General features: G+C 44.2%; 40 protein-coding genes (2 of these 40 cut by a window edge). 37 read left to right on the plus strand and 3 right to left on the minus strand.

What is annotated here, in order from left to right; translation table 11 throughout:
* The 13 genes from J4N23_RS04610 to J4N23_RS04670 form a co-directional block, all read left to right on the plus strand.
* Window positions 1–913: the 3' portion of a Gfo/Idh/MocA family protein gene (locus tag J4N23_RS04610; protein ID WP_207425853.1), read on the plus strand. It extends 476 nt beyond the left edge of the window; the window shows 913 of its 1389 coding nt (coding positions 477–1389); its start codon lies off the left edge, out of view; it ends in the stop codon at window positions 911–913.
* 35 nt (window positions 914–948) lie between these two features.
* Window positions 949–1848 carry a glycerophosphodiester phosphodiesterase family protein gene (locus J4N23_RS04615; protein ID WP_207425854.1) on the plus strand — a complete coding sequence of 300 codons (900 nt, stop codon included), beginning with the start codon at window positions 949–951 and terminating at the stop codon, window positions 1846–1848.
* Window positions 1849–1852: 4 nt separating this feature from the next.
* Window positions 1853–2773, plus strand: coding sequence for an endonuclease/exonuclease/phosphatase family protein (locus J4N23_RS04620; protein WP_207425855.1), 921 nt, complete (start codon window positions 1853–1855; stop codon window positions 2771–2773).
* Window positions 2774–2990: 217 nt separating this feature from the next.
* Window positions 2991–4652 (plus strand): glycosyltransferase family 39 protein, encoded by a 1662-nt coding sequence (locus J4N23_RS04625; protein WP_207425856.1) that lies wholly within the window; start codon window positions 2991–2993, stop codon window positions 4650–4652.
* 657 nt (window positions 4653–5309) lie between these two features.
* Window positions 5310–8615: a TonB-dependent receptor gene (locus J4N23_RS04630; protein ID WP_207425857.1), complete on the plus strand. Its 3306-nt coding sequence runs from the start codon at window positions 5310–5312 to the stop codon at window positions 8613–8615.
* Between the two features lie 17 nt (window positions 8616–8632).
* Window positions 8633–10357, plus strand: a complete 1725-nt coding sequence (locus tag J4N23_RS04635) for a RagB/SusD family nutrient uptake outer membrane protein (RefSeq protein WP_207425858.1) — start codon at window positions 8633–8635, stop codon at window positions 10355–10357.
* Between the two features lie 44 nt (window positions 10358–10401).
* Entirely contained in the window at window positions 10402–13269 is a 2868-nt protein-coding gene (locus J4N23_RS04640; RefSeq protein WP_207425859.1) for a SusC/RagA family TonB-linked outer membrane protein, read from the plus strand.
* Window positions 13270–13278: 9 nt separating this feature from the next.
* The gene (locus J4N23_RS04645; protein WP_207425860.1) at window positions 13279–14967 is read left to right on the plus strand and encodes a RagB/SusD family nutrient uptake outer membrane protein; all 1689 of its coding nucleotides are present in this window, start codon (window positions 13279–13281) and stop codon (window positions 14965–14967) included.
* A gap of 35 nt (window positions 14968–15002) precedes the next feature.
* The gene (locus J4N23_RS04650) at window positions 15003–16112 is read left to right on the plus strand and encodes a DUF5013 domain-containing protein (RefSeq protein WP_207425861.1); all 1110 of its coding nucleotides are present in this window, start codon (window positions 15003–15005) and stop codon (window positions 16110–16112) included.
* A 225-nt stretch (window positions 16113–16337) separates the two neighbouring features.
* Window positions 16338–20414, plus strand: coding sequence for a two-component regulator propeller domain-containing protein (locus tag J4N23_RS04655; RefSeq protein WP_207425862.1), 4077 nt, complete (start codon window positions 16338–16340; stop codon window positions 20412–20414).
* Between the two features lie 337 nt (window positions 20415–20751).
* Window positions 20752–21771 carry a glycoside hydrolase family 43 protein gene (locus J4N23_RS04660; RefSeq protein ID WP_207425863.1) on the plus strand — a complete coding sequence of 340 codons (1020 nt, stop codon included), beginning with the start codon at window positions 20752–20754 and terminating at the stop codon, window positions 21769–21771.
* Between the two features lie 115 nt (window positions 21772–21886).
* Window positions 21887–22777 (plus strand): family 16 glycosylhydrolase, encoded by an 891-nt coding sequence (locus tag J4N23_RS04665; protein ID WP_242689121.1) that lies wholly within the window; start codon window positions 21887–21889, stop codon window positions 22775–22777.
* A 192-nt stretch (window positions 22778–22969) separates the two neighbouring features.
* Complete coding sequence (locus J4N23_RS04670; protein ID WP_207425864.1) at window positions 22970–23548, plus strand: hypothetical protein; 579 nt, start codon at window positions 22970–22972, stop codon at window positions 23546–23548.
* A gap of 71 nt (window positions 23549–23619) precedes the next feature.
* On the opposite strand, the gene J4N23_RS04675 is transcribed toward J4N23_RS04670, so the two are convergent.
* From J4N23_RS04675 to J4N23_RS04685, 3 genes are read right to left on the minus strand one after another with little or no spacing between them, the layout of a single operon-like run.
* Entirely contained in the window at window positions 23620–25566 is a 1947-nt protein-coding gene (locus tag J4N23_RS04675; RefSeq protein ID WP_207425865.1) for a family 43 glycosylhydrolase, read from the minus strand.
* A 22-nt stretch (window positions 25567–25588) separates the two neighbouring features.
* Complete coding sequence (locus J4N23_RS04680) at window positions 25589–27568, minus strand: glycoside hydrolase family 97 protein (RefSeq protein ID WP_207425866.1); 1980 nt, start codon at window positions 27566–27568, stop codon at window positions 25589–25591.
* Window positions 27569–27582: 14 nt separating this feature from the next.
* Window positions 27583–28737, minus strand: a complete 1155-nt coding sequence (locus tag J4N23_RS04685; protein ID WP_207425867.1) for a glycoside hydrolase family 43 protein — start codon at window positions 28735–28737, stop codon at window positions 27583–27585.
* A gap of 733 nt (window positions 28738–29470) precedes the next feature.
* Between J4N23_RS04685 and J4N23_RS04690 the strand changes: the two genes are divergently transcribed.
* From J4N23_RS04690 to J4N23_RS04805, 24 genes are all read left to right on the plus strand, one after another.
* Entirely contained in the window at window positions 29471–29818 is a 348-nt protein-coding gene (locus tag J4N23_RS04690) for a helix-turn-helix transcriptional regulator (RefSeq protein ID WP_207425868.1), read from the plus strand.
* A 308-nt stretch (window positions 29819–30126) separates the two neighbouring features.
* The gene (locus tag J4N23_RS04695; protein ID WP_207425869.1) at window positions 30127–30891 is read left to right on the plus strand and encodes a polysaccharide biosynthesis/export family protein; all 765 of its coding nucleotides are present in this window, start codon (window positions 30127–30129) and stop codon (window positions 30889–30891) included.
* A 23-nt stretch (window positions 30892–30914) separates the two neighbouring features.
* A complete protein-coding gene (locus tag J4N23_RS04700) occupies window positions 30915–33173 on the plus strand; it encodes a polysaccharide biosynthesis tyrosine autokinase (RefSeq protein WP_207425870.1) in 2259 nt (752 codons plus the stop codon).
* Between the two features lie 434 nt (window positions 33174–33607).
* Window positions 33608–34129, plus strand: a complete 522-nt coding sequence (locus tag J4N23_RS04705; protein WP_207425871.1) for a UpxY family transcription antiterminator — start codon at window positions 33608–33610, stop codon at window positions 34127–34129.
* Between the two features lie 11 nt (window positions 34130–34140).
* Window positions 34141–35442 (plus strand): nucleotide sugar dehydrogenase, encoded by a 1302-nt coding sequence (locus J4N23_RS04710; protein WP_207425872.1) that lies wholly within the window; start codon window positions 34141–34143, stop codon window positions 35440–35442.
* Between the two features lie 36 nt (window positions 35443–35478).
* On the plus strand, window positions 35479–36924 hold the full coding sequence (locus J4N23_RS04715; protein WP_242689122.1) for a lipopolysaccharide biosynthesis protein: 1446 nt from the start codon (window positions 35479–35481) through the stop codon (window positions 36922–36924).
* Window positions 36921–38072: a DegT/DnrJ/EryC1/StrS aminotransferase family protein gene (locus J4N23_RS04720; protein WP_207425873.1), complete on the plus strand. Its 1152-nt coding sequence runs from the start codon at window positions 36921–36923 to the stop codon at window positions 38070–38072. Before J4N23_RS04715 ends, J4N23_RS04720 begins: the two co-directional genes overlap by 4 nt.
* 19 nt (window positions 38073–38091) lie before the next feature.
* Window positions 38092–38958: a glycosyltransferase gene (locus J4N23_RS04725; protein ID WP_207425874.1), complete on the plus strand. Its 867-nt coding sequence runs from the start codon at window positions 38092–38094 to the stop codon at window positions 38956–38958.
* Between the two features lie 61 nt (window positions 38959–39019).
* Window positions 39020–40120 (plus strand): glycosyltransferase, encoded by a 1101-nt coding sequence (locus J4N23_RS04730; protein WP_207425875.1) that lies wholly within the window; start codon window positions 39020–39022, stop codon window positions 40118–40120.
* 61 nt (window positions 40121–40181) lie between these two features.
* Complete coding sequence (locus J4N23_RS04735; RefSeq protein WP_207425876.1) at window positions 40182–41321, plus strand: O-antigen ligase; 1140 nt, start codon at window positions 40182–40184, stop codon at window positions 41319–41321.
* Between the two features lie 49 nt (window positions 41322–41370).
* Entirely contained in the window at window positions 41371–42624 is a 1254-nt protein-coding gene (locus J4N23_RS04740) for a DegT/DnrJ/EryC1/StrS aminotransferase family protein (protein ID WP_207425877.1), read from the plus strand.
* Window positions 42624–43214, plus strand: coding sequence for a sugar transferase (locus tag J4N23_RS04745; RefSeq protein ID WP_207425878.1), 591 nt, complete (start codon window positions 42624–42626; stop codon window positions 43212–43214). Before J4N23_RS04740 ends, J4N23_RS04745 begins: the two co-directional genes overlap by 1 nt.
* A gap of 31 nt (window positions 43215–43245) precedes the next feature.
* Entirely contained in the window at window positions 43246–43929 is a 684-nt protein-coding gene (locus tag J4N23_RS04750; protein ID WP_207425879.1) for a class I SAM-dependent methyltransferase, read from the plus strand.
* A gap of 11 nt (window positions 43930–43940) precedes the next feature.
* Window positions 43941–44726, plus strand: a complete 786-nt coding sequence (locus tag J4N23_RS04755) for a glycosyltransferase (protein WP_207425880.1) — start codon at window positions 43941–43943, stop codon at window positions 44724–44726.
* Window positions 44727–44764: 38 nt separating this feature from the next.
* On the plus strand, window positions 44765–45820 hold the full coding sequence (locus tag J4N23_RS04760; protein WP_207425881.1) for a glycosyltransferase: 1056 nt from the start codon (window positions 44765–44767) through the stop codon (window positions 45818–45820).
* Between the two features lie 52 nt (window positions 45821–45872).
* Window positions 45873–47711: an asparagine synthase (glutamine-hydrolyzing) gene (gene asnB / locus J4N23_RS04765; RefSeq protein WP_207425882.1), complete on the plus strand. Its 1839-nt coding sequence runs from the start codon at window positions 45873–45875 to the stop codon at window positions 47709–47711.
* Between the two features lie 27 nt (window positions 47712–47738).
* Window positions 47739–48833, plus strand: a complete 1095-nt coding sequence (locus tag J4N23_RS04770) for a glycosyltransferase family 4 protein (RefSeq protein ID WP_207425883.1) — start codon at window positions 47739–47741, stop codon at window positions 48831–48833.
* 40 nt (window positions 48834–48873) lie between these two features.
* A complete protein-coding gene (gene asnB, locus J4N23_RS04775) occupies window positions 48874–50712 on the plus strand; it encodes an asparagine synthase (glutamine-hydrolyzing) (protein WP_207425884.1) in 1839 nt (612 codons plus the stop codon).
* 120 nt (window positions 50713–50832) lie between these two features.
* Window positions 50833–51924: an NAD-dependent epimerase gene (locus tag J4N23_RS04780; RefSeq protein ID WP_207425885.1), complete on the plus strand. Its 1092-nt coding sequence runs from the start codon at window positions 50833–50835 to the stop codon at window positions 51922–51924.
* Between the two features lie 537 nt (window positions 51925–52461).
* Complete coding sequence (locus tag J4N23_RS04785; protein WP_207425886.1) at window positions 52462–53871, plus strand: polysaccharide lyase family 1 protein; 1410 nt, start codon at window positions 52462–52464, stop codon at window positions 53869–53871.
* Window positions 53872–53992: 121 nt separating this feature from the next.
* On the plus strand, window positions 53993–55135 hold the full coding sequence (locus J4N23_RS04790; protein ID WP_207425887.1) for a glycosyltransferase family 4 protein: 1143 nt from the start codon (window positions 53993–53995) through the stop codon (window positions 55133–55135).
* A 73-nt stretch (window positions 55136–55208) separates the two neighbouring features.
* Window positions 55209–56258, plus strand: a complete 1050-nt coding sequence (locus J4N23_RS04795) for a GNAT family N-acetyltransferase (protein ID WP_207425888.1) — start codon at window positions 55209–55211, stop codon at window positions 56256–56258.
* Window positions 56259–56320: 62 nt separating this feature from the next.
* Window positions 56321–57124: a phytanoyl-CoA dioxygenase family protein gene (locus J4N23_RS04800; RefSeq protein WP_207425889.1), complete on the plus strand. Its 804-nt coding sequence runs from the start codon at window positions 56321–56323 to the stop codon at window positions 57122–57124.
* Between the two features lie 28 nt (window positions 57125–57152).
* Window positions 57153–57671, plus strand: partial view of a hypothetical protein gene (locus J4N23_RS04805; RefSeq protein ID WP_207425890.1) — the 5' portion only. 453 nt of this gene lie beyond the right edge of the window; the window shows 519 of its 972 coding nt (coding positions 1–519); its start codon is at window positions 57153–57155; its stop codon lies off the right edge, out of view.

Consider the following 57671-nt stretch of genomic DNA (forward strand, 5'->3'; position numbering starts at 1 on the left):
GCTGGCTCGAAAGAATAACAGGATTGTCGCGGTTTGCCATGTCTTGAGGTACGCCCCCTATTTTGTGAAGATGAAAGAACTGATTGCCAAGGGAGCAATTGGTGAAGTAATAAGTGTGCAGCATTTTGAGCCCATAGAGCATACGCACATGGCGCATTCTTATGTGAGGGGAAACTGGCATAAGTCTTCAGAGACCACTCCGATCATCCTGGCCAAGTCCTGTCACGATCTGGATATCATCAAATGGGTGATCAATAAACCTTCCCGCAAGATAGCTGCTATGGGGGATCTGAAATGGTTCAGAATTGAAAATGCACCGGAGGGGAGTACAGCCCGATGTACGGATGGATGCAAAGTAGAGCGGCAGTGTCCTTATTCGGCCATCCGGGAATATTATGACCGGCGCTCCCGCACCTCGGTACTGGACCTTCCTCCCGACAGGTCAAAACACGCGGAAGTAATCATGGATAGATTGAAAACCACTAACTACGGCCGTTGCGTGTACCGGATGGAGAATGATCAGCCCGACCACTACATTACCAATATCCTGTTCGACGGAAATGTTACCGCCAGCTTTTCTATGGAAGCCTTCACCTCTTATCACGGTCGGCGGACGCGCGTAATGGGCTCTATGGGAGATATGGTTGGCGATATGAACGAGCTGGTGCTCTCCGACTTCCGTACCCGGAAAGAGCTGAAGTTCGTTCCTCAGGCAGAAGACGTTGAAGAATACAAGAATAGTGGTCACGGTGGAGGAGATTGGCTGTTGGTGCGTGACTTTGTGCAGGCCGTCTCTCAAAAGAATCCCGCCATACTCACCTCTACCATCGATGAGTCTATCGAGAGCCATATCATGGGGTTCAAGGCAGAAGAAAGCAGGAAGACAGGAAAAGTGAAAATTATCAAGATGTAAACCACTTGGAGTCCCATTAGGGAAACAACGGTCAAATGAAAAATTTAGCAATTTTGCTCATCACCATTCTCGGCTTTCTAAAGGTGCTGCCCGCCCAGGAGAACCGCAATCTTGACATTCAGGCCCATCAGGGAGGCTGCGGATTGTATCCCTGTAATACCATTCCCGCTTTTATCAACGCTCTGAAGCTGGGTGTCACTACCCTTGAACTCGACGTCGTCATTTCTGAAGACCAGCAGATGGTAGTCTCTCATGATCAGTTCATGTCGCACCGCTCCATGCTTACTCCCTCGGGAGATTCTATCGCAAAAGCGGAAGAGCTGCGCCATAACCTTTACAAGATGCCTTATTCCGCAATTCGTAAGTACGACGCCGGCTTGAAATACTGGGCTGAATTTCCGAGGCAGCAGAAGCTGAGCTCGTACAAGCCGCTGCTCTCTGAGCTTATTGATTCGGTCGAGTCGTTTTGCAAAAACCATAAGCTGAAAGAAGCCAGGTATAATATTGAAATCAAATCACTCAAAGGTGATGGTATTTACCATCCCGCACCCGAAGCTTTCACTGAATTGGTGTTGAAAGTAGTGCGCGATAAAAAGATGGAAGACAGGGTGATAATTCAGTCTTTCGATGTGCGGGCCTTGCAGCATCTGCATCAAAGTCATCCCGGGATTAAAACCTCTTTTCTAATTGGGAATAAGGAGCCGCTGGGTAGAAATCTGGAGAAACTCGGTTTTATTCCAGATATTCTTAGTCCGCACTATAAGCTGCTAAATGAAAAGCTGATGCAAGAAGCCCGGCAGCATCATATGCTGGTAATTCCGTGGACAATTGATGAGGCAGAAGAAATGAAAAGGATCGTCCAACTTGGCGTAGATGGAATTATTACGAATTATCCAGACCTGGCGCTAAAGCTCTTTAAGGACAACAAATATTAGGAGTATGCATTTTTTTAATTACTTGAGAAGCCGGTTAAATGACGGCGAAACGTTTTCTCAATTACTGTTTTTGATAGTCAAACTGGGCCTGATTGCCTGGCTGATCTTGGGATACAGCATCCTGGCTGGTGCCCAGTCGTTCAAAGTAGGAAGCTTCAATATTCGCTATGATACCCCACTGGATACAGGTAACTTGTGGGTGCAAAGAGCGCCGGTAGTTGCCAACCTCATCCGCTTTCATGATTTTGACGTCCTTGGCACGCAGGAGGGCTTGAAGAATCAGTTAGATGATCTCACTGCAGCGCTTCCTGAATACCAGAGATATGGTGTCGGACGGGACGATGGCAAGGAGTCCGGTGAATTTTCAGCGATTTATTTTAAAAAGGATAAATACAAATTGGTGAAAAGCGGAGACTTCTGGTTGTCAGAAACACCTGAAAAGCCTTCGAAGGGATGGGACGCTACTTGTTGTAACCGTCTTTGCACCTGGATACAACTGGAGGATAAGGTGAGCGCCAGCAGATTTTATGTTTTCAATGCTCACTTTGATCATAAGGGAAGGATAGTAAGAGTAGAAAGTGCGAAGCTGATACTGGCAAAGATGGCTGAAATAGTGGGCAAAGAACCGGCAATATTAACCGGCGACTTTAACGGAGGACATACAAGTGAGTGGTATACCACTCTTGCCGAAAGCCCCTTGCTTATGGACAGCTACAAGCAGGTAAAGTATCCGTATAGGAATAATGGTAGTACTAATGCTTTTGGTAAGTCTCCTGCGAGCACCCAGGTAATTGACCATGTTTTGGTTACGCAGCACTTTCAGGTTAAAAAATGGGGAGTCCTCACGGATACCTACCATGGTAAATATCCTTCGGATCACTTCCCGATAGCAGTAGAGCTGCTTTTTAAGAGCAAGCAGAACTAATATAGCTGCTATTAATCCAGCCTGTATTGGCAACAAGCTAAAATGGCTGCTAGTTTAGTAAGTTGCGACGCACCCGTGCCGCACTTTACTTACTTTCGGTTCATACCTAAACCTTTTGCAAAAACACGTATTAAATCTACCTGATTTTCTATATGTTTTTTCCGTAAAACCTTTAATTTAGCTGATAGCTACTGAACATCTTACCTATTGAAAACTTATGGAAATTACTACTCCTGCCCCCGAGAGGGAAAGCAGGCTAAGCGGTGGAAGCCTTACCTTAAGCCCCGCAAATTATAGAGTACTTACTTACACCTTAATTGCAGCAGGTGTTTTTCTCCGGCTTTTTCATTACTTCTACAACCGCTCGCTATGGACAGACGAGATGTATCTTTCGCTGAGTTTCCTGGAGATGGATTTTGTGGAGTTGGCTACGGAGCCACTGGTCTATCAGCAGAAAGCACCGATTGGCTTTTTATGGCTGGTAGAGCTGGCCGTTGTTCTGTTTGGTGATGGGGAAATGGCATTGCGCCTTGTTCCTTTGCTGGCAGGTATTGCTTCCCTGTATTTTTTTAAGAAGGTTGCAGATCGATTTTTAACTCCTGCAGGTATAGCCGCTGCAGTTGGTATTCTGGCTCTGGCCCCTAACTTCGTTTACCATTCTGTTGAAATTAAGCAGTATGGTGTTGAGTTGTTGGTCACCATTCTCGTGCTTTATTTCTATGTTAAGTATGCGCACCGCAAGAAAATCTCCCATCTGTTAGCATGGGGAGTTGCAGGTGCTTTGCTGATCTGGTTTTCCTACTCCTCCATTTTTGTGCTCACCGGCATGGCACTGGCCATTACTTTAAATAACCTCTTTCGTCGCAAATGGAAACAGACCGGTTTGCAAATAATTCCCTTCTCCATGTGGATGATAAGTTTTATACTAAACTTTTTCCTGTTCACCTATAACAAAACGACGAACTCCGGCTGGCTCATCGACTGGTTTACCATTCGCCTTGGTTATATCCCTTTGCCTCCAAAATCCTTTGCGGATGTGTCCTTTCTGGTGCAGATTCCTTACAAAATGCTGTTTTATCCACTCGGCTTGTTATGGGAGTTTATTACCATCGAGAATGGGGCACTGCGGGTTATTGCGCGGATGGGGGCGGTGCCACTCATTTTCTGGGCTGCGGGCCTCGTCTTTTATTTTCGAAGGAAGCGGGTGGTTTTTATGATACTACTTTTTCCGATGCTGCTGGCCTTGCTTGCGTCTGCAGTTAAGCAATACCCATTTTATGAACGGCTTACTCTGTTTCTTGCTCCTCTGATCATCATTTTAATTGCGAAGGGTTTTGAGACGCTTTCAACCAGGTTTTCACGTTACGCGCTCGTGCAACCTGCATTGCTGTGTCTGTTGCTTATTGGACCCCTCGGTACTTCTGCTGCGCAGTTGGCAGATACGCATTTGTTCGGGGGCTATAAAAGAAGCTACCAGCGCGACTGTTGGCTCTATGTTAATCAGCGGTTTCAACCCGGAGATGCCGTTTACGTTTACTGGAATATTCGCTACGGTTACCTGTTCTATAAAAAATCCTACGATTTAAAGTACGACGCTGTTATCGGCAACGATTACAGGAGGGATTCGAGAAACGCGCAGGATTATCTGCATAATATTCAGAAGGATATTAACGGATTAAAGCGCTATCGTCGCGTATGGTTGGTTTATGAAAAAGATTATTGGGTGGATATTGGCGACTACGACGGAGTGCCCAATTGGTATTTCAAAAATTATTTACTGCGGGAGAAAGTGAATGAGCGATTTGGTGCTTTGGGTCCGCAGGCTGATATGCTGGATACCAAGCAGGCGAGGGTAGTTCTATTAAATCTGGAGGATTAAGCGCTAATTTTTTTCCTATTGATAACTTAACCTGGAGTACACATAGTAGCTATACTTTTGCGGTGTACCTCGTTCTTTTGATTAATGATTAAAGAGGGCTGAAAGGCCCTTTTATTTCATCTATCAACAAGTTGAATTGCGGTTTTGAAACTTCCACTGAGACAAGAATTATAACAGAGAGCTGCTTATGCAGCTTTTTTTATTTCTGCCGCTTGCTCAGCTTTTAATAGCCTCTTTATAGCTGATAGCCCCGCTTGCGCCGCTGAATATAAATCTTCCCCCCTTATTCTATCAATTTCACCCCGCTTATTGCATTCCATTGATTCGATATTGCAGCCAGTATTAACCAAGAAAACCAACCGATACATGAAGTACATCTTAGACCATTGCCATCTGCCGGCAATTACTATAATTAGATCTCTCGGTACTTTTATAAACCTAAGCTTTTTAATGTACCACCGAAGCAGAGCAGCCGAGTCGCCTTGATGGATTTTTATTCGGACGGACTTGTTTTACACTATCCATGATCCAGTTACAGATATTGATTGACCGCATAACGCCGGTCGAAACTATTGAACTAACGATTATACAATTAGGATGAATACATCTTTACTCTTATTTGGAACACATCTCCAAACTATTAAAATCACTTCAACGATGAAATACTCAACTAATGGTTGGATGTACACCACCATGAAGGGTAGTGTTGCCCCTTTCGTGAGCAAGACAATTTTGCTGACGTTACTGCTCGGACTCTTTTCTTTTTCCCTCTTTGCGCAAAAGGTACTAACGGGGCGGGTAACGATAGATAACAGCCCGTTGCCAGGAGTAACGATACGGGTAAAAGGAGGAACAACCGCTACACAAACAGACAATGCAGGCCGCTTTTCTATCACTGCACCCGGGGACGCCACTTTGGTATTTAGCTTTGTTGGATTTGTAACTCAGGAAGTAAAAGTTAATAATCAGTCCGAAATAAACGTCCGATTGGAGCCGGTGGCTAGCCAACTTACTGAGGTCGTGGTTAACGTTGGGTATGGCAAGCAAAAACTCCCGACCGTTACCGGTGCGGTGGGAGTCATTTCTGGTAAAGATTTAACTCAAACGCCTGTTGCTAATATTACCAATATGCTGGTAGGACGCACCTCTGGTATCAGTGCGGTGCAGGCAAGTGGCGAACCCGGATTAAACGCTACCACTATTCGTATACGAGGTATCGCCACCTTAAACGGGCAAGACCCTCTTATTGTGATTGACGGGGTGCAGCAGCCCGCAGAGCAGCCCTACGCTATGCTGAATGCGATAGATCCAAATGAGGTGGAAAATATAAGTGTCTTGAAAGATGCTTCTGCCACCGCAGTATACGGAATTAGGGGAGCGAATGGGGTAATTATCGTGACCACCAAACGCGGGAGGTCCAACCGCCCGCAGTTTAGTTTTTCTGCTAACCAGGGTTTTACCAGAGCAGCCTCTATGTTCGAAACCTTAGGCTCCTACGATTTTGCCCTGTTAAGGAACGAGGCGATATACAATGCTCAGGCAGCAGGAAACACAAGTTTTAACAGGTTGTTGTTTTCTGAAGACGAACTGTGGAAGTTTAAAAATAACAGAGACTACACGCCGGCAGAAGTTGATGCCATGTCGCATCTCTCTGACGCGCAAAAGACCGCGTTAAAGAATAGCCCCGCCCTTTACTATACCGACCATAATTATTATAAAGAGCAATTCGGCGGAACTGGCTTACAGAACCAGTATAACCTTAACGTTTCCGGCGGAACTCCCCGGCTCAGATACTTCACTTCGCTGGGGTATTTCAACCAGGACGGGATTTTATCTAATACGTCCTATGGTGGGTCTGATACTAATCCATTCTATAAGCGGTATAATTTCCGCACCAACCTGGATATCAATATTGCCGAAAACTTTCAATTGAGTTTTAATCTGGGCGGACAGTCGTCTATAAATAAGGTAGCAGGTAGCGGATCTGCCAGTGATTTCGCCAACAGGTATCAGGGGATCATTCAGAATATTCTGGAAAATAGCCCTTTCTCTGGGCCCGGCATTGTTGAGGGACGTCTTGTAACCGGGTTCGTAGGTTTGCCGGGAGATCCCACCAATCCCCTCGGGGCAAAAGGAGGGACTGGGTACACGCCGCTCGCCCAGTTACTGACGGGCGGAACACGCACCATGTACACTACCTTATTAAGTAGCGTTCTGAAGCTCAACCATACGATGGGATACCTAACCAAAGGCTTAGAGTCCCATGTTACTGTCGCATACGACAACAATTACGGCAAAGGATATAACCAAACGAACAGCATCCCTCAGTATTCTGCCATGAGAGATCCTTCTAATCCTGCCAGTATTGTTTTTATTGGAGGACAGGTGAATCCTACCTCTACTGCAGATAATCAGGGTAACGGATTCTGGCGCAAGTTGTATCTGGAAGCTGCTGTGAATTATAGCCGAACGTTCGGATCGCACACCGTCTCTGCACTACTACTTGGAAATGCCCAGCGATTTACAGCAAACGGACAGGCCTTTAATACTCCGGCAGGCTTAATGGGAATGGCTGCGCGGGCTACTTATAACTTCAAGGAGCGCTATCTGGCCGATTTCAGCATGGGAATTAATGGTACAGAAAACTTTGCTGAGGAGCAACGGTTCGGGTATTTTCCTGCGGTTTCTGCCGGTTGGATTATTTCTAACGAGCCCTTTTTCAAAGACAATAAATGGATCACCTGGGTGAAGCTGCGGGGGTCCTACGGAGAAGTCGGGAATGACCAGATAGGGGGGAGGCGGTACTTATACCTACCCAATACCTGGGTGACAAACGCTGCAGGTTATCGATTCGGAACCAGCGATGGTTCTACTACCAATCCCTCTTATTCAGGTGCCGCTGAATCTGCTCTTGGAAACCCGGATGTGACCTGGGAGAGAGCAAGGAAGGTAAACCTCTCTGCTGATCTGAAATTTATAAGTAATAAACTATCCATCAGCTCCTCACTTTTCCAGGAAAAGCGTAATAATATCCTGGTTACTTCGGGGATTATCCCCGCAAATTATGGGGTTCCTCAGAGCTCAACGCCGCCGATAAACATGGGAAGAGTGACCAATAAAGGATTTGAGATAGAACTGGGCTGGGACGACAAGATCGGAGCTGTTGCTTATTTTCTTAAAGGCAATTATTCCTTAGCGAGAAATAAGATCGAATACCGCGCCGAAGCTCCTTCTCCCTACGAGTGGATGAATCAAACGGGCTACGCGATCGGTCAATACAAAGGCCTGCTAACTGACGGATTTTATAACACCCAGGAAGAGCTTAATAACAGGCCCTTCAACGCGTTCGGCAACAACGCCAGATTAGGCGACCTTAAGTTCAGAGACGTTACCGGCGACGGAATCATTGATAACAAGGATCTTGTTCCCATCGGTTATTCTAATCTTCCACAAGTTGCTTATAATGTGGCACTCGGTTTTTCTTATAAAGGCTTCGACCTGAACGCACTTTTCATCGGCACAGACAGAGGTTCTTTCCCTCAGTTCGGTTATATTCTTAGCTCACCTTTTGCCAAGGATGTGGGCGCCGTTCTTCAATACGCATACGATGGGCGCTGGACACCTGAAAAGTACGCAAACGGGGAACCCATTTATTATCCCGCAATTTCTTTTAGCGGCGGACAAGCCAATAACGGACAGCTAAGCGACTTCTGGCTGAAGTCCAACAATTTTACCAGGTTGAAAAACCTGGAGATCGGCTATTCTTTTCCCCGGTCCAAATTTTTCGACCGTGCAAGCATTAGAGGAATACGGGTTTACATGAATGGAAACAACCTTTTAACCTGGGGAGCAAAACTAATCGACGGTATCGACCCGGAACAGGCCGACGCCGGGAAAAATAACATGGGGTACCTGTTCCCTCTTACAAGGACCTACAATCTGGGAGCATCTATTCAATTCTAACAATAAAAACACTAGAAATGAAAACTACATATTCATTATTAATTGTGCTTGGCCTCGTTATTCAATTGTGCGCCTGTAAAGATGATTTCCTCGAAATGCCTCTTTCCAGCACTACTGTTGCTGATTCAGTGTTTTCCACTTCAACAAAAGCCCAGGGCGCTATCGCTAACGCATATCGAAACATACTTTCCCAGGGACTGCCCCACAGGAACACCTGGAATGCGATGATACAGGAGAACCTGTCGGGAGGGATGAATTATAGTCATTCCTGGACCATTGCGAAGGATATTGTGTTAAGTGGACTTAACGCAAGTCGTACCAACGAAGATATGGACGGTTATGAGGGAAATTTTGCTCCCATCCGGCAGGCTTATCTTGTAAAAGAAAATATTGATAAAGTTCGGGATATGTCGGCTGCAGACAAAGCCATTGTAAAAGCCGAGATGCAGGCCCTGATTGCATACCGGTACGGCCAGATGTTTATTATCTATGGCGGCGTTCCTATTGTAAGCAGGAGCTACCTTCCTACGGATGAATTGGCTATTCCAAGAAGTCCCTTAAAAGCTGTTCTTGACTCCATTGTTACCTGGTGTGACCAGGCAGCAGCCGTGCTGCCCTCGCAATGGCCCGACACCTGGAAGGGCCGAATGACAAAATCGGCAGCACTTGCTATCAAGTCAAAAGCATTATTGTACGCGGCCCGGCCGCTGTTCAATGCTGCAGCCCCTTATCTTGATCTCGGCGCCAACAACAACCTGATTAGTCTGGGTAATTATGACCAAAACCGCTGGACGCTTGCTGCACAAGCTGCAGATGCGGTTATTGAAGAGGCAGAAGCCCGGGGTGGTGCTTCTATTATTAATACTGGTAATCCCCTGGATGACTATGGGACAGCTACATCGAAGCCAGGAAACCCTGAGGTATTGCTTGCCTTTAAGTTTGTAAATACTTATTCAGGAGGAGGAGATAATTGGAGTGAGCTGCCGATGAATGCTTTCTACAACCCGAGGTACTGGCAAGCGCAAGGTAATGTACTAACCACCAATCAACTTGAGAATTATTACAAAGCGGACGGCACCAATCAAATCTGGCCGGCCACAGGTGCTGTTCTGCCATTTTCAGACTATACAGCGAAGATGAACCAGATGGAAGCCAGGTTTAAGGCCGATTTTCAGCCCTGGGAGATGGATGCTCCCAATAATCCCGGCCATGTCAACTGGAGAAATAATTCTACAGGTACTGGTCCCGGATTTGGTGTCGCCAGAATTACTAAGTTCTATTACAAAGCGGGTGCAAGGTACTGGTTTGAATTCCCAATATTTCGTCTGGCAGCTGCTTATTTAAGTGCTGCAGAAGCATACAATGAAGCTGGCGAACCTGGAAAAGCCCTGGAGAGGCTGAATAAAATACATCAGCGGGCGGGGCTGCCAGCGGTGACAGAAACAAACCCGGCAGCACTGCGGGCAATTATACAAAGAGAGTGGGCGGTTGAATTTTTCGATGAGAATTACCGGCTGCATGATGTCAAACACTGGAAATTACCCAACATCGGCAACGGTATAATAGGGGGAGCCATCAGAGGATTTGCGTTCAATAATAATACTACTGTAAAGCTCACCGGTAATACCAACTATACAGATAAGGTGATCTATCAGGCCTTCTGGGCACCTAATCAGTATCTTAATCCATTTCCGCAGAATGAGATTAATAAAGGAATCCTCGTTCAAAATCCTAATTACTAATTGCTGGTAAAGGGAAATTATAAACCAAAAAATAAAAATTTCAGATGAAAATGCGGAGACATTCTATTTTGGGTCTATTCCTTGTGTTGGCCGGCTCGTTCTGTCATTACGGTGCAGTAGTACATGCCCAATCCGATACCTCAATCAACCTATCAGAAGTTGAGCGGGGACCTTTACTAAAAATCAAGAAAGAAAGATCTGTAGCTTCTACCTCATCAGTGAGTGGGGAAACTCTGTACAAAACTCCGGTGGCAAATATCACTAACAGCTTATATGGGAGGTTACAGGGCTTGACAGTCAGACAGCGTTCCGGGGAACCCGGTTATGATGATGCTGCTTTATCTATCAGGGGCGTAGGATCGTACGATAATACTGGCCTCGTCATCTATGTTGACGGCTTTCAAACCACCAATTCATACTTCTCCTACCTCTCGCCGGTAGAAATAGAAACGATTACGGTGATAAAAGATCCGGTTGCACTTGCCACGTTTGGGATGAAAGGTGCTAACGGCGTTTTATGGGTTGAAACAAAAAGGAGCAGGCCAGGTCAGCCGAGGGTACAGGCGCAGGTTGTAACAGGATGGCAGCAGGCAATCAACATTAATAAGCCTTACGGGTCCTACGATTATGCACGGCTTTATAACCAGGCGATCAGTAATGACAACTTCGCTATTAACGGATATCAGTTTAACTGGACGCCACAATATACAGAAGCGCAATTGCAAGCCTATCAGAATGGTACCGGCCTCAATGTCGACTGGTATGACCAGGCCCTTAAGAATAGTGGTTCCTACACGGATGCTAACTTCGTCTTTTCAGGTGGCGACCCTAATACCAGATACGGTGTTATTGTCGACTATATGAAGCAAGGCGGGATGTATGACGTGGAAACTGATATAAGAACTTCGAATGCGCAGATACAACGCTTCAATCTTCGGTCGAATTTGGATTTTAGCTTTTTTAAGATATTTGAAGCAAAGATTGACCTGGGAGGCCGGATCGAAGATCGCCGCTACCCTAATTTTAACGGTCCTGCACTATGGGAAAATCTCTCGAAGTATCCCGCAAATATTTATCCTGTTCAGGACAATGTTAATGGTGCCTGGTCGGGCACAACCCTTTTTCCTGATAATCCCATCGCCTCGCTTAAAGCACTTGGCTGGACGTCCACGCATGACCGCACCCTACAGGCTAACTTTAATCTGAAACAAAAACTTGATTTTTTAACCCCGGGCCTGTTCCTGAACGAGGCAGTCTCCTTTAACAGCTGGACCAGAAACGCTGCAAGTAAAACGGCTACCTATGCCCGTTTCCTAAATGGAGCAAGAACTACAACTGATTTGACAACCGATATAACCTCTAACGGTTCATCTCCGGTTAATCAGTACGACTGGAAGCAGGTAAACCTAACTGCAGGGTACGACCGAACTTTTGGAAGCCATGCATTTTCAGGTGCCCTTAATTACTTTATCAGTAACTACATCGTAGACCAGAATATCAACAATCCGGGCCAGAATACCGGTAATAATATCTTCTATCATTTTCAAAATCTGGGGGGACGTTTCAACTATACGTTTGATGCTCGCTATATCCTCGAAGCTGGGTTTGGTTACAGCGGCTCTGATAATTATGCGCCTGGAAACCGTTGGGGATTTTATCCTGCTGTGGCTGCAGGTTGGCTCATTTCTAATGAGGCCTTTCTGAAAAATAATCCCTTTGTCAGCCTATTGAAACTAAGAGCATCTGCGGGACAGTCGGCAAACGACCAGTCAAACAGCGGCCGATATTTATATCAGCAATATTTCGTATCCAACGGAACCTATTATACAGGCAATGGTTCACTCACAGGTAATGGCGGGACTATTCAATCATACGCCGCCAATCCCGATATTTTCGCAGAAAAAAGTACCAAGTACAACCTGGGAGTGGACCTTACTCTCCTGAATAAGTTATCTCTTACTGCAGATGTTTTTCGGGATAATCGCACTGGTATTGTTACTCAGAATAATGACCTGTCAGGAGTGTTTGGCGGGATCGTACCGTATGCTAACATAGGAAAGGTGACTAACAGAGGCTTTGAAGTAAGTGCTAACTATGCTGATAACATCGGAGCGCTCAATCTTAATCTGGGGGGAATGGTCGCTTATGCAAAGAATAAGATCAATTATCGGGCTGAAATTCCAACGGTTAATTCATTTAGCAGAACAACCGGTTTGCCAATAGGGGCACAAATGGGTCTGGTTGCTGAAGGCTTTTATGATATAACGGATTTTAATGCAAATGGAACTTTGAAGGCGGGTATTCCTGTCCCTGCTTTTGGGGCGGTGCAGCCCGGTGACATCAGGTATAAAGACCTGGATAATAATAACCGGGTAGATCAGACGGATATCACGGAAATTGGCAATCCTAATTATCCTTCTCTTACTTATGCTTTCAATACCGTTTTCGCTTTTAAAGGCTTTGATCTGGCTGCCTTATTTCAGGGAGCTTCCGGAAATAGTGTTAACCTGCTTTCATCAGCATATTTTCAAACGGTAGCATTTGTAAATAATACGAATGTGTACCCCATTGCAGGGGATGCCTGGGCCTACTATCCCAATCAGGGTATTGACACCAGGGCGTCTGCCAAATATCCGCGCTTAACAACGAAGGCAAATACTAATAATTATCAAAACTCATCTTTCTGGATAAAGAATGGAGATTTTTTACGCATACGGAATATTGAGCTCGGGTATACGGTGCCTGCTTCAGCTTTAAGAAGGCTCCATATTGAAAAATTCAGGGTTTATGTAAATGCTGTGAATCCTGTTTCCTGGTCGTCATTGGATAAACGTTACAACATCGATCCGGAAACCAATTCCGGTTATCCTGGCCTCAAATCGTTTAATACCGGTATTTCTCTCACTTTTTAGAAGATGTTTATGAAACTACAAACTATTTATAAATCACTTTCTGTATGTATCATCACCGCTTTTTTAAGCAGTTGTGAGAAGGATTTTCTTGATACCCGGGTCGACACAGCCCAGACGGAGGAAACCCTGAACTCCAACTACAGCACCTTGTTTTCCCTGGCCAATGCTCCCTATAACTATATACGGAATGAATTTACACTGATTGATAATAATCTCTTCGCCCCAGTGTCGGATGAAGCCGTACAAACCGCTACAGATGCGAACGTAAGGCTTTTTAATAATGGAAGCTGGAATGCTTATAATAACCCGGATAATTATTACGCGAACTATTATTCAGGGATAAGAGCTGCTAACTATTTTATAGAGCAGTCAGGGGATTACAAGAGACGGCTGGCTTTAAACCGGGATATTATCTCCGCCAATGGCAAGATTAATTACGATAATGATGTGTTGAACATGGCCTGGTACCGGGCAGAAGCAAGAATTTTAAGAGCTTTCTATTATTTTGAGCTTGCCAAGCGCTACGGTGGTGTGCCCCTTGTTACAAAGACACTCCAAATTTCAGACAATACCAGGCTGCCAAAAGCTTCTTTCGATGAAATTATAAATTTTATAGCGTCTGAGGTAGACACCTATAAAGATAGCCTGCAGGTAAATTGGAGGACTTCCGCTTTTACAAGCAACGACGGCAGACTGACAAAAGGGGTGGCCCTTGCATTAAAGGGTCGCGCTTTATTGTTTGCTGCCAGTCCGCTGCATAACCCCACCAGCGATCTTTCTAAGTGGCAAAAAGCAGCGGTTGCACTTAACGACGTGATAGTATTCGGGCAAACTGCAGGGAACTACAGTCTCCATAATGATTACCTGAACTACTTTCTAGGTACAAACACGCTTACCAGTAATGAAACGATCTGGGCAATCCGCTATCAGGCAAGTAATGGCCTCGAAAGAAGCAATTATCCCATCACTACCCCCGGCGGAGCCAGTGGTATAACGCCTACCCATAATCTCGTCTCCGCCTATGAGTACAAGGGAGTTCCTGATCCGCTTAACCCCTATGCTAACAGGGATCCAAGGTTGGGATTTACCGTAGTGACTAACAACAGTACCTGGAACGGACGTACGATAAATGAAGCTGCGGGCGGAATTGATGATATGGCTAAAGCGAACACCAGCAGAACCGGATACTACCTGAAGAAATTCCTTAATGCTAATCTCAACCTGGTGCAGAATCAAACCGCAGTTCACAATTGGCCATTGTTCCGGTATGCCGGAGTTTTGTTGGAATATGCGGAAGCGATGAATGAGGCCTACGGACCGGATAACAACAATGGATTTAGTCTAACTGCCCGCCAGGCTTTGAATATGGTAAGAAACCGGCCGGGAGTAGCAATGCCTGCTGTAACAGTTACAGATCAGGCGGCTTTCCGATCAGCGGTGAAACATGAGCGCAGAGTCGAACTGGCTTTTGAAAACTACCGGTACTGGGATCTATTAAGGTGGAAAGATGCTGCCACTGTACTCAATCAGCCGGTTACTGGAGTCTCCGTTACCAGCAATGGAACCGGACAATTTACGTACACGCCGCAAGTGGTTGAAAATAGAGTATTCGATGCTTCCAGGATGTACTTCTATCCCTTCCCACAAGCTGAAATTGCTAAGTCGCAAGGTGCTCTTGTCCAGAACACCGGGTGGTAACCACTTAACTGATCGTAAATTCAAAAAAGAATATCATGAAGTTCAATAATATAATAAGTATAAAGTTCTTCCTCTCAATCGTCTTGCTTTTATCTCTGGGCGCATGCAGCAAGGACGATCCTAAGCTGGAATATGGATTTTCGAAGGTGTATATGCCACAGGCGATCAATAAATCAGGGGGAGTCAATAATCAATATCCTGTGCCTTCCGGTACTGATTCTTCCACCTATAACTACGTGTTGAAGGAGAGCGAAAGTAAAATTAATGTGGTTCTGGGAGCAGCTTTATCAGGCCCCGGTGCAGAAGCCTATTCCGTAGATGTCAGCGTAGATAATGATACCATTCAAGAACTGTTTGCCAACAATACCTTTGATCCTGCCCGGTATAAATTAATGCCGGCGTCCATGTACACACTTCCCTCCAGGTTAGAGGTGCCCAAGGGTAGTAAGGCGGCAACATTCTATTTAGGTATAGATATATCTCAACTTAAATCTAATACTTATGCCGGTAAATATCTTTTATTAGCGGTTAAGGTATCCAATCCAAGCAATTATGAACTAAACAGCGCTTTAAGTACCACCCTTGTTGTTTTAGATGTAGATGCATTGGTAATTGGACCAGCGGTTAATATAACGAGTAAATACATCCTCAATCCCGGCGATCCTTTTATTGCAACAGCCCGAAATGGTAAATGGGGAACGCTGAAAGATTGGGTTGCTAGTCCCGGAGCCCTTAGCCATGGAGGAGTCGGGGGATTTGTTCAGGATGGGGACGGAATGACCATGAATATGGAGTCGGGATGGGGCTCTCCGCTTATTTCTAATGGTAAAATATATCAAACTATAACATTGCCTCCAGGTACCTACTCCTTTGATCCTTCCGGCGGAGCCTGGAAGTGGCAGGGGACTAAAGATCCGGCTTATGCTGTTGTTGCTCTTAATGCCGATGTTCTTCCTGATTACAGTAATATCGTGAATAATACTTCTATAGTTTACCAGAGAATTGCGCAGCCACAGCCGCACGTCACTTTTAAGCTGACGGCTACAACAAAGGTTACTGTCGGAGTGGTGGTTAATTATGTGCAAAATGAACAAGGTTTTAAAAGTACGAAGGTCAGCTTGTTTAGCTATCCCAAACATTTGTAAAACCTGCTACAGTTAATATATTGGTTAGTTTATATAATAGGGGCGGGACGAAAGTTCTGTCCCTTAACTTTTAAATCGTTTCAGATCAAACTTGAATGGTCCATTTGCAGAAGGGATCGAGCTAAGACGCCGGAGTTCGTATCCTAAATAGGTATTGGAGTTGGGGTACTAATTGGTTAACTTAGCTTACTAACTAACCAATAACCCATCTCATTCTGCTATCTGATGAAGCATTTACTGTTTTTTTCGCTGTTTCTTTCCGGGCTTTTTTCTGTTCATGCAGTGGAGAACCCACCCCTGGACTATTTGGGAATAGAACATGGACTTTCGAATAACGCCGTTACTTCTATCTACCAGGATCGCAACGGCTTTATGTGGTTCGGTACGTATGAAGGGCTGAACCGGTACGACGGATATAGTTTCAAAGTTTTCCGTAACAGACTAAATGATTCGACTTCGTTAATCCATAATTGGGTAGTGGCCCTAGCCGAAGACGATCGCAATAATATCTGGATAGGAACCAAACAAGGAGCTTCCGTTTACGATCCAATTACTGCCCGGTTTTCTTTCTTGTACTATAAACCCACTAACAGCACTGGATTAGAAAGATTTATTAATGCCGTAAACGATTTTGAAGTTGATTTGCATGGGAACGTGTTCATCGCAACAGGGGGAAAGGGCTTGTTGATCAAAGGGACAAAAATCAAGCACGCCAGGCAGATACCATTTAAAGGCAAAACAGGTACCAGTGCAGATTACCATGTCCAGGGGATTACCATTGATGAGCAACAGCGGGTTTGGTTGTTTATACAGGGCGAGGGTTTGGCCAGATACGACTATAAAACGCAGAAGATTTGTTTAATAAATAATTCTGTTACCGCTGCTAAATGTTTGCAGGCGGATCAGAAAGGGGGGATCTGGATCGGAACTGAAGAAGGTCTTCGCTGCTATAATTTTAAAAGCAAAGCTTTAAAAAGTTATAGGGAAAGGGATGGTGCAATAAGTAACGACAACATACATGGCCTCAGCCTGATTAAAAAAGAAGCAATCTGGGTTGCAACCGACGGAGGTGGAATAAATATTATCAGGCCGGGAGCGGATAAAATTGAGCGTCTGCTGCCCGGAAAAGAGAAAGGAAGTTTAACCAGCGGGGCGGTAAATGCCGTTTTTGAAGATAAGGATAAACGAATCTGGATAGGAACACTAAGGGGAGGAATCAATATTCTGGATGAAAGGAAAACCAGGTTTAAAACAATAAGTCACAATCCCTTTAATCATAAAAGCCTCATAAATAATTTTATCCTTTCATTTTGTGAAGATGAGAATGGAAATATCTGGATTGGTACGGATGGTGAAGGGCTTAGCTTTTGGAACAGGAAAAGTAATTCCTATACTAACTATAGGCATAGATTTAATGATAACTCCTCACTCAGTAATAATAACGTTGCCGGTATTGTTAAGGACTATAAAAACGACATATGGGTGGCGACCTACGGAGGGGGAGTTAATAAATTTAATAAAAGGACAAATCAGTTTGAAACTTTTCCCCTTTTCAACTACGCATTTAAATACAACGACCGGAATGCCTGGAGTTTGTACCAGGACAGGTCCAAAACCTTATGGGTAGGTACCTGCACAAACGGAGGTTTATATTATTTCAATCGCTCCCTAAATAAGTTTCAGTTATTCGATCCTAACTTAAGGGACGCAATCTCTATAACAGAAGACCGCCAGGGAAACTTCTGGCTTGGTACTTTTACTCAGTTGATCAAAGTTGATAGAAAACAGAAGAAACACAAGGTTTATGATATAAACTTTGCCGTGAGATCTATTTATGAGGATCGTTATAATAACTTCTGGATCGGTACAGAGGGCGGTGGGCTTTTAAATTTCAACAGAAAGACTGGACAGTTTAAAACCTATACCGTGGATGACGGTCTTCCTGCTAACTCCATTTTAAATATAATTGAAGACAAGGCTGGAGAGCTTTGGCTAAGCACTTTCAACGGGCTTTCCAGGTTCAACGTGAAGACAAGGAAGTTTAAAAATTTCTTTGAATCGGATGGCTTGCAAAGCAATCAGTTCAATTATAATGCTGCCCTGCGTCTGAGCTCCGGCGAATTTCTTTTCGGTGGAATCAAAGGCTTTAATATCTTCTTTCCCGAGCAGATAAAATCCTACAACTGTGCCCCTAATCTTCTAATTACCGGCCTGAGAATAAACAATCTTCCTTACGAATCAGATGACTCTTTCAAGGATAAACAAAGCCTTTATGCATTAAAAGAACTTACTCTTCCCTACGATAAGGCAGTTATTTCTGTAGATTTTGCCAGCCTCGATTATTCATCTTCCGATAAAATTGTGTACAAATATTATCTGGAAGGTTGGGATAATGACTGGATATACGCAGGTCGCTCAAGGGTGGCCAATTATTCCAGATTGAGGGAAGGTAAATATCTGCTAAGGATCAAGGCTACAAACGCCGAAGGGGTGTGGATGCCAAATGAAAAATTGCTTCAGTTAACTATTCTTCCGCCCTGGTGGCGTTCCTGGTGGGCCTATAGTTTTTATGCCTGCTTCGTTATAGGCGTACTCTATGCTTACAACAATTATCAAAAACGACAGCAAAAATTGAAGTATCAGGTTCAGCTTGCGCACCTGAAAGTGGAGCAGGAAAAAGAACTGAATGAAAAAAAACTATCGTTTTTTACACACATATCTCATGAGTTCAGAACTCCATTAACCCTCATCATCAGTCCTGTTAAAGAGTTTTTAAATAGCAGGGATAGCCAGGTGGATCCAAAGGAGCTTATTGTGGTATACAGGAATGCCCGCAGATTATTAAGTCTGGTTGACCAGCTACTTCATTTCAGAAAGTCGGATACTGAGGAGCTTAAGATCACCAGGTTCAATATGGTGACATTTTGCAAGGAGGTTTATTTATGTTTTCAGCAGCAGGCAAAGTCAAAGAACATCGACTTTCAATTTTTATGTGAAGATGCAGAAGTGACAATCTATGCCGATAAGGAAAAAATGGAAATAGTTCTATTTAATCTGCTATCAAATGCTTTCAAATACACTCCCGAAGGAGGAATGATTCGATTGGCAATAGAAGCGTTCTCTTCGCACGTCCGAATAAAAGTAACGGATACCGGATCCGGAATATCAGAGGAGGAAGGCACACGTCTATTTGATAAGTTTTACCAGGCAGGATGCAAAGACGCTGCTAACAAAGCGGGATTCGGTATTGGCCTTTACCTGGTGAAGAGTTACGTAGAAAGTCATAAGGGGAACGTGTCCTACTCAAGTAAGGTTGGTGAAGGCACCGAGTTTAAGGTAGAGCTGCTCACCGGAAAAGAGCATTTTGATTCTCATATTGTTTATGAACACGTGGGAGAAACTCCTGTCTTCCTGGAAGAACTTGTAGAGGAGTTGCTTGAAGAGCCAAAACCTAAAGAAGAGCAACTCGCCGTACCTGAATCCGCTATTGTCTCAGATAAACCGACAATGCTTATCGTTGATGACAACGCCGAAATAAGGAATTATGTAAAGCGCATTTTTCAGCAATCTTATTTAATCTACGAATCTGAAAGTGCAGAGGCGGGACTGGATATTATCAATAAATATGTTCCGGACATCATAATAACCGACGTTGTGATGGGTGAGATGAGCGGGGTAGATCTGTGTATGAAGGTGAAGGAAGATCCGGCTTTAAGTCACATTCCGGTTATTTTATTAACCTCCAGTTCTTCTGCTGAGATAAAGTTGAAAGGTATTGAAGGAGGCGCAGATGATTATATTACCAAACCTTTTGATAAAGATATCTTAATTGCCAGGGTCTCTAATCTTCTGAAAAGCAGAAATAATCTGCAGCGGTATTTTTATAATCAGATCACCTTTAAATCCGATAACTCAAAGGTCTCACCGGAATATAAGGAGTTCCTCGAAAAATGTATTTCAATAACCGAGAAGCATTTGGATAATGACGATTTCAACGTTAAGATCCTTGCGGATGAAGTTGGAATGAGTCATTCAGCACTTTACAAAAAAGTAAAATCGATCTCCGGTAAGTCGGTGAACGAATTCATCCGTTTTATCAGGTTGAGGAAGGCGGCAGAGTTATTCATTAATACAGATTGTAATGTGAACGAGGGAGCGTTTCAGGCTGGGTTTAACGATATCAAATATTTCCGGGAACAGTTCAGTAAGCTTTACGGAATGAAGCCTTCGGAGTTTATAAAAGCTTTCCGACAGCCGTTTAATAAAACTTATAAATTGAATAAGAACATCAGTAAAATGTAAGGTGTCGACACCTGGGTTACAACTTGACCGGCGACAGCGGTGGAAAGGGCTATTGTTCGTTGTTTTTTTGGGTTTTGTTAAGTCACCCCTCTCTTTTTCAGATTTTACCCCTCAAGGATGGAGTCGGTTTAGCTAATATTTGAACCAAAATTAGTATAAGCGGTGATTCTTAGGTCCTTAATGATACTTCTGCTACTGCCCTGTTTGTTTGCAGGGCGGGAACGTTCAATTAGCGGTATTCACTTCCGCTTCATCCGTGTATGCTCAAAGGTTGGCGTCTGAGGGCGTTCGAGAAACCCCGCCGGTAATTTAGTGATAACGTCTAAAAGAACATAAAATGAAGAACTTGTTTGTCTGCTTATTCTTCCTGGTGGGGATTACCGGAAGTTGCCTTGCTCAAAATACCAAACGCGGTACTTCCTATGACAGGTTTTCGCCTGCTGCGGTCTGGACAGATACCAAGGGCGAGGTAATCAATGCACACGGTGGCGGAGTAATTTTTGATAATAAAAAGTATTACTGGTTTGGTGAGAAGCGAGGACGAGGTGCATCAGAAGGAGTGAATGTGTACTCTTCATCAGATCTTTATAACTGGACTTTTGAGGGACTGGCACTAGCCCCGGACGACGCGGATCCTGAAAGCGATATCGCCCGAGGGTGCATAATGGAACGTCCTAAGGTGCTCTATAACGAAAAGACTAAAAAATACGTGATGTGGTTCCACCTGGAATTGAAAGGGCAGGGCTACAAAGCGGCAAGGGCAGGAGTAGCAATAAGCGACAACGCGACGGGGCCCTATAAGTTTGTGAGCAGTTTCCGCCCTAATGGGAATATGTCGAGGGATATGACTTTGTTTAAGGATGATAACGGCGACGCATATCATATCTACTCGTCCCGGGAGAATTATGACCTGCGTGTCAGTAAACTCAGTGATGATTACCTGACTCCGACAGCTCAGGATACGTTGTTATTTAGCAAACACCGGGAAGCGCCGGCTATCTTCAGGTATAAAGACAAGTATTATTTGGTCACCAGCGGATGTACCGGCTGGGCCCCGAACAAAGCAAGCGTTCATGTATCTAAATCGTTGTTCGGCCCATGGCAGTACATCGGCGATCCGATGATAGGACCTCAGTCAGAATTAACCTTTGGCGGTCAGTCAACTTATGTGCTCCCGATTCAGGGCAAGAAGGATCAATTTATTTTCATGGCGGATAAGTGGAACCCCAAAGATTTAAAGGATAGTCGCTATATATGGCTACCGGTGTCGATAAAGGATGATGCTGTTCAAATTAAATGGCAGGATCAATGGGATTTGAAATCGCTCAACAATAAACGACGATCCCCAGGCTCCTGAACCGAACAGTGCTTGCCTGCGAATCTTTTAAAGCTGGTCAGCAGTTAAAAGCGGATTGTCTCACCAGGGAAGGGGAACCCGACTATTTTAATAAGGATGCATCTTGATAACTCAAATGAATAACTATAACAAAATGCCACAAAAAGCGACTTTCGTTCTCCTCGCAACATGCCTTGCAATTCTATTGAACAGTTGCTGGCTTCGCCGAGGAACAAACGCCGGCCGCAAGTACGTTAAAGAGGGATACAAGCTGGTTTGGTCGGACGAGTTTAACAGACCGGGACCGCCGGATAGTAGTAAATGGAGATATGAAAAAGGCTTCGTGCGGAATCAGGAGTTGCAGTGGTATCAGGAGGAGAATGCATGGTGTGAAAATGGGCTTCTAATTATTGAGGCGCGTAAAGAATCGAAGCCCAATCCTAATTATTCAATACTTAGCAGCGACTGGCGTCGGGCAGCTAAGGATGTGCAATATACTTCGTCCAGTATCAATACATCCGGAAAACATGCGTGGCAGTATGGGCGCTTCGAGATGCGGGGCAGGATCAATACCAGCGCCGGCCTCTGGCCAGCCTGGTGGACTTTGGGTGTATCTGGTCGCTGGCCAGCTAACGGTGAGATAGATATTATGGAGTACTACAGGAATATGATTCTGGCTAATGTCGCTTGTATCGGACCGGATAAAAAGGCCGAATGGTACAGCAAAACGTATAATCTCGATAGCCTCGGCGGGAAGAAATGGGCGGACAAATTTCACGTTTGGCGGATGGACTGGGATGAGGAGTGGATAGCGCTATTCGTAGACGATCAGCTGCTGAACAAGGTGGAAGTGAGTAAGCTCGTAAATAAAGATGGCTCAGGCATAAATCCTTTTAAACAGCCTCATTACATGCTTCTCAACCTTGCTATGGGAGGAATGAATGGCGGTAAGTTAGGAGATACCGCGTTTCCAAACCGCTTTGAGGTAGACTATGTCAGAGTGTATCAAAAGAAGCCTGAACAATAAAAATTAGCAGATAGCTTCGGCGGAAGTATCGGGCAGCAAGATCCACTCGGCGCAGACTGTAAGGTGTTGATTTGTAGTGTAAATGTGACGATAAAATTCACAGTGTTTATCTAAAGTATACTATTATTTCTTGCCTTAAACATCCGTTTTTCTTGCTTGTTGCCTGTTTAGTAAACTATAATCTTTTACGCTATGAAAAAGTTTATTTTAACTATTCTGTTAACAGCATTCATGCTGGTTGACATGAAAGCTCAGATTTCCGAAGGCAACGTAATGATCGGAGGAAACATTTCTAATCTGTCTTTAGGGCTCGACGAGCCTAACGTCTTTACCCTTTCTTTAAATCCCAAGGCGGCTTGGTTTGTCTCTGATGGAGTGGCCCTGGGAGGAGAGCTTTCCTTCGGTCTCGCGACTGCAAAGGACGCAGGAACCGACCTTAATTATGGAATTGGGGCTTTAGGCAGATACTATGGGACAAGAGGTGCCAACACGGTATTGAATAATTCCCGTTTTTTTGGCGAGGCAACTGTTGGGATTTCAGGAGTAAACCCGGCCTTTGGTGATAATACAAACGGCTTAGGCTTTAGCTTCGGACCGGGATTCAGCTATTTCGTAACCCCTTCTGTAGGTTTGGAAGCACTGGTAAAATACAACGGAGTGCTTGGTTTCGGAAGCAGCGCTTACGGTCATAATCTCGGGTTGAATTTTGGGTTACAAGTTTATCTACCGGGCAGAAGGACTGCTGCGACTATCGAAAGGGATACGCGCTAGTAGTTTATTGAAATAAAAAGATGTTGCAGCGAATGGTTGATTACCGGTTCCGCTGCAACATCTTTTCGTTGTTAATTTTTTTCCCTTACCGGCTGAACCCCTTCCGTCGTCATCACCACTCTTTTCAACGTTCCGTCGGTATTGTAGTTCAGGCTGTCGATACAAATAGAACGGCTGTAGCTACCACCATCCGTCTGAATGCCACCGTTATGATAGATGAAATAGGGCTGCCCTTTGAATTCTATAATAGCCTGGTGATTCGTATTGCTGTTTCCCGCGATTTCGTTAAGAATCCCTTTGTATTCATAGGGCCCCTCAATCTTATCCGCCGTAGCGTAGGCAATTTTTTCAGGAAATCCGGTGGCATAAGATAAATAATATTTCCCATTCCGCTTATGGACCCAGGGTGCCTCGGTAAAGTCGAAGCCTTCAAAAGTAAGCTGTTTTACCGGACCGTCCAGTTCAATCATATTATCTTTCAGCTTCGCGTAATAACAATGCCGGTTCCCCCAGAATATCCAGGCCTGTCCATCGTCGTCACTAAATATTGCGGGATCAATACAAGCCCAGGAGTGTGTAGATGCAAAGCAGTCTTTATTAGTTAACAACGGTTTTCCTAGGGCATCTTTATAAGGACCTTCAGGGCGATCGGCCACTGCCACTCCAATGCCCGACCAATTTGTACTGATGTACCAGTAGTACTTTCCGTTTCGCTCGGTGACATGCCCCGCATAAGCGTCGCCACTTTTTGCCCAGCTGAAGTCCTTTATTTTCAGGGGGACCGGGTACTCCGTCCAATTTTTTAAATCGGTGGTCGAATAAACCAGCCAATCTTTCATTTTGTAATTTTTTTGTCCCCCGGTAGAATCATGGCCTGCAAACAGCCAAAGTGTATCTCCTTTCACAAGCGCAGCAGGGTCAGCCGTGTAATGATGAGTAATCACCGGATTACCGGTAGAAGTGAAGCGGTATCGGTCGGATAGTGATTGTGGCTGCAATAACGATCCGGGAACTCCTCCCCATTTAGCGTTCAGGCGGCGGGCTTCTTCCTTAGTAATCCCAATTACACTTCCGTGCCGTGGATTAAAGTTCTTAGTGAAGGACTCCGGCTTTTGTGTGAAATTATATAGATCCTTGCTTCGCTGAAATTCATAGCGAAGATTGGTGTAAAGGTCGTACATCAAAATATACTCGTCTGAATTATTTAGCTTGAATACACTGGAGCCTTCAACCACAACACGCTTGTCTGAGTAAGCATCGAGATACTTCTCATCTTCCAGCCAGGGTCCTTGCAACGATTCGCCGGTCGCCTTTTGAATGCCGTTTTTAATTTCCTTGCCGTCTTTATCTTTCGTGTTTCCCTTGTAGAAAAAATGGTAGGTGCCGTCTTTGTAAATGATGTCGCCGTCGATTGCTCCATATTTTGCGCGGAACATCAACTGCGGCTCTCTCTCGAAACCACTAAAATCTTTCGTGGCATAAGCCGAGTAAAAGTCGAGCTTGTCGTCTCCCTTAAAGCGCACCGTGAAGTAGACGAGATATTTTTTTGCTTTTGGGTCGTAGATGGTTTGGGGTGCCCATACCCATTTTACCTGCCCGAAGGTTTTGGGATAAGCCTTTGCCACGTCGATGATACTGTGCTTCCAATTAATGAGGTCATTAGAATGAAGCATAACGATTCCCGGGTTGCTATCCCAACCATTCTTGTGGACGAACATATCGGTAGCAGTCATGTAAAAGTCTTTACCACCTTCTCCCCGTAGGATGTGAGGATCACGAATTCCGCCTGTTTGAGAAATCTGGGCAGAGGGAATAATTGGCTCATTGTTATTAAGCGCAAACCAGTTCACTGCGTTTGCACTTACGCCGAATCGAAGCTGTTCCTGCTTAGTTTTATCTCCCGACCCTTCAAAATAAGCAAAGAGATAGCCTTCAAAATTAGGTGCGGGTGCTTTTTTCTGAGCGTACAGTTGGAGCGAAAGAAAAATGCAAATCGCAGCTGTTGTAAACTTTATCATACGTGGTTTTTTTGGGAGAGATTTAGTTGCCTGTTAATATAATTGCGCCTTGCGGCTGAATTTGGATAATGAGCTTACCTTTTTTGTCCAGCTTTAAATGTTGCATTTGAGGTTGCCGGCTTTTGTTATCCGAATACAAAACCAGGTTCTTGTTCACCAACATGGGGAGATCCAGCGTTAACTCTTTCGTTTTCTTTTCCGCATTTATACCCGCCACATACCATTTGTTCTGATGGCGGCGGGCTAACACTACATATTTGCCGGGGTAGCCGTCAATGAATACTGTTTCCTCCCAGACAGTAGGGACGTTTTTCATAAAATCAATTACGAAGGCTGGATATTCTTTCAAATTGTTAGGCGTAATGCCGAAGTTCTGCACCGGAGTCTGAAACAGAACGGAGGTGGCCAGCTGGAAGGTCTCGGTCGTTTTGCGAGTAGTCCCGCCGTTATTATTCCGGTTATGGCGCTTATTTAGCAGGACCGGACCAAAATCCATGGAAGCCACCGTGTTACGGATAAAAGGATGCAGCGTGGCATTAAAGGCTTCGTTATCATTTGCTTTTTGAGTAAAGATTAAATTTTCAGAGGCAAGGACCGCTTCACTTCCTACGAAATTAGGAAACATGCGCTCCCAACCGCGGGGGAGGGTACAGCCATGGAAAATCACTACCAAGCCGTAATCGTTTGCATCTGATAAGATATCTTCGTAGAGCTGCATGGTCTCTTGCTTATCGCCACCAAAGAAATCTACTTTGATCCCTTTAATCCCGATGCTTTTCATCCATTCCATTTCCTTTTTGCGGGCAACCGAAGTGTTCATCTTGTTCTTCGGGCCCTGGGGAGCATCGCTCCAGAAACCGTTGGAGTTATACCACAAGCAGAGGTTTACATTTTTCGACCTGGCATATTGCACCAGCTCCTCAATCTTATTTTTTCCGATGCGGGTATCCCACCAGTTATCTATCAGAACGAATTCGTAACCCATTGCCGCGGATAAATCCACAAAGGTTTTCTGGTCTTCGTAATTGATACTGTTGTCCTGCCATTCGAGCCAGCTCCAAGTAGAACGACCAAACTTATAATCGGTAGAGGGTGTATACAAGGGCTCTACAAGGTCGAAAGGGATCGTTGTTTCGACAATTGGTTTTAAATTTTCTCCAATGGTGATGGTTCGCCATGGGGTAGATCCGGGTAAAGGAATTGCAGGAGTGGCGCTCCCGAGACCGTTGTTTTCTCCTGGTTCGGGAAATGAAATGGTGTAAAGGCCATCTTTGGTTCCCTCGCTCAGTTTAGAGCCACAGTAGGAGCTTTGAACCCCTGTTTCTGAAATTAACACCCATCCACTGCTTCCAATGCGGAAGAGACCAGGAAATGTATAACCGATGCCGTACTGAGAAACTGTTCCGATCCGCTCATCCGGAACATATTCTTCCTCATAACTCGGTTTGGTATGTTCCCAGCCAATCATAGGTGTAGCCTGAGAGCTGAGGAAGGTGGTTGTATTTGAGGGAAAGTCAAAGCCGCTGAGTTCCTTTTCGACAATACAACGCGCCGTAGAATTTATTTGAGGGATGAAATACCGGAACGCAATATCATTATTGCTTACCCGGAAGATGATTTCCAGCCGCTCCTTCTTGCCGGTTTCTAAAGAAATCGTCTTTTCGTTGGCAGTATAAGTAACCTGCGACTTCTTAATTCTATTTTCTGTATAGCTTTTATTTACCAGGGAGTCTTTCTGGCCCACAAGTTTCAGACCCGATGAAAGGTCGGAGACGTTCGTGATCAGTCCTAAAGGAGATTTCTCCAATAATATTTTACCGTTGTAATTCACTGCGTAAAATGGCCGGCCACGTTCCAATATCAATTTTACCGACGCTTTCCTATCAGGACTCGTGATCTCGATGTCCTGTGCAGAGGCTGAGAGAGTATGAAACAGGCAGTAGATTAAACAGGCAAGGATAAGCTTATTCTCGCCTTTTATATTATTGATGAAGCGTGTCATTCGGGTAAGGATGTTTAGTTTTTTGCATGGTAGTTTTTCAACTTCTTCGCCTCTTTTCTGGTGAGATGAATTACCGAGCCGTGTTTAGGAGTAGTGAAGTTGGTGGTTTTCATGACACCCTCGTTAAAGCGCTTCAGGTTAGTGAAATTCTTGAAATCGGATGTTTCACTAAAACCGAAATTATGCGGTTTGACACTGAACACATCGTACATCAACACCCATTTATCCTGGCCGAGTCGCTTGAAGACATTAGGTGCTTCGCAGGATCCGCGCTCGAAATCCACCTGCTGTGGAAGATACTGGTAGCCGCTGTTAATCTTATCAGAAAAGGCCATTTTGATACCTCCCGGGTTTTCCTGCGCGACATACATCATGCAAAAACGGCCGTCAGGCAGCCGTGTAATATCAGCATCAAGTACCTGCCTGGTGCTGTCCGGGTACTCAAACAGAAGCTTTGGCTCGGTTTCAAATTTTGAAAAGTCGTCGTCCATATAGGAGTAGTAAAGCTTGGTTCGCCCTTTACCCTTACGCATCGTGAAATAGATCATTATTTTTTTCAGCTGCTCATCATAGATCAGCTGAGGAGCCCAGGCACAGGCAACGTTTAGCTCGGGATAAGCTTTGTGAACATCGAATACAGTATGTGACCAGTTGATTAAATCCTTTGATTTCATCAGGACAAAACCACGGTTGTTTCCCCAGTCATATAGTTCAGCCGGTCGCTCCCAATCTGTGGTTCGGTAACCTTTCTGTTTACCGAAAATATGAAGATCGGTCATTGCAATATAGAAGTAACCATCATTGCCCCGCATAATATGTGGGTCCCGGATTCCTTTCTGTTCAGCTATTGTGTCACCTGCTATAATCGGCTTACCCTCGTTTACATCACTGAAGGTATACCCGTCGTTGCTTAAGGCAAAGTAGAGACTATGGGTGTCGTCTTTAAAGTAAGCCAACAGATAAGTTGCGAGTTTCTTCTCTTCGCGGGAAGCTTTTTTGCTTTGGGCTTTCAATGGCCCATGCACAATAAATGCTAATATAAAGATACATAGCCTTTTAGTGTAATTAGCACAGCCGGGTAAACAATAGATGGGACACCGGGAAGAGGATAGGATTTGCCGGAACCAGGACCTACAGGCTGTAGTGCTTCCTGTCGTTTCAGTTTTCATTATTGGGTTAGTTTAGATTCAAACTAACAAAATAATTGTCAGTATGACAAGTACGATATTTTGATGTTCAACAGGTTTGATTTTATTTCAACAATCAGAAACTCCACAGCTTCTTGGAACGAAAGATTGTGTGAATAAACTTTCTGGTTATTAGAGGACGAAAAGATGCTGCGCTAGACGTGAAGAACGATGTGAACCTCTTTACACAGCACCAAGTCGGCGGGAGGAACTTAACTGCTGGATGCTTGCATTGCTGAAGAGAATTGTCAAGGAGACTGGTAGTAAATAGGGCTTCAAAGGAGACCGATAGGAAATTGTAAAGAAGAGCGACGTCGCTTTAAAAATCAGCAGTTTGTTACGTTCTTCAAGCGCTATGCTTTACACGTTGGAGAGCACAGTGCCTGGCTCTCAATGCGTTTGAAAGCCTTTTCTTCCAGCAGGATTGGGAAAAAGGTTCACACATTTTACATTTTTTTCTTAATTAAAAAAAAACAACAAAGTATTAATTACTTTTACTTAAATCTACATCAAATATGAAAGCTGTTTACAACACCTACACCGAAAACTGCTTAACCTACCCTGATTCAGCAGCCATTTTCTACTACACTAGCGCCCGAACGCGAACTCCTCTTGTGTACAATTTGCAATACTACGTGATCCTGTACAAACCGAAATAGCGAGCTATTTCCTAAGGATAAGTATTAATTGAAAAAGTTGAATTTTTTAAAAAGATATGAATACTGGAGAAATAGTGGAGCTTGTAATTCGCCGAGATAATGTTAGTATCAGCGAGCTCTCAAGAAAGCTACGAGTAAGCAGAAGGTCTATCTATAATTGGTTCAATCGACAACATTTGAGTAAGGATGTTATTTGTAAAATTGGCGATGTTTTAGGCCACGATTTTTCAGCAGAATTACCGGAGGTTTTTAACAATAACAATAGTGAACATAATGTTTCTTACCCGGATTTAGATGAAGCCGACGTTTCTGATAAACCCGACAGCGCGCAATATTGGAGAACCAAGTATATTAAGCTACTCGAAAAGCACAACGACTACCTTAGCAGAAGGTCGGTTCAATAACTGATCTCTTAAGTCTGACTCACCCACCAGGGACTTTATTACTCCTTCGTTTTATCTGACGGCGGAGGTAGTAGAGTCCCTTTTTTGCAAGTACTACACTGAAAATCAGCCCCTTTTCTTGCTGTGTCAATTGTTCTGTCAGGCAGTTTTATCACATGTAAAGCAACCTTTCAGGAAATGTGAACGAGTTTGTAAACGCTTTACAATCAGTGTCACATATTGAAAAAACTGCACTTTTTTTCGAGAACAGCGTATAATTTTGACCTGTACATCAACCGTATTTATTTGCTCCAAACACTGACTGCCCTATGAAAAATTTATACGTTGTAACTGGCCTTTGTATCATCCTCACAAGTGCTTGTGCGCCCCGGAGAGATTTAGTTTATTTCAGCGATCTTTCCAGGAAGACCGCCACTGAGAGGAGTATCAGTAATCAATTTGAGCCCCGGATACAGAATGGTGATGTACTCACCATTACAGTAAGTACCCAAAGCGCAGAGTCTAATGTTTTATTTGCGTCTAATACGAATGCTACCCGATACAATGCAATGGAGCGGGATGGCTACCGGGTAGATAGAAGCGGTCTCATAAATTTCCCTGTCATTGGAGCTATGAAAGTAGAAGGCTACACACTTGAAGAGGCGCAGCAGAAGTTATCCCACGAGATTGACAAGTATGCGAAAGAACCGATTGTGAATGTGCAGTTCGCTAACTTTAAAATTACGGTAATGGGCGAAGTTAACAGGCCCTCCAGCTTCACAGTGACAAGTGAAAGAATAAACCTTTTGGAGGCTCTGGGGATGGCTGGAGATATGACGGTGTACGGCAAAAGAGAAAATGTGTTACTGATACGGGAGGTAGCCGGAAAGCGAACCGTCATAAGAATGAACCTGAACAAACAGGATGTACTTAACTCGCCCTATTTCTACCTGAAGCAAAATGACATCGTATACGTTGAACCGGATAAAGCAAAAGCGGTAGAATATAGTCCTAATAACCGGCTGATGCCACTGCTGGTTGCTACCATCTCGGCTGTTGCCGTCCTTGCAACCACATTTATCGGAAGAAACTAAGTTGTCCCTCTATCTTATTTGCCATGAAAAACCTGAGTGAACTAAAAAAATACCTGCAATACTGGTATGTGTTTCTGCTGACAGTAGGCTTAAGCCTGACCGCGGCGTATTTCTATCTGCAAACCACTCCGGCAAAGTACAGGGTTAGCAGCACCTTGTTGATAGAGGATGACCCGAAAGGTGATGGCATGTTTAAAGGTACCGCTTTTAGTGATCTGGAAATGTTTAAATCGAATAAAACAGTAGAAAGCGAGATGGAAGTGTTGCGTTCCCGGGATCTCCTGAAGAAGGTGTTGCACGACCTCCCTCTTCATACCAGCTATTTTGTGAAACGCCAGTTTAAAACACTTGAGCTCTACGGAGATAACCTTCCGGTCAACATTAGCATCGATACGCTCAGTACCCCCACGTTTTCCAGAAACTTTTCTATAGAAATTCTGGACAGGTACTCGTTCGCCTGGACGGATAATGACAAAACTACGATCTACGATTTTGGAGACATGATTACCACGCCCGCTTATCGCATCACCGTTCAAAGGGGACCGGCCTTTCGGAAGGAAGTAGGAAATATCATCGCGATAAAGTTTAATAATGTAGACCGTATGGCCGAAAGTTACAGTAAGTCGAGACTGAGTATTTTGCCCATCGCTAAAGACGCAAATACAATTGTACTCAGTCTGGTTGACGCTGTGCCCGAGCGGGCTGTAGACATTCTCACCCGGCTAATTCAAACCTACAATACGGAGAATATTTATAACAAAAGTCAGATGGCTAGAAATACGATAAAGTTTATCGACGAACGTCTTGACTATCTCAGTACTGATCTTTCCAGCGTGGAAAAGGACGTGGAGGATTATAAACAGGTAAATCAAATTGTGGATGTTAATGCTGATGCGCAGATGAACATGCAAAGTTCAGGTATTTACGAGCAGCAATTAGCCGAGTCAAGGGTACAGCTGGAAATCATACGCAGTTTGGAAACCTATCTCCGGAAAGCTGACAACAACTCAGCGCTTGTACCCAGTACCTTGGGTATTAAAGACGCAACGCTGGAAGGGCTGACAATGAAATACAACGAACTCCAATTGGAAAAACAGCGGCTCTTGCGTAGCGCCAGACCGAACAATCCCTTAATCGTAAATCTGAATGAGCAGTTGCTGAGTTTGAAGCTGAACATGCAGGAGAATCTAAAAAACGTTAAACGCGGCTTATTACATCAGGTAAATAATCTGAGTGCCAAATCTTCACAGTTTGAATCTCGTATTCGGGAAGTGCCAGCTATAGAGCGGGGGCTTCTGGAGAGGAACCGGGAACAGGGCGTAAAGCTCAGCCTATATCACTACCTGCTGCAAAAGCGGGAGGAAACCGCCTTGTATATGAGCAGCACCATTCCAACTTCCCAGGTAATAGACCGCCCAGCCGCGGCATCAATACCGGAAAGTCCCAAAGGCGACCTGATCTATTTATGCTCCTTTCTCTTTGGACTGATACTACCGGCAGGGGTAATTTACTGTAAACATTTGCTGAATACAAAGGTGCAGGAAGCTGGCGACTTGAAATTTATTAAGGAGGCAAATGTGCTGGGCGAGCTGGCTAATAAGGGTAAGCAGGGTACGGTAGTGGTTCAGAAAGAAAGTAGAACTACGATTTCCGAGCTATTCCGGTATATCCGAAATAACCTGAGTATGATGGACCATGACGGACGTAACCAAGTATTACTAATCACCTCCAGCATGAAGGGAGAAGGTAAAACCTTCTTCAGTATCAATCTGGGTGTGACACTTTCCCTGGTGAATAAAAAGGTAGTTTTACTGGAATTCGACCTCCGCAAACCCGACCTGCTGAAGGGCATCAATCTTAACAGCAAACAGGGTATAACTGATTATTTGCGTAAGGATTTAGTCCTTAACGAGCTTATACACCCTTCTGGATTGTCACCCAATTTGTATGCTATAGGCTGTGGCACTTTGCCCGAAGATCCGGCAGAGCTGCTGCTAAATCCGAAGTTAAGACTGATGTTTGAACGTCTGAGACAGCAGTTCGACTACGTCATCGTAGATACATCTCCGGTAGGACAGGTAGCCGATGCCTTTAGTCTTGCCCCTTTTACCGATGCAAGCATTTACCTGGTCAGGTATAACTTCACGAATAAAATGCAGCTGCACATTCTGGAGGATATTTATGAGAATAAGAAGTTAAAAAAACCGCTGGTGGTGTTTAACGATGCCCGCAGGAACAAAAATGCATATACCTATGGATATGGCAGTGAATACGGCTATTGATGGAAAATAAACTGTAGTAGCGATCCAAGCAATATTACTGCTATACAAATCCCTGAGCTAATGAATCCGTTGCTAAGGGGACTGAAAGATAAGGAAGCACTTCTGCTTCAGACAAACTAAAAGAATATCGGGGACGAGTCCCTGCAACTAAACGAAGGCAATTTTAAAAACAATCATGTAAGTGAAATAGCGAAGCTGTATCCGTTTCGCCTGGCTTACACAAAAAAAGCGGCGTTTGTCCCGCAACCAAACAAAAACAATTTTAAAACGCAGTCATGTAAGTGAGATAGCGAAGCTGCGTCTTGAGTGCAGAAAGCCCAGGACTGGTACTGCAACTCACCGCAAGCACTTAAAAAAGCAATCATGTAAGTGAGATAGCGAAGCTGTGTTCGCTGCTTCCAAAACATCCAATAGCTCATCCCCCTACATCTACTATGAAAACAACATTTACCTCCAATTCCCTTAAAAGCTGGCTTGTAGTATATACCCGGCCGCGGTGGGAGAAAAAAGTAGATCAGCTGCTGCAATTGCAGGAGATTGAATCTTTTTGTCCGACCCGAAAAGTGGTCAACCAATGGGCCGACAGGAAAAAAACCGTCGAGGTGCCTCTTTTTAGTTCCTATGTATTCGTGAATATCAACATGAAAGACGAGTTCAAAGTGCGACAAACCCTTGGTGTAATGAATTTTATTTATTTCATGGGAAAGCCCGCATCCGTAAGGGATTCAGAAATCGTGCATATTAAGAACTACCTGCTAAGTCATTCCGATTTAGAAGTGATGGATATTAAGAGCCTCTCTTCCGGCGATCGGGTAAAAATCAGGAACGGCGCTTTTTTCAATCAGGAAGGACGGGTGCTGGAGATTCAGGGAAAAAAAGTGCTGTTGGTGCTTGATAAGCTAGACTGTGCCCTGGTAACTAAAGTAGAAGCTTCGAACCTTGCCTTAATCAGTTAAAATCCCTCTATATGAATAGTCAACTAGTTGAAAATGTAAAACTTGCCGTTATCGGAATGGGATATGTCGGCCTTCCTCTCGCTGTTGAATTTGCCAAAAAGTATAAAGTGTTCGGATTTGACATTAATCGGGACAGGGTTGAGGATTTGAAGAACGGCCATGACCATACCAGAGAGATCAGCCGGGAAAACCTGCTGAAGGTATTAACCCAAGACTGCACTAAGCCAACAGGGTTGTATTGCACCGATGAAATTGATAAGATTCGGAGTTGCAATATTTACATTATCACTGTTCCAACACCGGTTGATAAGAATAAGCGCCCCGATCTGACTCCGCTTTACAAAGCGAGTGCATTGGTTGGAAAGGTGCTTAAAGAGGGCGACATCGTTGTATATGAATCGACCGTTTACCCCGGCGTGACGGAAGAGGAGTGCGTGCCAGTACTTGAAAAAGCCTCAGGACTGCGATTCAATATTGACTTTTTCGCGGGGTACTCGCCCGAGCGGATCAACCCCGGAGATAAGGAGCATACCGTCGCGAATATTTTGAAAATAACTTCAGGTTCGACGCAAAAAGTGGCGGATGTGGTTGACAGGTTATATGGCTCGGTAATTATTGCCGGAACGCATAAAGCGACTTCCATAAAAGTGGCAGAAGCCGCCAAAGTAATTGAAAATGCTCAACGCGATATCAACATTGCTTTTGTAAATGAATTGGCAATGATTTTTAACAGACTGGGTATAGACACGCAGGAAGTTTTAAAAGCGGCAGGTACTAAGTGGAACTTTCTGAAGTTTCAGCCCGGACTGGTGGGCGGTCATTGTATCGGGGTAGATCCGTACTACCTTGCTCAAAAAGCACAGGAGGCAGGTTATCATCCTGAAATTATTCTTGCAGGGCGCAGAGTAAACGACGGTATGGGGGCCTATGTTGCTGATCAATTAGTTAAGCGAATGCTTTCCAACGGGATTAATATCATTAGTAGCGATGTGCTGGTGCTTGGCTTCACCTTCAAAGAAAACTGTCCCGACGTACGTAATACTAAAGTGATTGATATTGTCAAAAAGCTGGAAGAGTACAAAATCAATGTGTGTATTCATGATCCCTGGGCTGATCCGATACAGGTAAAACATGAATACGGAGTAATCTGCCAGAATGGAGAGTCCAAACGAAGAAAGTACGATGCTGTCCTGCTTGCCGTGGCACATTCAGATTTTATGGATCTCGATATAAGCAGCCTGTTGAAAGACAATGCCGTAGTTTACGATATCAAATCGATGCTTCCTCAGGCAATGGTACATGCCCGCCTATAAAAATAATCCGGCGCCGTTGCAGCACTGGAATTTAAGATGATGAGCTTAAAAGAAAAAACGGTAAGTGGACTGCTTTGGTCGTTTACCGAACAGGCAGGAGGGAAGTTCCTGAGCTTTGGCATTAACATCTTCCTGGCCCGAATCCTCGTTCCCGAAGAGTTTGGATTGATCGCAATGCTTTCGGTTTTTGTCGCGATCGGTACCTCCTTGCTTGATTGCGGACTGAACTCCTCCCTGATCAGATCCAGTGAGGCCGATGAAAAAGACTACTCAACTGTTTTTTTCTTCAACCTCGTCGGCAGCGTCATCATTTACTTTTTGATGTTCTTACTGGCTCCTTATATAGCCAGTTTTTACAAGCAGGAAGTTTTGGTGAATATCATCCGCGTATACGGGATCTCGTTTGTAATTAATGCTTTCTTCAGTATCCAGAGCACGCGTCTCAGCAAGGAGATGGATTTTAAAACACAGACGGCTATCAATATTCCCGCTGTACTAGGAGGCGGTATTGTCGGCATTCTGCTAGCAAAGGGGGGCTACGGCGTATGGAGCCTGGTTTGGATGAGCCTTGTTAACTCTCTGCTGTCTACCATCATGCACTGGAAATATTCTAACTGGAAACCCCAATTGATTTTTGATATGACCAGTTTCCGGAATCACTTCTTTTTCGGTTACAAAATGACCATCTCCAGTTTGATTGACACCTTATACCGGAATATTTATGTCCTGATAATCGGTAAATACTACTCGGCAGCCCAGCTCGGCTTTTATTCCAGGGCCGAAGCAATAAGTCAGCTACCCATATCTAATGTGGCTGCAGCAATTAATAAGGTCACTTACCCAATGTTTGCCACTATTTCCGGGGACGACGAGAAGCTGAAAGCAGTTTACAGGAAGTTGTTGAAGCAAGTTATTTTTTGGAACGCCCCGGTACTGATTCTTCTCGCGGTAATCGCCGAACCGCTGTTCACCTTTTTGATCACCGAGAAGTGGCTGCCGGCAGTCCCCTATTTTCAGATTCTGTGTATCGCGGGAATAATGTATCCCTTACATTCATACAACCTCAATATTTTGAAGGTAAAAGGTAGAAGCGACCTTTTTCTGAAGCTGGAAGTTGCGAAAAAAGTAGTAAGCCTTATAGGTATCGCCTCCGTACTCCCTCTGGGTATCTATGGCTTACTATACTTTCAGCTTGGCTTTAGTTTCGCTGCCTATTTCATCAATTCTTTTTACAGCGGCAAAATGATCAACTATCCCGTAAGGGAACAAATAGCAGACATCTTGCCCATGCTGCTCCTTGCTGTCCTGATCGGCGGCACTTGTTACGTTGTCGATCAGTACTTTTTTCATCTCCTTCAGCTGATCGATCTGGGTCGGATAAGCTTGCTGGGACTGCTGTACTTTCTTATCTATCTCAGTTGCAGCTACCTGATAAAACTAAGCGCATTTACTGATTTTAAACATCTAATCCTACGAAAATGATACCAGTAACAAAGCCTTTTCTTCCCAGCTTCCGGGAATACGAAGAGTATTTAAGTAGCATTTGGGAGCGCCAGTGGTTAACTAACAACGGTCCTTTGTTGAACGAATTTGAGTTGAAGCTGAAAGAATACCTGGATGTGAAGCATATGCTGTATGTTACCAACGGCACTGTTGCACTCCAGCTAGCCATAAGGGCCCTGGATTTGAAAGGAGAGATCATTACAACGCCTTTCTCCTACGTAGCAACTACCAGCAGCATTGTATGGGAAGGCTGTAAGCCGGTTTTTGTAGATATAGAGGAAGACACCTTTAATATTGATCCTACAAAGATCGAGGCAGCAATCACTCCACGTACCAGTGCCATCCTGGCTACGCATGTGTTCGGTAACCCTTGTGATATTGACGCAATTCAGGCAATAGCGGATAAGTACAACTTAAAGGTGATTTATGATGGTGCACACTGCTTCGGCACAAAATACAAGAACAGGTCTGTTTTTGAGTACGGCGACATCTGCACCACCAGCTTTCATGCAACGAAACTTTTCCATACCATAGAAGGCGGGGCCGTGTTTACACAATCGCCCGAGCTTTTGAAGAAACTGGTGTTCATGCGCAACTTCGGGCATAACGGTCCCGAGGACTTTGTTGAAGTAGGCATAAATGCGAAAAACTGCGAATTTCGAGCTGCTATGGGGCTTTGTAACTTAGCTCATGCCGACGAGGTGCTGGAAAAGCGAAAAACGCTTTCTATGCATTATTTCGAAAAGCTTAAAAATCTTAAAGCAGCATTTCCCCGACTCAATGCCAGTAAAGACTACAATTATGCCTACTTTCCGGTTCTCTTCGACTCTGAAGAAATGTTGCAGAAAACCATCCGCGAATTGTCACTAGAGAAGGTTTACTGTCGGCGCTATTTTTACCCTGCCTTGTCGACCTTGCCCTATGTTACTGCCCAGGAAATGCCAGTCTGCGATTCTGTCGTCAAACGAATTGTTTGTCTGCCACTGTACCACACCCTGACTTTTTCAGACCTGGATATGATATGCCGGGTAATTCTTCGCGTGCAAAATTACGGTATGACAACCGAAGCAGAAGAAGCAGCAGCTGCACTAGAAAACCAGATCAAATCAATTTTAACCGTCGCCTAAAATCAATTTTCCCAGATCTATGACTAACACAAATTCACCTGAAATACTGGTCAGCGTTTGCTGTATCACTTACAATCATGAGAATTTTATAAGGGATGCAATGGAAGGCTTCCTTATGCAACGAACCAATTTCAAGTACGAAGTCATCATCGGAGAAGATTGTTCTACTGACAATACCCGGAAAATCGTTCAGGAATATTGCGATAAGTATCCCGAAATGGTTCACCTGGTTTATTCAGATAAAAATGTAGGCGGTCATCGCAATATCGTGCGGGTGCTCGACCAGGCAAAGGGGAAGTACATTGCTTTTTGCGATGGAGACGACTTTTGGACCAGTCCCGACAAACTGCAAAAGCAGGTGGACTTTCTGGAGAATAACCCTGATTACGTTATCTGCTGTCACTATACGCGTGAAATTGACTTTTCGGGCAACCTGCTGTATGTGAATGAAAACCCTGTAAGTTTAAAATACGAATACGGCGACCTTGTCATTAATAAACAGGCTGAAACATGTACCGCTACCATGGTTGTGCGCGGCCGTGAGATGTTGAAAGATCTCTATAAAAAGCATTGGTTTTTGAATTGTCATGCAGTGGATAAGTTCATGAAGCTATTTGCCACTTCCACTACCGGAAAAAAGATCTATGTGTTGCCCGAGGTAATGAGTTCCTACAGAAAACATCCCGGTGGAGTATGGAGCATGGTGCCGCAGGAAGTTTTACGACAAAAGCAACTGAATGATTTCAATCTCATTATCAATCATTTCGAGCATAATCTGCAGCAAAAGGTATCCCTGTTGATCTTCTATATCCGGCGATATTTCCTGTTCCAGCTTCGTAAGTATACGATCACCCATGTGTTTAGTACCATACGGGCAATCTTATAGATCATTCTTCAAGAAAGATCAGTCTTCTTTCTTCCATTTTTCTGACGATAAGTGAATTAGTATGAAGCCAAAGCTGTTTTTTGTAATTAATACCTTGCAGGGTGGTGGAGCCGAGCGGGTAGTCACAACCCTGGCTAATCACTTCAACAGAAAAGGTTATCGGGTGTTCATCGTTTGCCTTAATTACGCTCCGGCTTCCTACATTCCGGATGCGGGGGTAGAAGTGCTGTTTCTGGTTAGGCGGGATAAGTCTCACCATATCGTCAACCGTCTCCTATATGCTTTCCTTACGTTCTTTAGACTATTACAACTCCTTAAAAAGGAGAAGCCTACTTGCGTCGTATCGTTTATGACGTCTGTAAACCTCTGGACTGGTCTTACCTGTTCTTTACTCAAGATCCCATTCATGGTTTCAGAAAGAACAACGCCGGATGATACCATTCATAAGCTTAACTACTTTTTGAAGCATGTCTCCTTCCTGGTCTACCGTCAGTCAAAGGCGGTGGTGTTACCCTCAGAGGGGATGATAAACTGCTTCAAAAAGAACAAATCATTCAGCACGCTGGAGAATTTCAGGATCATCCGAAATCCGGTGATGACTTTCAATTCAGCTTCCTCTAACCTGGTTTACCCAAGGAAGTTCATACTGGCGGTAGGTCGCCTGGATCCGATTAAGGGATTTGATCTGCTGATTGAAGCTTTCGCCAAGCTGAAAGGTCTGGATATCGATCTGCTGATTTCAGGAGAAGGAACAGAGCGAGACTTTCTTTGTCGCCTAATCGAGCGCTTCGACTTGGCTGATAAAGTCAAACTGATCGGCTTTAAGGAGAATCTGCAGGACTACTATCAGCAGGCAGAGCTTTTTGTGTTGTCATCTCGAAATGAAGGATATCCCAACGCGTTGATTGAAGCCATGAGCCTGGGATGCCCCTGTATCGCCACCGATTGCGAATTTGGTCCTTCTGAAATTATTGAAGACGGGCAGAACGGGATATTGATCCCAACAAATAACCCGGACGCTATCGCGGACGCTGTTCTTAATGTACTTACCAACCCTATACTCAAAGAGAGGATCTCCAGAAGGGCCCGGCTTATCACCCGGACTAACTCGATAGAACGTATTTCTTCCAAATGGGAGAATTTAATACTTAGCCATGTTTAAGAGAGCCTGTATATTCCTGCTGTTATTTTTGTACTTGTACACGCTGACTTTTAATGTCTTCATGACGGGAGTATTCCGAGTTCCGGCACCTTTTCTAGCGGTTCCATTGGTGTTCTTTTTCTACGATGAACCGCTGAACGGATTCAAATACACGAAGGAATTAGTGGTACTTTTCCTTGCGGCGCTATTTTATTATCTGATAGGTCAGGCAAATATCATCACTTTCATCTCCGTGATGATTACGTTTACCTGCTGTGCACTCTTTTTTAACTATTTCATCGGAAATAATTTGAAGAGGCTTCAACTGTCAGTTTTCCTGTTTTTCTTTTTCCTAGTTTGTTCAGCGCTGGTAATGCTTCTAAATCATCATTATAGAATAGAGGATATTAGATCTATGCTTGTGGGTGAGACCGTGCAGCAGTCGCCATCCGGCATATCCACCTACATTTTTAGTTTCGGCTACCAATTATCCGCCCTTGTTGCGTTTCTTGCCGTTTTTATAACGGCTGCCAGAAAGGGTGTTATCCTCAGTATTTTAGTGATCGCGATATGCGGTGTACTGATCTTTTATGGCCTGCAACGATCTGTGTTGATGACTTTCTCCATCTGTCTGTTATTATTTCTTACCATATGGTACCGTTTCCGCGCAGTGCTGCTCTTCAGCTTTATTTTCATCATTGCGGTCTCTTTTAAATCCTCTGTGGAAGGACTGTCTTCAGGAGCCCAGCAAAATATTTTAACCAAAAATGAACGCAGTAAAAACGAAGGGGAAAACCGGGAAGCACTGGTTACGGAAAATCTAAAAGTTATTGCTGATCACCCCTTTGGTCTCATTCTTTCCGGGATGGATTGGAAAGATGTAGTGAAACATAATGTTTTTTATAAGAGCGGAACTGGCGTGATCACCTCGCACAACGCCTATCTGATGTTTCTCACGTACCTGGGTATAATACCGGGACTCCTATTCCTCTATTTAATTTACGCTAGGGTCGTTAGGATTACCTGGTCTGTCCTGAAGCACGCGAAAGACAAGAAAAACACCTTGTTGATTGCACTCTGTATGTCGTTTTTAGGAATTTCCTTGAACGCGTGTTTTCATAACGAATGGCTTCTCGCTGCCAGCGGTCCAACACTTTTTTTATATTTCTGCATACTCCAGCTTTCCCGCATAAAAGCAAACCAGGCATCGATAGATAACTGATCTTAGTGATCGTGCCTGAAATTATCTACCATCATCTAAAACTATACCTATGAATATCCCATTTTCACCCCCTTTTATTGATCAGGCGGTAATTGATCAGGTTGTGGATACCCTAAAATCCAATTGGATTACTACGGGTCCGAAAGTGAAAGCTTTAGAGCAGGAAATAGTTAAGCTGACAGGTACGCAAGCAGCAGTTTGCGTTAATTCCTGGACTTCAGGTGCCATTTTAACGCTGAAATGGTTTGGGATTAAGGAGGGTGACGAGGTGATTTTGCCCGCCTATACGTATTCGGCAACTGCCTTAAGCGTTCTTCACTGCGGTGCTACGCCAGTGATGGTTGATATAAAAGATGATTTTACGATTGACCCTGAAGAAGTTAGAAAGGCAATTACCACCAGAACAAAAGCTATTCTTGCCGTAGATATTGCCGGTTGGCCCTGCGATTACAATGCCTTGGCTGAAATAGTGAACGATCCACTAATCAAAGAAGAGTTTGTCCCTGCATCAAATACCCAGCGGATGCTTGGAAGGATTTTGCTGATTGCTGATGCTGCTCATTCTATCGGAGCAAAATACGATGAGAGGGCCGCGGCATTAAAATCGGACATCGCCATCTTCTCTTTTCATGCGGTAAAAAATATAACCACTGCCGAGGGTGGATGTATTTGTCTGAACCTTCCAGAACCGTTCAATACAGCAGCAGAGTATAGTTTCTTGAAAGTATTTTCCTTGAACGGTCAGAATAAGGATGCTTTTGCCAAATCCATGGGAACAGGGTGGCGATACGATATTCTTTTTCAGGGATACAAAATGAACATGCCGGATTTATGTGCGGCGGTCGGTCTTGCTCAACTATTGCAGTATGGCGACAAATTGTTGCCATCGAGAAAGGCCATCGCGTTGAAATACCTAAATGCTTTCATTAATTGTCCCTGGGCCATATTGCCGACTTTGCAGGATGAAAGGCGGGAATCCTCATATCACCTGTTTCCACTTCGGATAAAAGGCATCACCGAGGCGAAACGAGATCATATAATTGATTACCTGGCGAAAGCAGGAATTAACGTAAACGTTCATTTTATTCCGATGCCCATGTTTACGCTTTTCAAGAGTTTGGGGTATGATATCAAGAACTATCCTAATGCCTATAAGCAGTATGCCGCGGAAATCTCGCTTCCGATTTATCCTCAGCTTACGGATGCGGAGATCGACTTCATTGTGGAGTCGATGATTGAGGCCGTTCAGTTAGAAGTGGAAATGGAGAAATCCGTTCAGATGGCAGCTCAAATTCCGGCGTGATGAAAAGATCCTTTGATCTGTTCTTTTCGGTACTGGGGCTTTTGCTCTTTCTGCCGTTGTTCATCGTATTCTCGCTGATGATAGTGATAGATTCTCCCGGCGGGGTGTTTTATAAACAAACTCGCGTGGGAAGAAACCGGCTGAACTTTAAGCTTTATAAGTTCCGAACGATGCATGTGACTTCCTCACAAACCTTGCAATTAACGGTGGGAGACCGAGATCCGCGCATCACCAAAGTGGGCTACTGGCTTCGGAAATATAAGTTGGACGAGCTGCCGCAACTCCTTAATATCCTGAAAGGCGAGATGAGCCTGGTAGGGCCGCGGCCGGAAGTTGAAAAGTATGTAAACATGTATACGGCGGCACAACAACGGGTTTTATCGGTTAAACCGGGAATTACGGATTGGGCCTCGATCAAGTTCTGCCAGGAAAGTGAGCTTTTAGCCAGTGTCGCTGATCCTGAAAATTTCTATATCACGGAAATTATCCCTTCAAAAATTGCCTATAGCCTCGCGTATATTGATGATCACGACATCTGGGTGGATATGAAAATTTTGATGCTCACGGTCATCCGGATCTTCCGGAACTGAGATTGCCAACGCTGAATTTAAACATCTTGAAATGATTGTATCAGAAAGTGAGATCAAAAAAGAGATCATCCGCTGGGATGTAATCAATTGGTCTAAAGCTCTCGACTTTTGGAGAGAAAACGTGGAGCTGAAGGGTAAGAAATACCAGTGCCTGGAGCTTGGAGCTAGTTTTGGAGGGCTTTCCTTATGGTTGGCTTTGGGTGAAAACTATGTGGTTTGTACGGATGTAGACGGGCCTGAGCCTGATGCCCGGCTCATACACGCCAAATACAACTGTCAGCAAAACATCACCTATCATGCGATGGACGCCACAAATATTCCTTATGAAAGCTTTTTCGACATCGTCACTTTCAAGTCTATCCTCGGTGGAATCAGCGCAAACAGGAATGACAATAAAAAGAAGGTTGCCGACGAGATTTATAAAGCCTTGAAGCCCGGAGGAAAGCTGCTGTTCGCAGAGAATCTGGAAGGCTGCTTTCTTCATAAAGCGTTGCGTCGCAAGTTTGGAACAAAAGGCTGGAATTACTTGCAGATAGATGAGCTGAACGAGGTCTTCTCATCCTACAAAAGCATCAAGTACAAAAGCATTGGTTTCCTTGGTTGTATGGGAAGAAATGAAAAACAACGATCTGTTTTCGGGAAAGTAGATACGGTGCTTGATAACATCTTACCCCAACGATCCAAATATATTCTGGTTGGAGTGGCAGTTAAATAATTGATCTGAACATGTTGTTTTCTGTAGTGATTCCTACTTATAACCGCGCTTTGAAAGTGAAGCGGGCTATTGATAGCGTACTGAATCAGGCTGAAGATCTGTCGCTTGTCGAAATCATCGTTGTAGATGACGGCTCAACTGATCATACCGTCCGATTTCTGCAGCCCTATATAAAAGCCGGGAAGATTAAGTACGTTAAGCATTCGGTAAACCAGGGAGTTGCGGTCGCAAAAAATACTGGAATATTAACTGCACAGAACGAGTATGTAATGCTGCTGGATTCAGATGATTTGCTGGACAAAGGCGGAATGGCACACCTGATCCGCTTGGTAGAGGACAAGCGGTACGACATCGTTTTTTCCGGTTCGAAGGTGTTGTCGAACGGAGCTTTGATGTTCAACTCATCCTTTAGGGGTGAAAAAAATTATACAGACCTGCTCAAAAATAGCATTGGTGAATATTTACCGATCTGCCGCACCAGTGTTTTAAAGCAGTATTTGCTCCGCAATCTTAGAGGATATGAAAGTGTGACCTGGCTAACTATCGCCCGTGCCGGGTATAAAATTTTTTACGATCCTCATCCAGTGCGCTTGTATGACGACGAGGGGGAAGACCGCCTGTCCAATCGCCTCGGCCTGATCAGGAATTCGGGGGACATGAAGGACGGTTATTCCATTTATCTCAGAGAGTTTGGGAAAGACTTGTTACGAGCCAATCCGAAAGCCTACCTCACCGTAAAGGCGAAACTGTTTTGCTATTCTTTTATCCATCGCTTGAAGCAGAGTCGGGCTAACTAAGCCCGTGCTGTTGGTCAAATGATGTAAACCTTCCGCAGATGAAGAAAAAGGTATATTTCATTCTAAGTTCGCTAAGGGCGGGCGGGTCTGAGCGGGTTTTCTGGCTGCTTTCGCAGTATTTCGACAAGTCGCAATATGATGTCAGCCTCATTCTCCTGGACTCCCGTGATCCGTTCTTTTCACCACAGCTCGAAGGCATCAGAACTGTACATCTTAATACCATCCGGGTTTCCCGGTCATTTTTTAAACTATTCCGGCTGATAAAAAAGGAGAAACCGCATGCTGTGTTCACGACTGGCGGTCACATCAACGCGCTTCTTTCATTCATCTCACTTTTTGTAAAAATTCCCTTCTTAATCGGCAGGGAAGCTAACGTACTGGAACTGATGGTAACATTTGAAGGCTCAAAAGGAAAATTACTAGACATGCTAATTGGGACAGCCTATAAACGAATTGATGTTGGCGTGTGCCAGTCGGACGAAGTGAAAAGGTCGCTAAGCAACAGGTATCGTATCCCGAACGATAAATTAGTGGTAATTCCAAATCCTGTGATTCCTGTCCAGATCATCAAAGCCAGCAAAGCTGGGCGACAAAAACGCCTGATCGTAGTAGCCCGCCTTGCCCGGGAAAAAGGGCTTCTTCGTTTGCTTGAGATCATGAAGGAGCTTCCCGAGAATTATTCACTAAACATTGTGGGAGAGGGACCGTTGCGGGAGGAGCTCGAAACGAGGATCGGGGCATTGGGATTGAGACATCGGGTAGAATTGTGTGGACAGGTAGCTCGTATCACTGATTTTATTGCCGGTCATGACTTGATGCTGCTCACTTCTTTTACAGAGGGATTTCCCAATGCTGTGGTAGAAGCTCTTTCTGTAGGAGTTCCGGTCGTTTCATTTAGGGTAAGCGGCATATCTGCCATCATCACTAATGGCTTTAACGGCTACATCATCGAGCAAAATGACCTGGATGACTTTCGGGTGAAAACCATAATAGCTGGCAACCAATGTTGGGACAACCGGGCCATCAGGGAAGATGTTATCGCCAGGTTCGGGATTGATAAGGTGGTGGCGAAGTATGAAAGCCTGATCGCTTAAGCCCTACGTTTCCTTCTGTTAAATAATCACTGCTCATTTTTATCTCATCTATATGTGTGGTATCTACGGTTCTACAATTTTGTATCCTGAAGAGGTAGTTAAAGAAAAGCTACAAAGAATAAGGTTCAGAGGGCCAGACTATTCTGCGTATGAATATATGCCGGATCTGGTTCTTGGGCATAACCGGCTGGCCATTATCGATCTGGACGAACGTTCAGGGCAGCCTTTCAGCTACGAGCATCTTAAAATTGTTTTTAACGGGGAGATCTATAATTACAGGGAGATCAGAAAACAGCTGGAGCTGGCTGGTTACCCCTTCAGGACCAATTCCGACACGGAGGTTATCTGCGCGGCCTATCTGAAATACGGCGAGTCATGTTTGGAGTATTTCAACGGAATGTTCGCGTTTGTGATTTATGACAGTCGCAAGAAGACCTTGTTCGGCGCCCGCGACAGATTCGGTAAAAAGCCTTTTTATTACCACCAACAGGGCGGCGAGTTCGAGTTTGCCAGTCAGCCCTCTCAGTTAACTATTGGTCAGCACTTTACTTTAGATCAGCAGGCGGTTAACGCCTACTTCTTCTGGGGATATGTTCCAGATCCCTGCTGCATCTGGTCTGAGGTGAAAAAGCTTTCGGCGGGTCATTACTTCATTTATGATCTGTATTCCAAAGACTTCCGGATTAAAAAATACTGGGACATCGATCATGAATGGAGCAACAGGTATACGGGCAGCTATTATGAGGCAAAAGCTACACTGGAAAATTTGCTGCAAGACGCCGTAAAAATTCGTTTGAATGCAGACGTGCCCCTCGGTGTTTTTCTTTCAGGTGGTATTGATTCGTCTCTGGTGGCTGCCCTTGCTTCCCGAATGGTGGACCGCGTGAAAACGTTCTCCATCAAATTCAACGAGAAAGGGTTCGACGAAAGTCTTTATGCCGCAAAGGTAGCCAAACATCTGGGCACAGATCATCACACCATCGAGTGCAACTACGACGAGGGAATTGAGCTGATCAAAAACTTTTCTTACTACTATGATGAACCCTTTGCCGACTCAAGCGGTATTCCGAGTTTGCTGCTCAGCAAGTATACCCGTTCACATGTAACGGTTGCCCTTAGCGGGGATGGGGGAGACGAGGGGTTCATTGGATATTCCAGGTACAATTGGGTGAAACTGGTCTCTCCTCTTTTCCGATTACCAGCTTCTTTTCGGGGCGGCATGGCCTCTCTGATAAAGCTCTCGCCTAATTATACCCATAAACTTATCGCCCTGGGTATTTCGATTGAGAAGATAGAGATGCTGTATATGAAGATGTTCAGCGGCATTGAGAATTCCTGGGTGTTGAATCAAAACTCGGGTTTGCAAAACGAATTCAGCTATTTGCTCCGGAATCCAAAAAAGCCGCTGCTTGAGCAAATGAGCGATTTTGATATCAAAACCTACCTTAACGGCGATATAAATACCAAAGTGGACCGAGCTTCTATGGCTTTTTCTTTAGAGTCGAGAGCCCCCCTGATGGATTATCGGGTGATCGAGTTTAGTCGCTCGCTTCCCACCCGGTTCAAATTTAAGAACGACGTTCAAAAGAGGATACTGAAGGATATACTGTATCAGTATGTTCCAGCAGTTTTGTTCGATCGTCCAAAAGCGGGTTTCACGATGCCCTTTAAAGACTGGTTCAGGAACGAGCTCAAAGAGTATGTGCTGGATAATCTCTGCGATAGCGAGCTCAGGAATATCCCGGGTATAAATATTTATCGCACCAAAGAAATCATACAGGAACATATGACCGGGAAGTGGAACCGCTATCCGCAAATCTGGAAGCTATTGGTTTTGTCTCAATGGTTAAAGCAGCAAAAGCAACAAGTGAGGGAACTCTCCCTTGTCTGACTATCTGCTCATCTGATCTTATCTGCTATGAAAAACCGAATTTTATTTATCACCCCCGCTTTAACGAAAGCAGGGGCAGAGACGCAACTTATCAAGCTGGCTCAGTTTTTAAAGTCAGAAATGAATGATGTGCTTGTCATATCCCTGTTGCCTCAGGGTACTTGTGATATTAATATGGATAGGGCGGGTCTGGATGCGGTCTATCTGAAGAGCTGGAGAACCAACTTTTTTTCCAATCTCCTCCAATTACACCGCGAAGTGAAGGCTTTCAACCCTGAAGTTACTGTGGCGTTTATGTTTATTGCCATCATTTTTGCCCGTCTTTTAAAGCTCTTCTTCAACTTTAGCCTCGTGTCCTCTATCCGGGCTGCAGAGATTCCCAAAAAATGGCTTATTCCGTTCCGGCTCACTTCCAGATTTGATGATGCGGTAGTCTACAACTCAAAGTTCTCGAAGAAGTCCTTCGAAGAGCAGAAGTTAATTCGCAAGGGGGGCTTCGTAATAAACAACGCCATCACGATTCCCGCTGGAAGTGTGCATTTATCCAGGGAGGCTGCTGATCCTTTTCATTGGGTTTGTATTGCACATTTCCGGATCGAGAAAGACTATCAGACCTTGTTCAAGGCCGTCGCTCTGTTGAAAAAAGAGAATTTTGTGGTTGATATTGTCGGTCATTTGTACGATCAGCAGTGGCCAAAAGAGATGTTAAGGGATCTTCAGATCGAGGATAAGGTGTTCCTGCAGGGTTTTAGAACAAACGCCACGGATTACTTGCAGAAGGCGGATGGTTTTGTGATGTCTTCATTCACTGAAAGTACACCTAATGCGGTACTGGAGGCTATGGCTCATGCAAAACCAGTGGTCGCTACCGGAGTGGGAGGGGTTAAAGACCTTGTCAGATCATCCAACTGCGGATTCTGCACCAATTTGAGAGATCCGTATTGCATGGCAATAAGAATGGCCGAACTGATGAAAATGCCGTCGGCCGAACGGGAAGAACTGGGTCAGAACGGAAGGAAATACGTAGAACAGAACTTCTCCGAACGGATTGTAATGAATTCGTGGCTGAGCGTTATCAACCGGTTTAGAAAGATCGATCTTCCGGCTGCTCATGTGGCTTAAAGGTCGAGCTCTGACTATACAACCTTTTTAACCAACCAATATGTGTGGGATATTCGGAACGCTAAATCATAAAGTTTCTCCTCAAAGGGCAGAAATTTTCGACGGTCTTTTTCATCGCGGTCCTGATGAGCAGGCCTCCATAAGCTGTGACAACACGGAATTGTTTCATACGCGCCTGGCCATTCAGGATCTGGGCCTGGGGGGGAAGCAGCCGATGGAGTATAACGGCCTTTACCTCGTCTTCAACGGCGAGATATATAATCACCTGGAGTTGCGTGACAAGTACGGTTTGAAATCCGAATCGAATTCCGACACGAGAACCATCCTGCTGTTGTTTGAACTTTTGGGCATCAGAATGCTGGACGATTTTGACGGCATGTTTGCCTTCGCACTGTACGATTCACGCAATCATAGTTTGTATCTGGCTCGTGACCGGGCAGGGAAAAAGCCGCTTTATGTTTACAACGATGGGAAAAAGCTTGCCTTTTCTTCGGAACTAAATATCCTTTATCGGGTGATGAAACCGCAGATCAACTATGAATCTGTTGCTGATTATTTATACCTCGGCTATTATTATCGTAAAGCTACTCCCTATATCCACGTCAAAGAGCTGGAGAATGGACACTACCTGAAAGTGGATACCACAACCGGTCATTCTACTGATATTCAATGGTACAGCATTGAGAACAGCTATAATAAGAAGCACAACATCTCCTACCATGAGGCTCTTGATCAACTTGATCATAAACTGAATATCGCGGTAAAGCGGCGATTGGACAGTTCAGATCTTGACGTAGGTTCTTTTCTAAGCGGGGGTATTGACAGTGGATTGGTTACTGCAATTGCAGCCGCTAACAGCAGGTCGTTGAAAACCTTTACGGTTCGGATGGAGGGCGCTTATGATGAGTCGTCCCTTGCGCAGAAAGTTTCGGAGAGATATGGAACGGATCATACTGTTGTCGACATCTCTTTTTCTGATCTTCAGAATGAAATCGAAGAGCTGCTGATAAATTATGGAGAACCTTTTTGTGATAATTCAGCCATACCGAGTTATTATGTGGCAAAGGCTGCTAAAAAGCATATCACCGTGGTTTTAAACGGAGATGGAGCTGATGAGCTTTTCGGAGGATACAGGAGGTATGTACCCTTCCGGCATTTTGATTTTTTTAAGTCATCCTCTATCACTCATCTTGCTGCAAAAACGCTGATAAAGTTTCTACCTGTGGCCAATGAAAAGAAAAGCCGGTACAACTATATGTATCGCTTGTTAAAGTTTGCAGGGTTTTCAGATCCGTTAAAACTCTACAGCTCAGCCTCCTCTGATATTTTTGTTGGCTTTGAGAATCAATTTATCTACCGGCCTGCTTTGCACGACATTACTCAAAACCTAACCGGCGTAAATAACCTTTCCGTGTCTTCCCTGGATAAGTTGTTGCTGATGGATTTTCAAACAATCCTGTTCAGCGGTCTACTGCCCAAGATGGACATTGCCACTATGGCTAACTCGCTGGAGGGCCGCAGCCCCTTTTTATCAAAGGAACTGTTAGAGTTTGCGCCGGGTCTGGATGAATCCTATAAAATCAATTCGATCACTACCAAGTACATCCTCAGGGACCTTGCAAAAAGATATTTGCCAGCAGAGCTGATACAACAACCTAAACGGGGATTTGAGGTGCCATTGAAACAATGGGTTGATACCTCTTTGAAGGAAATTATTGAGTCTTACCTACTCAGTTCCAATACTTTGTACGAGAAAATTATCAAGAAAGACTTCATCAAAGCGCTGCTAACAAAAAAGGTTCCAGTATCTGCAGAGAAAAGGGCCAAGATGATCTTCTGTGTTTTTGCTCTGGAGGTCTGGTACAAAAATCTTCAGTAAAAGCAACGATCAAAAATTTCACACTTGATTGTAGGAAACATCTACACTTTGTAGCATTTCACAACCAAATTCTGTCTGTTTTTTTATTCATGCCAATCTTTTAAAAACCAGGAAAAAACTATGAAAATTTTAGTGACCGGAAGTGCCGGCTTTATCGGCTACCATTTAGTAAAACGCCTGATAGAACGAGGTGATCAGGTAGTAGGCCTAGACAATATCAATGATTATTATGATGTCGAATTAAAGTATGGCCGTCTGGCTGATACCGGAATCGTCCGAAATCAGATTGCGTATGGTAAGGAGCAGCAGAGTTTTTACCATCCCAACTATAAATTCATTAAGCTTGACTTGACGGATAGGGAAGGCTTGTCATCCTTGTTTATCAAGAGTGAATTTGACGTAGTATGCAACCTGGCAGCTCAGGCGGGGGTTCGCTACAGCCTCCAAAATCCACAAGCCTATATCGACTCCAATATTAATGGATTTATGAACATTCTTGAATGCAGTAGGCATCACAGGATCAAACATTTGGTGTACGCCAGCTCTTCGAGCGTATATGGATTGAATGGAAAAATGCCTTTTTCTACGCATGATAACGTCGATCACCCCGTGTCTCTCTATGCTGCCACAAAGAAGAGTAACGAGCTTATGGCTCACTGTTACAGCCATTTATTCAATTTACCGACAACAGGACTCCGGTTTTTTACTGTTTACGGTCCTTGGGGAAGGCCGGATATGGCGCTCTTTATTTTTACTAAGGCAATCCTTGAAGGTAGGCCTATCGAGATCTTCAATAATGGTAAAATGATGCGTGATTTTACGTATGTAGACGATATCGTTAAAGGGATTGTAAAGGTTTTCGAGAATCCGGCTACCAGCAATACCGAGTGGAATAGGGAAGATCCAGATCCGGCGTCTTCGACCGCACCTTACCGGGTCTTCAATATCGGCCGGGGCAGGTCGGTTAATTTGATGGACTTTATCGGAGAGCTGGAAAAGAAGCTCGGTATTCAGGCAATAAAAGTTTTCAAACCACTTCAGGATGGGGACGTTTCAGCAACCTGGGCAGACGTTTCTGAACTTGAGCGGGTGTTGGATTACCGCCCTTCAGTTTCTGTAAACTCCGGAATCAAAAGTTTTGTCGAGTGGTATGTAAATTTTTACGCCGAGAGCGCCAAAAAAGAGAAACTGGCATCTCCAATTTCTGCCTAAATGGAGTAAAAGTGTCTAGAAAAACAGATGCGAAATGTTTGAGAAGTTTTTTCCCGCAACTTTAGCCTTTTTGAAAAAACTATACACTGTTGAAAATCAGCATTTTATGGTAGAATCTTAAGGAAAAAAGCAAGAATTAGTAAAAATGGGAATTTGTCATAGAAACATTACAAATTCCTGTTTGTAAACTGACGTTAGTATGACACAAAGCTGGGTTGATCGCGCTTATTCGTTAGCAAACATGGATGTTTGAACAAGTATTTTGAACTTTTTTTAAAAAAAATTGAAGAAAAAATATTTTTAAGAGTAGGTGCTTCTGTCTTAATTATTTCAATACTAAATGAAGTATAGTATATCAAATCTGTTACAATTGTTTAAGATTTTTTCTAACATCGAAATTAATTAAACATTAAACTCCCGGTTTTACTTTCAATACCGGGTCTGTTCATACGAAAAAAGTACGAGTAATTCAAGATTCTCCAATATATCCTTTTGGAAAATCGCTGCGTTACAGGGTCGTACTTTTAAAAAACAAACATGAACAGAAAGAATTTCGTAAAGAAAATTTCATCAATGACTTTATTACTCGCAACAGTAATTCTATTTAGTCAGTGTCAAAAAAATGAAGGGGAGGAGTTAACATTAGAACCTGCTATCGATCAAACCGAAACAGCAGTTTCAGCAACTACGCTGGCAGCTGGCGAGATGGTGCTGAATGTAACGAAAGCGTACAAGGATGCAGGATATTCTTATGAGCTTGTTCAAGATTTAAAAACAACCGCCGATTCTGAAAAACAGCCTACGGCCTCTGTTGTGAGGATTTTTGAGAACGGAAAAGAACTAGGCCCGGGACATGCCAGTCACAAAGAGATCAGGAATACCGGAAAGGGCCGTTTCAGCCATTGGGGCACTAGTCTGTACTTCTCTGCTTCAGACAACACTGACCCGAGAACGAACGGACGCAGGTATACCTACACAATCGGAACTGCTTTAGCTACTCCCGCACCGGCTGCTCCCGCACCGGCACCGACAGCTCCTTCAACACCAATAGCTACTAATTCGCCAATCGGCTATGCTATGGTAGATGGAAAAACTACGGGCGGGCAAGGCGGACAGACTGTTACTGTTTCCAGCTTATCTGCTTTGAAAACTGCAGCTGCTTCCTCTGCTCCAATGATCATCCAGGTATCAGGAACGATCACCGGAACCGGCAGCGTACAGGTGAAATCTAATAAATCTATAATCGGCCTGAAAGGCGCTACTCTCAACGGTGTTGGAATCAAAGTGTTTGGGGTGTCGAATGTGATCATTCAGAATTTGAAAATTCAAAATGTACGGGTAGGTACAGATGACAATGACGGTATCAACGTGAAATTTGCATCTCATCACGTTTGGATCGACCATTGCGAACTTTCTGCCGACAGAAATCACGGCTGGGAGTATTACGACGGCTTAATCGATATTACCAGAGAATCGAACTATGTTACTGTATCCTGGACGAAGTTCCGCGATAGTCATATTCCTCTTCTGATTGGTGGTGGTATCGCAGGACATGAGAGTGACAGGGGCAAGCTGAAAATTACCTTGCATAACAACCACTTTTATAACATCTCTGAAAGAGCACCTGATATGAAATATGGTTACGTCCACATGTTCAACAATTATATCCAGAATAACAGCGGATATGGTGTAGCGGCTCTTGCGGGCGGTACAGTACGGATGGATAATAACTACTTCGCTAACAGCAATCGCCCGATCACTACTACTTACAAAGGTTATCCGGCTGGTTACATTAGTGGTGCAAACACTAATATTTACAGCGGCAGCGGTAGCAATAACATTACTACTTCTGCTTCAACGTGGCTTCCTCCGTATGAGTACAAGAGCGTGCTAGTTGCGGCTGCTAATGTTCCTCAGGTAGTATCTGCAGGTGCTGGTCCACGCTAATTCTTAGTAGCCGATATCTTCAAGGAAGTAATTCCTTTATTCAAATCTTATTTTGTTTCTAAAGCTATCCGGTGTTCCGGGTAGCTTTAGTAGTTTTTGAACCTCTAACTTTAGTAAACCTATGGAAGCTTCAGGAAAAAAAATACTGATAGCCTGCGACTCGTCGCGCTCTCTTTTAGATTTCCGTGGAAAGCTGATTGAGGCCTTGGCTGAACGGAACAAAGTCTACGTGTTTACTCCTAAAATCCACCAGGAACACGTAAGAGCAAAGTTGCTTGATTCCGGGGTAGGGATTTATGAGAACGACCTGCATGGCAGCAATGTCAGCATAGCTTCTGATCTTAAATACATCTACAACCTGTACCAGGTGATCCGCTCCATTAAACCCGATGTGTTTTTTCCTTATACCTTCAAGCCGGTTATTTATGGGGCCTTGGTTGCCAGGCTCTGCAAAATCAATCGCATAACGCCGATGCTTACCGGCCTTGGGTATAACTTCCTGGACTTGAGTTCGAGAGCCGGGCTTGTCAAAATGATCACCAAAAAACTCCTTAAGCTGAGTTTAGGAAGCAGCACGCTGCGTGTGATCTTTCAAAATCGAGACGATTACCAAACGCTTTTAACTTCCAAGATTATTGGTAAAAGTACTCAGGCCTTTGTTGTTAATGGCTCAGGAGTAGACCTATCGCACTACGACTATTCGCCGCCTGACATTCGCAATGCTAGCTTTTTGATGATCTCAAGATTGATTAACGCAAAAGGCATACGCGAGTATTATGAGGCTGCCAAGGCCATCAAAATGAAATATCCAGGAGCGGAGTTCAAGTTGGTAGGATCTTACGATGATAACATTGATTCGATCAGCCGGGAGCTTTATGATCAGATTAAAAACGACGGCACGATTAATTACCTTGGAGAAATTGATGATGTTCGGCCAGAGATCAGAGCTTCCTCTGTAGTAGTGTTGCCCTCTTATTACGGAGAGGGAATACCGAGGTGTATGCTGGAAGCGATGGCTATGGGAAGGCCAATTATTACCTCTAACTCAGTAGGTTGCAAAGAAACCGTTAATCCGGACGATAGTAAGCAGAACGGATTTTTAGTGCCTGTCAAGAATGTCAGTGCCCTAAAAGATCACATGGAGTACTTCATCAATAACCGCCACGATATCTTAATCTTCGGACTGAATAGTAGAAGTTATGCGGAAGACAGGTTTGATGTCCATAAAGTGAATAACCAGATGCTTGCGATACTAGAGGAATAATATCCTCCTGCCTGGGCTACATTTAGCTGGCCCTACAACCCTGCCTAAAGTCACCAAACCAACAACTATTACAATGCTTCAACAGGAATTTATCATTTCGACCAAGGAGAAATGGAACCACTTCATTTCCCGGAGTCTCCACACGGAGCTGTATCACAGCTGGAACTATCATGTTTTGGATAAAAGTGGAGAACCTTTGCTTTATGTGTATGGGGAAGAGGAAGTGTTTATAGCCCTGCCTCTTATTAAGCGCAAAATTAAAGATTCCCCTTTCTTTGATTTTTCTTCTGTGTACGGTTACGCCGGACCTGTTAGTAATGTAAGTTTTGAAAGCTTGCCCGAAAGCACGATGGAGAACTTTAAAGCTGCTTTTATCAGTTTCATGAAACATGAAAAGTGCATTTGTGTGTTTTCCCGTTTAAATCCTTTCATCAATCAGAGGAAACTTCTTGAAAGGATAGGCGGAATCTATGAAAATGGAAAAACCATCTACATGGATCTTTCCACTCCCCAGGAAGAACAGTATGCTAATTACGAGAAACGCCTGCTGCGACAGGTGAAACAGCTGCGCAAGAAAAATTATGTGATAAAGGAAACAATGACGCAGGACGATATCCGGTGTTTCTGCGAAATGTACTGGGATAATATGAAGCGGGTAAACGCTTCAAACCATTATTTTTTTACCCGCGAGTATTTTACCACCTTGTTGGATACGACGGCAGAAAACTCGAAACTGTTGATGATTTACGACAGTGCAACTCCCATATGTGGCGCTATTGTCTTTTATTCAAAGGATGTAATCAGAAATCATCTTTCGGCCACCTCAGAAGCCTACCTGAAAGATTCGCCGAGTAAGTTGCTGACAGACGAGATTAGTCAGATCGGGAGGCGTTTGGGTGTTAAATACTTTCACCTTGGGGGAGGTGTGGGCGGCCGGGAAGACTCTCTGTTTCAGTTTAAATCTTACTTTTCACATACCAGCATGCTTGACTTTACCTGGCGGTTCATCGGCGATCAGGAGGCTTATAACAGCCTCGTGGAGATATGTGGATTGAAGCAGGCTGATAAAACTAACTTTTTCCCACTGTACAGAAGTGCTCAGCTGGCCGACGCCATTTCCTAAACCCTGTATTTAAAGTTTGAATTGTCGAGATCTCTCATTAAACCTGTTAACAAATAATGACGATGGAAAATAAACTTAACTACTCAGAAGCTACGACCGAGAACTTCAATCGTTTAATCTACAAGTACGGTTGGGTCGTCTATGAAAATGTACTTGACGCTCCTTTACTCGAGGAAATAAACAATTCGCTGGAAGAAGCCTATCTGGTGCGCAGGCATATCCAGGTAATGAACGGGATAGGAGCCAATACCGACGGGACGCTGCACCATCTGATAGACAAGGATAATTTTGCGTTGAATTTTTTGAAAAAAATGTATTTCGATGAGGAGATGAAGTGTTTTTTCAATGGCAACTATGTGTTGAATTCATTCGGAGGAGTGATGGTTAGTAAAGGCTCCGACCAGTACGTTCAAAAGATCCACCGCGATGTCAGAAGTTTTACCGGCGATCTAAAGATGATGATCCAAATGATCGTTCTTCTTGATGATTTTACAGAAGATAACGGTGCAACCTATTTGTTGAACGGCTCTCACCTAAAGGACGAAAGGCCTGACGACGACTATTTTTATCAGAATGCTTCCAGGGCAATCGCAAAAAAAGGCAGCATCATTCTTTTTGATTCGCACCTATGGCATGCTGCAGGAGTAAACTTCACCGATATCCCTCGACGAGCCTTAACTATTGGCTTCTCCAGACCTTTCATGAAACAGCAGCTCGACTATCCACGCTACCTGGGATATGAATACGGCGAAGGTTTGGACGAAGAACTAAGACAGGTGCTGGGCTATAACGCACGAGTGCCCGCCAACCTTTATGAGTTCTATCAGCCTCCACACAAAAGAATGTACATGCCTGGTCAGGGCTAACTGTTTTCCTTTTTGATACCTGGGTAAGATGAGAAATATTGAGTTAAAGGAAAAGCCGATAGGGGGATATATTGAACTTCAGTTGCCTCCCGGCGAAGAATATTATCCCTCCTTGCTGGGGGTGAATACAGGCAGGAACTGTCTGGAATACATTCTGCGTGTGAAGGGTTACGAGACGATATATCTTCCGTATTTCACCTGCGATGTGCTGCTGGAACCTATTAAAAAGCTGAATGTAGAGTTGAAGTACTACCATATCGACCCCAACCTCGATCCTATAATTGATTTTGATGTCGGAGAGAAAGAGTGCTTTGTTTATACCAACTACTTTGGATTAAAGGATAAAACAGTAGCGAAACTAACTTCGGAAGTGAAGAATCTGATAATTGACAATAGTCAGGCTTTCTTTTCTAACCCGCATTCTCATATTGATACGTTTTATTCTTGTAGGAAGTTTTTTGGAGTACCTGATGGGGCTTACCTTCATTTGACGGGCTTAATCCGCTTGGCCTTAAAAGCGGACACCTCCATTAACAGGTTCTCCCAT

The organism is Pedobacter sp. SYSU D00535 (assembly GCF_017355855.1).
GTDB lineage: Bacteria > Bacteroidota > Bacteroidia > Sphingobacteriales > Sphingobacteriaceae > Desertivirga.

Coding starts and splice junctions, on each gene's coding strand:
- J4N23_RS04615 (WP_207425854.1), top strand. CDS start 949: ATGAAAAATTTAGCAATTTTGCTCATCACCATTCTCGGCTTTCTAAAG.
- J4N23_RS04620 (WP_207425855.1), top strand. CDS start 1,853: ATGCATTTTTTTAATTACTTGAGAAGCCGGTTAAATGACGGCGAAACG.
- J4N23_RS04625 (WP_207425856.1), top strand. CDS start 2,991: ATGGAAATTACTACTCCTGCCCCCGAGAGGGAAAGCAGGCTAAGCGGT.
- J4N23_RS04630 (WP_207425857.1), top strand. CDS start 5,310: ATGAAATACTCAACTAATGGTTGGATGTACACCACCATGAAGGGTAGT.
- J4N23_RS04635 (WP_207425858.1), top strand. CDS start 8,633: ATGAAAACTACATATTCATTATTAATTGTGCTTGGCCTCGTTATTCAA.
- J4N23_RS04640 (WP_207425859.1), top strand. CDS start 10,402: ATGAAAATGCGGAGACATTCTATTTTGGGTCTATTCCTTGTGTTGGCC.
- J4N23_RS04645 (WP_207425860.1), top strand. CDS start 13,279: ATGAAACTACAAACTATTTATAAATCACTTTCTGTATGTATCATCACC.
- J4N23_RS04650 (WP_207425861.1), top strand. CDS start 15,003: ATGAAGTTCAATAATATAATAAGTATAAAGTTCTTCCTCTCAATCGTC.
- J4N23_RS04655 (WP_207425862.1), top strand. CDS start 16,338: ATGAAGCATTTACTGTTTTTTTCGCTGTTTCTTTCCGGGCTTTTTTCT.
- J4N23_RS04660 (WP_207425863.1), top strand. CDS start 20,752: ATGAAGAACTTGTTTGTCTGCTTATTCTTCCTGGTGGGGATTACCGGA.
- J4N23_RS04665 (WP_242689121.1), top strand. CDS start 21,887: ATGAATAACTATAACAAAATGCCACAAAAAGCGACTTTCGTTCTCCTC.
- J4N23_RS04670 (WP_207425864.1), top strand. CDS start 22,970: ATGAAAAAGTTTATTTTAACTATTCTGTTAACAGCATTCATGCTGGTT.
- J4N23_RS04675 (WP_207425865.1), bottom strand. CDS start 25,566: ATGATAAAGTTTACAACAGCTGCGATTTGCATTTTTCTTTCGCTCCAA.
- J4N23_RS04680 (WP_207425866.1), bottom strand. CDS start 27,568: ATGACACGCTTCATCAATAATATAAAAGGCGAGAATAAGCTTATCCTT.
- J4N23_RS04685 (WP_207425867.1), bottom strand. CDS start 28,737: ATGAAAACTGAAACGACAGGAAGCACTACAGCCTGTAGGTCCTGGTTC.
- J4N23_RS04690 (WP_207425868.1), top strand. CDS start 29,471: ATGAATACTGGAGAAATAGTGGAGCTTGTAATTCGCCGAGATAATGTT.
- J4N23_RS04695 (WP_207425869.1), top strand. CDS start 30,127: ATGAAAAATTTATACGTTGTAACTGGCCTTTGTATCATCCTCACAAGT.
- J4N23_RS04700 (WP_207425870.1), top strand. CDS start 30,915: ATGAAAAACCTGAGTGAACTAAAAAAATACCTGCAATACTGGTATGTG.
- J4N23_RS04705 (WP_207425871.1), top strand. CDS start 33,608: ATGAAAACAACATTTACCTCCAATTCCCTTAAAAGCTGGCTTGTAGTA.
- J4N23_RS04710 (WP_207425872.1), top strand. CDS start 34,141: ATGAATAGTCAACTAGTTGAAAATGTAAAACTTGCCGTTATCGGAATG.
- J4N23_RS04715 (WP_242689122.1), top strand. CDS start 35,479: ATGATGAGCTTAAAAGAAAAAACGGTAAGTGGACTGCTTTGGTCGTTT.
- J4N23_RS04720 (WP_207425873.1), top strand. CDS start 36,921: ATGATACCAGTAACAAAGCCTTTTCTTCCCAGCTTCCGGGAATACGAA.
- J4N23_RS04725 (WP_207425874.1), top strand. CDS start 38,092: ATGACTAACACAAATTCACCTGAAATACTGGTCAGCGTTTGCTGTATC.
- J4N23_RS04730 (WP_207425875.1), top strand. CDS start 39,020: ATGAAGCCAAAGCTGTTTTTTGTAATTAATACCTTGCAGGGTGGTGGA.
- J4N23_RS04735 (WP_207425876.1), top strand. CDS start 40,182: ATGACGGGAGTATTCCGAGTTCCGGCACCTTTTCTAGCGGTTCCATTG.
- J4N23_RS04740 (WP_207425877.1), top strand. CDS start 41,371: ATGAATATCCCATTTTCACCCCCTTTTATTGATCAGGCGGTAATTGAT.
- J4N23_RS04745 (WP_207425878.1), top strand. CDS start 42,624: ATGAAAAGATCCTTTGATCTGTTCTTTTCGGTACTGGGGCTTTTGCTC.
- J4N23_RS04750 (WP_207425879.1), top strand. CDS start 43,246: ATGATTGTATCAGAAAGTGAGATCAAAAAAGAGATCATCCGCTGGGAT.
- J4N23_RS04755 (WP_207425880.1), top strand. CDS start 43,941: ATGTTGTTTTCTGTAGTGATTCCTACTTATAACCGCGCTTTGAAAGTG.
- J4N23_RS04760 (WP_207425881.1), top strand. CDS start 44,765: ATGAAGAAAAAGGTATATTTCATTCTAAGTTCGCTAAGGGCGGGCGGG.
- asnB (WP_207425882.1), top strand. CDS start 45,873: ATGTGTGGTATCTACGGTTCTACAATTTTGTATCCTGAAGAGGTAGTT.
- J4N23_RS04770 (WP_207425883.1), top strand. CDS start 47,739: ATGAAAAACCGAATTTTATTTATCACCCCCGCTTTAACGAAAGCAGGG.
- asnB (WP_207425884.1), top strand. CDS start 48,874: ATGTGTGGGATATTCGGAACGCTAAATCATAAAGTTTCTCCTCAAAGG.
- J4N23_RS04780 (WP_207425885.1), top strand. CDS start 50,833: ATGAAAATTTTAGTGACCGGAAGTGCCGGCTTTATCGGCTACCATTTA.
- J4N23_RS04785 (WP_207425886.1), top strand. CDS start 52,462: ATGAACAGAAAGAATTTCGTAAAGAAAATTTCATCAATGACTTTATTA.
- J4N23_RS04790 (WP_207425887.1), top strand. CDS start 53,993: ATGGAAGCTTCAGGAAAAAAAATACTGATAGCCTGCGACTCGTCGCGC.
- J4N23_RS04795 (WP_207425888.1), top strand. CDS start 55,209: ATGCTTCAACAGGAATTTATCATTTCGACCAAGGAGAAATGGAACCAC.
- J4N23_RS04800 (WP_207425889.1), top strand. CDS start 56,321: ATGGAAAATAAACTTAACTACTCAGAAGCTACGACCGAGAACTTCAAT.